This window comes from Microbacterium sp. CCH5-D1 (genome assembly GCF_001557335.1).
In the GTDB taxonomy this organism is placed as follows: Bacteria; Actinomycetota; Actinomycetes; order Actinomycetales; family Microbacteriaceae; genus Microbacterium; species Microbacterium oxydans.
Window position 1 is genome coordinate 1 of record NZ_LSJW01000192.1, and the last position, 53,104, is coordinate 53,104.

55 protein-coding genes are annotated in these 53,104 nt (G+C 69.4%); 32 read left to right on the plus strand and 23 right to left on the minus strand.

All coding sequences use genetic code 11. The features are described from left to right. From AX744_RS11530 to AX744_RS11540, 3 genes are all read right to left on the minus strand, one after another. Positions 1 to 981 (minus strand): FGGY family carbohydrate kinase (locus AX744_RS11530; protein ID WP_061016993.1); only part of this gene is annotated, 981 nt, incomplete at its 3' end. Between the two features lie 8 nt (positions 982 to 989). Continuing rightward, entirely contained in the window at positions 990 to 1,565 is a 576-nt protein-coding gene (locus AX744_RS11535) for a glucose-6-phosphate isomerase family protein (protein WP_046747538.1), read from the minus strand. 177 nt (positions 1,566 to 1,742) lie between these two features. Then, complete coding sequence (locus AX744_RS11540) at positions 1,743 to 2,441, minus strand: alpha/beta hydrolase (RefSeq protein WP_061016995.1); 699 nt, start codon at positions 2,439 to 2,441, stop codon at positions 1,743 to 1,745. 107 nt (positions 2,442 to 2,548) lie between these two features. On the opposite strand from AX744_RS11540, the gene AX744_RS11545 reads away from it, so the two are divergent. Next, positions 2,549 to 3,643 carry an AraC family transcriptional regulator gene (locus tag AX744_RS11545; protein WP_082738502.1) on the plus strand — a complete coding sequence of 365 codons (1,095 nt, stop codon included), beginning with the start codon at positions 2,549 to 2,551 and terminating at the stop codon, positions 3,641 to 3,643. Here the strand turns inward: AX744_RS11545 and AX744_RS11550 are convergent. Continuing rightward, a complete protein-coding gene (locus tag AX744_RS11550; protein ID WP_061017000.1) occupies positions 3,616 to 4,152 on the minus strand; it encodes a CGNR zinc finger domain-containing protein in 537 nt (178 codons plus the stop codon). The two genes, AX744_RS11545 and AX744_RS11550, sit on opposite strands and share 28 nt — an antisense overlap. Positions 4,153 to 4,191: 39 nt before the next feature. On the opposite strand from AX744_RS11550, the gene AX744_RS11555 reads away from it, so the two are divergent. The 6 genes from AX744_RS11555 to AX744_RS11580 all read left to right on the plus strand — a co-directional run bounded on the left by AX744_RS11555 (position 4,192) and on the right by AX744_RS11580 (position 11,105). Continuing rightward, complete coding sequence (locus tag AX744_RS11555) at positions 4,192 to 5,178, plus strand: EamA family transporter (RefSeq protein WP_061017001.1); 987 nt, start codon at positions 4,192 to 4,194, stop codon at positions 5,176 to 5,178. A gap of 40 nt (positions 5,179 to 5,218) precedes the next feature. Continuing rightward, the gene (locus AX744_RS11560) at positions 5,219 to 5,884 is read left to right on the plus strand and encodes a GntR family transcriptional regulator (RefSeq protein ID WP_061017003.1); all 666 of its coding nucleotides are present in this window, start codon (positions 5,219 to 5,221) and stop codon (positions 5,882 to 5,884) included. A 3-nt stretch (positions 5,885 to 5,887) separates the two neighbouring features. Beyond that, the gene (locus AX744_RS11565; RefSeq protein WP_061017005.1) at positions 5,888 to 7,414 is read left to right on the plus strand and encodes an MmgE/PrpD family protein; all 1,527 of its coding nucleotides are present in this window, start codon (positions 5,888 to 5,890) and stop codon (positions 7,412 to 7,414) included. Next, positions 7,414 to 8,316: a methylisocitrate lyase gene (prpB, locus tag AX744_RS11570; RefSeq protein WP_061017007.1), complete on the plus strand. Its 903-nt coding sequence runs from the start codon at positions 7,414 to 7,416 to the stop codon at positions 8,314 to 8,316. The genes AX744_RS11565 and prpB overlap by 1 nt, the downstream gene beginning before the upstream one ends. A gap of 2 nt (positions 8,317 to 8,318) precedes the next feature. Next, positions 8,319 to 9,449, plus strand: a complete 1,131-nt coding sequence (locus AX744_RS11575) for a bifunctional 2-methylcitrate synthase/citrate synthase (RefSeq protein ID WP_046747546.1) — start codon at positions 8,319 to 8,321, stop codon at positions 9,447 to 9,449. A 174-nt stretch (positions 9,450 to 9,623) separates the two neighbouring features. Next, positions 9,624 to 11,105: an MFS transporter gene (locus tag AX744_RS11580; RefSeq protein ID WP_061017009.1), complete on the plus strand. Its 1,482-nt coding sequence runs from the start codon at positions 9,624 to 9,626 to the stop codon at positions 11,103 to 11,105. An 8-nt stretch (positions 11,106 to 11,113) separates the two neighbouring features. Here the strand turns inward: AX744_RS11580 and AX744_RS11585 are convergent, their stop codons facing one another. The 3 genes from AX744_RS11585 to AX744_RS11595 form a co-directional block, all read right to left on the minus strand. After that, entirely contained in the window at positions 11,114 to 11,617 is a 504-nt protein-coding gene (locus tag AX744_RS11585; protein ID WP_061017012.1) for a ClbS/DfsB family four-helix bundle protein, read from the minus strand. After that, the gene (locus AX744_RS11590) at positions 11,617 to 12,045 is read right to left on the minus strand and encodes a hypothetical protein (protein WP_197429222.1); all 429 of its coding nucleotides are present in this window, start codon (positions 12,043 to 12,045) and stop codon (positions 11,617 to 11,619) included. Before AX744_RS11590 ends, AX744_RS11585 begins: the two co-directional genes overlap by 1 nt. A gap of 98 nt (positions 12,046 to 12,143) precedes the next feature. Further along, a complete protein-coding gene (locus AX744_RS11595; RefSeq protein ID WP_046747548.1) occupies positions 12,144 to 12,728 on the minus strand; it encodes an antibiotic biosynthesis monooxygenase in 585 nt (194 codons plus the stop codon). A 416-nt stretch (positions 12,729 to 13,144) separates the two neighbouring features. Here AX744_RS11595 and AX744_RS11600 point away from each other — a divergent pair, with 416 nt between their 5' ends. The 4 genes from AX744_RS11600 to AX744_RS11615 all read left to right on the plus strand — a co-directional run bounded on the left by AX744_RS11600 (position 13,145) and on the right by AX744_RS11615 (position 17,681). After that, a complete protein-coding gene (locus AX744_RS11600) occupies positions 13,145 to 14,647 on the plus strand; it encodes a CoA-acylating methylmalonate-semialdehyde dehydrogenase (RefSeq protein ID WP_061017014.1) in 1,503 nt (500 codons plus the stop codon). A 41-nt stretch (positions 14,648 to 14,688) separates the two neighbouring features. After that, positions 14,689 to 15,891, plus strand: a complete 1,203-nt coding sequence (locus tag AX744_RS11605) for an acyl-CoA dehydrogenase family protein (protein WP_061017016.1) — start codon at positions 14,689 to 14,691, stop codon at positions 15,889 to 15,891. Next, the gene (mmsB, locus tag AX744_RS11610) at positions 15,888 to 16,793 is read left to right on the plus strand and encodes a 3-hydroxyisobutyrate dehydrogenase (protein ID WP_058632942.1); all 906 of its coding nucleotides are present in this window, start codon (positions 15,888 to 15,890) and stop codon (positions 16,791 to 16,793) included. Before AX744_RS11605 ends, mmsB begins: the two co-directional genes overlap by 4 nt. 111 nt (positions 16,794 to 16,904) lie before the next feature. Further along, positions 16,905 to 17,681: an enoyl-CoA hydratase-related protein gene (locus AX744_RS11615; RefSeq protein WP_061017060.1), complete on the plus strand. Its 777-nt coding sequence runs from the start codon at positions 16,905 to 16,907 to the stop codon at positions 17,679 to 17,681. 96 nt (positions 17,682 to 17,777) lie between these two features. Here the strand turns inward: AX744_RS11615 and AX744_RS11620 are convergent, their stop codons facing one another. From AX744_RS11620 to AX744_RS11630, 3 genes are read right to left on the minus strand one after another with little or no spacing between them, the layout of a single operon-like run. Beyond that, a complete protein-coding gene (locus AX744_RS11620) occupies positions 17,778 to 18,221 on the minus strand; it encodes a YdeI/OmpD-associated family protein (RefSeq protein WP_061017017.1) in 444 nt (147 codons plus the stop codon). Beyond that, entirely contained in the window at positions 18,218 to 18,730 is a 513-nt protein-coding gene (locus tag AX744_RS11625) for an SRPBCC family protein (RefSeq protein WP_231728796.1), read from the minus strand. The genes AX744_RS11620 and AX744_RS11625 overlap by 4 nt, the downstream gene beginning before the upstream one ends. Next, positions 18,690 to 19,226, minus strand: coding sequence for a MarR family winged helix-turn-helix transcriptional regulator (locus AX744_RS11630; RefSeq protein ID WP_045264412.1), 537 nt, complete (start codon positions 19,224 to 19,226; stop codon positions 18,690 to 18,692). Before AX744_RS11630 ends, AX744_RS11625 begins: the two co-directional genes overlap by 41 nt. Before the next feature lie 157 nt (positions 19,227 to 19,383). Here AX744_RS11630 and AX744_RS11635 point away from each other — a divergent pair, with 157 nt between their 5' ends. The 5 genes from AX744_RS11635 to AX744_RS11655 are packed head-to-tail and all read left to right on the plus strand — an operon-like array spanning position 19,384 to position 24,493. Further along, the gene (locus tag AX744_RS11635; RefSeq protein WP_058632939.1) at positions 19,384 to 20,160 is read left to right on the plus strand and encodes an electron transfer flavoprotein subunit beta/FixA family protein; all 777 of its coding nucleotides are present in this window, start codon (positions 19,384 to 19,386) and stop codon (positions 20,158 to 20,160) included. Position 20,161: 1 nt separating this feature from the next. Next, entirely contained in the window at positions 20,162 to 21,133 is a 972-nt protein-coding gene (locus AX744_RS11640; protein ID WP_061017021.1) for an electron transfer flavoprotein subunit alpha/FixB family protein, read from the plus strand. 2 nt (positions 21,134 to 21,135) lie between these two features. After that, on the plus strand, positions 21,136 to 22,845 hold the full coding sequence (locus AX744_RS11645; RefSeq protein WP_061017023.1) for a cytochrome b/b6 domain-containing protein: 1,710 nt from the start codon (positions 21,136 to 21,138) through the stop codon (positions 22,843 to 22,845). A gap of 4 nt (positions 22,846 to 22,849) precedes the next feature. Beyond that, complete coding sequence (locus AX744_RS11650) at positions 22,850 to 23,308, plus strand: ASCH domain-containing protein (RefSeq protein WP_061017026.1); 459 nt, start codon at positions 22,850 to 22,852, stop codon at positions 23,306 to 23,308. Between the two features lie 33 nt (positions 23,309 to 23,341). Continuing rightward, positions 23,342 to 24,493, plus strand: coding sequence for an acetyl-CoA C-acetyltransferase (locus AX744_RS11655; protein ID WP_061017028.1), 1,152 nt, complete (start codon positions 23,342 to 23,344; stop codon positions 24,491 to 24,493). Between the two features lie 76 nt (positions 24,494 to 24,569). Here AX744_RS11655 and AX744_RS11660 read toward each other — a convergent pair whose 3' ends face one another. Beyond that, positions 24,570 to 25,079 (minus strand): GNAT family N-acetyltransferase, encoded by a 510-nt coding sequence (locus tag AX744_RS11660; RefSeq protein ID WP_045264712.1) that lies wholly within the window; start codon positions 25,077 to 25,079, stop codon positions 24,570 to 24,572. Between the two features lie 131 nt (positions 25,080 to 25,210). Here AX744_RS11660 and AX744_RS11665 point away from each other — a divergent pair, with 131 nt between their 5' ends. Then, positions 25,211 to 25,771, plus strand: a complete 561-nt coding sequence (locus tag AX744_RS11665; RefSeq protein ID WP_061017062.1) for an acyl-CoA thioesterase — start codon at positions 25,211 to 25,213, stop codon at positions 25,769 to 25,771. Between the two features lie 115 nt (positions 25,772 to 25,886). Further along, positions 25,887 to 27,287 (plus strand): hypothetical protein, encoded by a 1,401-nt coding sequence (locus AX744_RS11670; protein ID WP_061017030.1) that lies wholly within the window; start codon positions 25,887 to 25,889, stop codon positions 27,285 to 27,287. On the opposite strand, the gene AX744_RS11675 is transcribed toward AX744_RS11670, so the two are convergent. Genes AX744_RS11675 through AX744_RS11685 form a run of 3 tightly spaced genes read right to left on the minus strand, consistent with a single transcriptional unit; the run spans position 27,242 to position 29,090 of the window. Next, positions 27,242 to 27,841: a hypothetical protein gene (locus tag AX744_RS11675; protein ID WP_157543594.1), complete on the minus strand. Its 600-nt coding sequence runs from the start codon at positions 27,839 to 27,841 to the stop codon at positions 27,242 to 27,244. The genes AX744_RS11670 and AX744_RS11675 overlap by 46 nt on opposite strands. Then, entirely contained in the window at positions 27,838 to 28,398 is a 561-nt protein-coding gene (locus AX744_RS11680) for a hypothetical protein (protein ID WP_061017035.1), read from the minus strand. Before AX744_RS11680 ends, AX744_RS11675 begins: the two co-directional genes overlap by 4 nt. Then, on the minus strand, positions 28,395 to 29,090 hold the full coding sequence (locus tag AX744_RS11685) for a hypothetical protein (protein WP_061017037.1): 696 nt from the start codon (positions 29,088 to 29,090) through the stop codon (positions 28,395 to 28,397). The genes AX744_RS11680 and AX744_RS11685 overlap by 4 nt, the downstream gene beginning before the upstream one ends. Before the next feature lie 180 nt (positions 29,091 to 29,270). Here AX744_RS11685 and AX744_RS11690 point away from each other — a divergent pair, with 180 nt between their 5' ends. The 6 genes from AX744_RS11690 to rocD all read left to right on the plus strand — a co-directional run bounded on the left by AX744_RS11690 (position 29,271) and on the right by rocD (position 36,974). Further along, positions 29,271 to 32,921, plus strand: a complete 3,651-nt coding sequence (locus AX744_RS11690; RefSeq protein ID WP_061017039.1) for a proline dehydrogenase family protein — start codon at positions 29,271 to 29,273, stop codon at positions 32,919 to 32,921. 51 nt (positions 32,922 to 32,972) lie between these two features. Continuing rightward, positions 32,973 to 33,437, plus strand: coding sequence for a hypothetical protein (locus tag AX744_RS11695; RefSeq protein WP_230977797.1), 465 nt, complete (start codon positions 32,973 to 32,975; stop codon positions 33,435 to 33,437). Continuing rightward, positions 33,437 to 33,667: a helix-turn-helix transcriptional regulator gene (locus tag AX744_RS11700; RefSeq protein ID WP_058632932.1), complete on the plus strand. Its 231-nt coding sequence runs from the start codon at positions 33,437 to 33,439 to the stop codon at positions 33,665 to 33,667. Before AX744_RS11695 ends, AX744_RS11700 begins: the two co-directional genes overlap by 1 nt. Then, positions 33,664 to 34,680 (plus strand): NAD(P)-dependent alcohol dehydrogenase, encoded by a 1,017-nt coding sequence (locus AX744_RS11705; RefSeq protein WP_061017042.1) that lies wholly within the window; start codon positions 33,664 to 33,666, stop codon positions 34,678 to 34,680. Before AX744_RS11700 ends, AX744_RS11705 begins: the two co-directional genes overlap by 4 nt. A gap of 213 nt (positions 34,681 to 34,893) precedes the next feature. Beyond that, the gene (gene ddaH / locus AX744_RS11710) at positions 34,894 to 35,772 is read left to right on the plus strand and encodes a dimethylargininase (RefSeq protein ID WP_046747564.1); all 879 of its coding nucleotides are present in this window, start codon (positions 34,894 to 34,896) and stop codon (positions 35,770 to 35,772) included. Beyond that, positions 35,769 to 36,974, plus strand: a complete 1,206-nt coding sequence (rocD, locus tag AX744_RS11715) for an ornithine--oxo-acid transaminase (RefSeq protein WP_061017044.1) — start codon at positions 35,769 to 35,771, stop codon at positions 36,972 to 36,974. Before ddaH ends, rocD begins: the two co-directional genes overlap by 4 nt. Positions 36,975 to 37,061: 87 nt before the next feature. Here the strand turns inward: rocD and AX744_RS11720 are convergent, their stop codons facing one another. From AX744_RS11720 to AX744_RS11730, 3 genes are all read right to left on the minus strand, one after another. Then, positions 37,062 to 37,349: a hypothetical protein gene (locus AX744_RS11720; RefSeq protein ID WP_045264425.1), complete on the minus strand. Its 288-nt coding sequence runs from the start codon at positions 37,347 to 37,349 to the stop codon at positions 37,062 to 37,064. Between the two features lie 62 nt (positions 37,350 to 37,411). Next, positions 37,412 to 38,746, minus strand: a complete 1,335-nt coding sequence (locus tag AX744_RS11725; RefSeq protein ID WP_082738503.1) for an MFS transporter — start codon at positions 38,744 to 38,746, stop codon at positions 37,412 to 37,414. A 5-nt stretch (positions 38,747 to 38,751) separates the two neighbouring features. Continuing rightward, on the minus strand, positions 38,752 to 39,192 hold the full coding sequence (locus tag AX744_RS11730; protein WP_061017048.1) for a MarR family winged helix-turn-helix transcriptional regulator: 441 nt from the start codon (positions 39,190 to 39,192) through the stop codon (positions 38,752 to 38,754). Positions 39,193 to 39,251: 59 nt separating this feature from the next. On the opposite strand from AX744_RS11730, the gene AX744_RS11735 reads away from it, so the two are divergent. From AX744_RS11735 to AX744_RS11755, 5 genes are all read left to right on the plus strand, one after another. After that, complete coding sequence (locus AX744_RS11735) at positions 39,252 to 39,989, plus strand: copper homeostasis protein CutC (RefSeq protein WP_061017049.1); 738 nt, start codon at positions 39,252 to 39,254, stop codon at positions 39,987 to 39,989. A gap of 35 nt (positions 39,990 to 40,024) precedes the next feature. Next, entirely contained in the window at positions 40,025 to 40,876 is an 852-nt protein-coding gene (locus AX744_RS11740) for an alpha/beta fold hydrolase (RefSeq protein ID WP_061017050.1), read from the plus strand. Positions 40,877 to 41,139: 263 nt separating this feature from the next. Continuing rightward, positions 41,140 to 41,877, plus strand: a complete 738-nt coding sequence (locus tag AX744_RS11745) for a DUF1684 domain-containing protein (RefSeq protein ID WP_046747570.1) — start codon at positions 41,140 to 41,142, stop codon at positions 41,875 to 41,877. A 38-nt stretch (positions 41,878 to 41,915) separates the two neighbouring features. After that, positions 41,916 to 42,965: a lipoate--protein ligase family protein gene (locus AX744_RS11750; RefSeq protein WP_046747571.1), complete on the plus strand. Its 1,050-nt coding sequence runs from the start codon at positions 41,916 to 41,918 to the stop codon at positions 42,963 to 42,965. A gap of 137 nt (positions 42,966 to 43,102) precedes the next feature. Then, positions 43,103 to 44,053, plus strand: coding sequence for a DNA-methyltransferase (locus AX744_RS11755; RefSeq protein ID WP_061017064.1), 951 nt, complete (start codon positions 43,103 to 43,105; stop codon positions 44,051 to 44,053). A 34-nt stretch (positions 44,054 to 44,087) separates the two neighbouring features. Here AX744_RS11755 and AX744_RS11760 read toward each other — a convergent pair whose 3' ends face one another. After that, on the minus strand, positions 44,088 to 44,657 hold the full coding sequence (locus tag AX744_RS11760) for a TetR/AcrR family transcriptional regulator (protein WP_061017052.1): 570 nt from the start codon (positions 44,655 to 44,657) through the stop codon (positions 44,088 to 44,090). 166 nt (positions 44,658 to 44,823) lie between these two features. Between AX744_RS11760 and AX744_RS11765 the strand changes: the two genes are divergently transcribed. Next, positions 44,824 to 46,131 (plus strand): MFS transporter, encoded by a 1,308-nt coding sequence (locus AX744_RS11765; protein WP_061017054.1) that lies wholly within the window; start codon positions 44,824 to 44,826, stop codon positions 46,129 to 46,131. A gap of 29 nt (positions 46,132 to 46,160) precedes the next feature. Continuing rightward, entirely contained in the window at positions 46,161 to 47,669 is a 1,509-nt protein-coding gene (locus tag AX744_RS11770; RefSeq protein ID WP_061017066.1) for a carboxylesterase/lipase family protein, read from the plus strand. A gap of 24 nt (positions 47,670 to 47,693) precedes the next feature. Here the strand turns inward: AX744_RS11770 and AX744_RS11775 are convergent, their stop codons facing one another. From AX744_RS11775 to AX744_RS11785, 3 genes are read right to left on the minus strand one after another with little or no spacing between them, the layout of a single operon-like run. Further along, positions 47,694 to 48,041, minus strand: a complete 348-nt coding sequence (locus tag AX744_RS11775; protein WP_058632923.1) for a cupin domain-containing protein — start codon at positions 48,039 to 48,041, stop codon at positions 47,694 to 47,696. Next, positions 48,038 to 49,441, minus strand: coding sequence for an NAD(P)/FAD-dependent oxidoreductase (locus AX744_RS11780; RefSeq protein ID WP_061017056.1), 1,404 nt, complete (start codon positions 49,439 to 49,441; stop codon positions 48,038 to 48,040). Before AX744_RS11780 ends, AX744_RS11775 begins: the two co-directional genes overlap by 4 nt. A gap of 28 nt (positions 49,442 to 49,469) precedes the next feature. After that, complete coding sequence (locus tag AX744_RS11785; RefSeq protein ID WP_046747577.1) at positions 49,470 to 49,937, minus strand: Lrp/AsnC family transcriptional regulator; 468 nt, start codon at positions 49,935 to 49,937, stop codon at positions 49,470 to 49,472. A gap of 99 nt (positions 49,938 to 50,036) precedes the next feature. On the opposite strand from AX744_RS11785, the gene AX744_RS11790 reads away from it, so the two are divergent. Further along, entirely contained in the window at positions 50,037 to 51,488 is a 1,452-nt protein-coding gene (locus AX744_RS11790; RefSeq protein ID WP_058632921.1) for a gamma-aminobutyraldehyde dehydrogenase, read from the plus strand. Between the two features lie 26 nt (positions 51,489 to 51,514). On the opposite strand, the gene AX744_RS11795 is transcribed toward AX744_RS11790, so the two are convergent. Together AX744_RS11795 and AX744_RS11800 are read right to left on the minus strand one after the other, a co-directional pair. After that, on the minus strand, positions 51,515 to 52,039 hold the full coding sequence (locus AX744_RS11795; protein ID WP_058632920.1) for a GNAT family N-acetyltransferase: 525 nt from the start codon (positions 52,037 to 52,039) through the stop codon (positions 51,515 to 51,517). A 51-nt stretch (positions 52,040 to 52,090) separates the two neighbouring features. Continuing rightward, positions 52,091 to 52,858, minus strand: a complete 768-nt coding sequence (locus AX744_RS11800; protein WP_046747580.1) for a M23 family metallopeptidase — start codon at positions 52,856 to 52,858, stop codon at positions 52,091 to 52,093. Between the last annotated feature and the right edge of the window lie 246 nt (positions 52,859 to 53,104).

Here is a 53,104-nt window from a genome sequence, read left to right on the forward strand (position 1 = left end):
GGCCTCGGCCGTCAGCCGTCCGGTCTCCGGGTGGGCGGGGTCGGGGGAGAGGGCCTCGGCGATCCACTGCACGGAGGCACCGCCGGCCTGCATGGTCGCCGTGGGCACGAACGAGCCGGGGACGACGTTGTCGAACGTGAAGGTGCGCATTCCCGGATCGTGCAGCGGAGCGTCCGCTGCGAACGAGATCCACGACGAGGTGCCGAGGCACACGTAGGCGCCGTCCTCCGGAGCGACCACGCCCGATCCGACCGCGGCCAGGGGACCGTCGCCGCCGCCCATCACCACCCGCACGCCCGTGTGCAGCCCGAGCGCGGTCGCAGCGGCATCCGTCAGCGCTCCCGCGATCTGCGTCGACTCGAGGATCTCGGGGAACAGCGCGCGGTCGAGGCGTGCGGCCCGCAGCACCTCGCCCGACCAGGTGCCGGCCGCCTGGTCGTAGGCGTTGGTGCCTGACGCGTCGGAACGGTCCGTCGCCAGACGCCCGGTGAGGCGCAGCACGATGAAGTCCTTCGCGACACAGACCCGGCGCACGCGCGCCCAGACGTCGGGCTCGTTGTCGCGCACCCACATGATCTTCTCGACCGAGTAGGTGGGGTTCAGACGGTGCCCCAGGATCCCGTACGCGCGTTCGGCGCCGATCGCGTCCTCGAGCTCGCGCTGCTGGGCTCCGGCTCTCGTGTCGGCCCAGATGATCGCCGGTCGCGCGGGCTCGCCCTCGGCATCGAGGAGGACGGCGCCCATCATCTGCCCGCTCACCACGAGTCCGACGATGTCGCTCGTGGGCGTGCTGGTGCGGGCGATCAGGTCACGTGTGGCGGCGACGACCGCGTTCCACCAGTCGTCCGGGTTCTGCTCGGCGACGCCGCCCGCAGCGAAGTGCGCGGGGTAGGCGACGGTGACCGAGGCGACGATCCGGCCGTCGTCGTGGTGCAGGGAGGCCTTGTTCCCCGTCGTGCCCAGGTCGTGCGCGATGATCATGGTGGCGCCTATCCCGCGTACGGACGCAGCTCGACGCCCTCGGGTGACCGGTAAGCCCGCGAACCCATCCCGTGCTCCAGCACCCAGCCGTAGTCGTGGCCCGCTCCACCCGGGTACACCGCGAGGAAGGAGTACGGCTCGTCGCCGGTGTTCACCGAGCGGTGCGCCCACCCAGGCGGGATGTAGCCGATCGTGCCAGGGAGCATGTCGAGCCATTCGGTGCGCTCGCCGTCGAACATGAGCAGTCCGCCGCGACCTTTCAGCGCCAGGTAGATCTCGCCCTGATGGTTCGGGTGCTGGTGGCCCTTGGTCATCCAGAGCTCTCCGCTCGTGTCCCCGGGCATGATCGTGGTGATCGACTGGGGCAGCTCGCGGTCGACCTCGGGCACGGGGGAGCTGACCACGGTGTAGACCACGGGGTTCTCGCCGGCTGATGCCGTGGCCCAGGCCTCTGCGTCGAGGAAGAGCCCCTCGAGGTCGGACATCCGCCGGGTGAGAGTCGGCCCTTCGGGCGAGAGCGTGAGCTTCTCGGCGTCGAAGGCGATCGCCAGGGGGGAGATCGGCGGGGCGTGGAACTCGGGCATCGGTGCTCCTCGTAACGGGTGCTGCGACGCTGCGCAACCTGTAATGACAGGTTCACCCTACCTGTTATGACAGGTGGCGTCCAGATCTCCCGGCCCTTCGAATCGCGCGAATGATTGGATCCGAGCGTCAGATGCAACTATTCGCGCGATTCGAAAGTGAGGCGCCCCGCCGTCGCGTCAGCTCAGGCTGGACCCCGCGACCGCGGCATCGATGAGGTCGGCGATCGCGGCCGGCTGCGACGCAAGGGAGGCGTGGCTCGCGTCGAGCTCGATGATCTGACGCGGGTTCATGCGCGTCGCCATGCGTCGTTCGTTGTCGGGATTGATCATCCGGTCGGCGGTCGAGACCTGGTACCAGGTGGGCTTCGCCTTCCATGCGGGCGCCGTCACGGTGTCACCGAACGTCGACCCCAGGGGGGCCTTCTGGGTGACGGCCATGACCAGCGCGTCGTCGGCGGAGAGGTCCTGGGCGAAGCTCTCGTGGAAACGGTCCTGTGCGATCCACAGATAGCCGTCCGAGTCGGGGGCGATGGCGTCGACCGCGGCCGGTGGGTTCTCCTGAGTGATCTGCCCTGCGCTCTCGCCGGCGTCGGGAGCGAACGCCGCCACGTAGACGAGGCCCACCACGTTGGGCAGGTCGCCGGCCTCCGTGATGACGGCGCCGCCGTAGGAGTGCCCGACGAGGAGGACGGGGCCGTCGATCTGACGGACCATCTTCTGCGTGCGCTCTGCGTCGTCGGCGAGGGAGGTGAGCGGGTTCTCGACCGCGTGCAGATCGTCGTAGCCGCGGCGACGGAGTTCGAGGATCAGGGGACCCCAGTGAGCTGCCCCTCCCCAGAAGCCGTGGACCAGGACGATGGCGGGCTTGTCGGACATGTTCGTCTCCTGTCGTTCGCGGTCGCTCGTGCAGGGCGCGCGTGACCTTCGGTTGGTTCCTGGTCTGGAACCAAGAAGAGAGTAGGTTGGACTCTGGGGCAAAAACCATGACTGATGACCTGCGAAAACATGCCGATCCTGCATCGACTGCCGATCATGCCGTGGACGCGCTCTCGGAAGCACTCCTGCACGCTCGCCTGGACGGGCGGGACGCGATGCTCTACGCGCCGCCCGTTCCTTTCCACGTGGACATCCCCTCGGGCGTCACTCGAGTGCACTTCGCCGTCGACTCGCGGCTGATCGTCCGGGTCGACGGTCAGGCGATGCCGATCGTGCTCGAGCCCCGTGATTTCGTGCTGGTCCGTCAGGGGCTCGCGCACAGCATCGCCACCGCCGATTCGACGGTCCCCGCCCGCGAGCTGGTCGAGTCCGACCGCGGCATCGGCGCGGAGGCGGCGCCGGGCTGGGTCACCGGCGAGTTCCGCGCGCAGAGCGAGCTCGGCGGCCCGTCGATGGCTGCTCTTCCCCCGGTGGTGCACATATCGTCGGCCCGGCCGGGAAACGAGTGGCTGGGGCTGAGCCTGCGACTGCTGCTCGATGAGCTCGGACAGCGCCGACCCGGCGCGTGCATCATGATCTCGCGCATCCTGGACCTGGTCTTCATCCATGCCCTGCGGGAGTGGTCGGCCTCCGACAAGGTCGAGCCGGGGTGGCTGGCCACCGCCCTCGACCAGACCCTCGCGCCGGCCTTGGCGGCGATCCACCGTAATCCCGAGCATCCGTGGACGGTCGACGACCTCGCAGCCCTGACGCACCAGTCACGGTCCGCCTTCGCCCACCGGTTCACCGCCGTCGTCGGTCAGTCGCCTGCCGCCTACGTGGCGGAGCGTCGGATGCTTGCCGCCTCGAAGCTTCTCGAGACCACGGCGATGGCGGTCGGTGCCGTCGCGCATGCGGTCGGGTTCGAATCGGAGGCGGCGTTCTCGCGAGCCTTCCGCCGGCGCTTCGGTCGTTCACCGCTGGCCTGGCGGAAGCACTCCCGCCCGCGCATGGCGGGTGTCGGCACGGGTGCGTCGGAGGAGGCTCCTGCGCCGGCTCAGGCCCAGGACTCTGCGTCGGCTCAGGATTCTGCGTCGGCTCAGGATTCTGCGTCGGCTCAGGAGTCGGCGTCGGCTCAGGACTCGGCGCGGCGCGCGCGGTAGGCGGCGACGGCGTTGCGGTTCGCGCACGTGGTGGAGCAATAGCGCTTCGAGCGGTTGCGGGAGAGGTCGAGCGCGATGGCCCGGCAGGTGTCGTCCTCGCAGACGGTGAGGCGCGAGCCCTCGTCGGCACGGATGACGTCGATCAGGGCCATCGCGGTCTCGATCAGGATGCGTTCGGCAAGGGGCTGCTCGTCCGCCACCGCGTGCAGATGCCAGTCCACGCCGTCATGACGGCGCAGCGCGGGGGTGAGGCGGGACTCCGCGAGGGCGTCGTTGACGTGCGCGGCCATCTCGTCGCGCGGCGCCAGCAGCATCGCACGGAGCCGGGGACGCAGTCCGCGAAGCGAGGCGACCTCGGCCTCATCGCGGTCCAGGCGGCCGGTGTAGGGGAACTCGTGGAGGAAGGTGCCCTCGTCGTCGATGTCGGTGAGTGTGTCCGGCTGCTCCGCCGAGTTCGCGAGCCAGACCGCGGAGCGCAACGCCTCTTCCGTGTCATCGGTGAAGATCATATTGACATGTTACAACGCGCGGGAGTAGCGTCATCGATCATGAGCATGGTGAGCGATGACGCGGTTGTGCACTCCGCCAGGGGTGTGCGTCTCGGGCTGCCGCTCGCCCTCGCCGCGGCCTTCGCCTTCGGCATGTCGGGCGGATGGGCGCGGGGGCTCATCGACGCAGGGTGGAGTCCCGGTGCCGCCGTCACCGCGCGCATCTGGGTCGCCGCCCTCGTGCTGCTCGTCCCCACGATCCTGTCGCTGCGAGGACGGTGGACGCTGCTGCGGCGCAATGCGGGCATGATCCTCGCCTACGGGCTGCTCGCGGTCGCCGCGACCCAGCTCTTCTACTTCCAGGCGGTCGCGGTGATGGACGTCGGGCTGGCGCTGCTCATCGAGTACACCGCCCCGGTCGCGGTACTGCTGTGGCTCTGGCTGCGGAGAGGGGAGCGGCCGAGCCGCAAGAGCCTGCTCGGTGCGGCGATCGCTTTCGTCGGGCTCGTGCTCATGCTCGACGTCCTCACGGGTGCCGACGTCAACGTGTCCGGAATCCTGTGGGCCCTCGGCGCCATGGTGGGCGCTGCCGCCTACTTCGTGCTGTCCGCCAAGGCCGACACGGGATTGCCGCCCCTCGCCCTGGCCGGCAGCGGACTCCTGCTCGGGGCACTGGGGCTGACTGCGGCCGGCGCGATCGGCGTGCTGCCGATCGCATGGACGACCGACGACATCTCCTACCGGTTCGGCAGTGTTCCCTGGTTCGTCCCGGTGCTCGCGATGGGGGTGGTGGCGACCGCTCTCGCCTATCTGCTGGGCATCGCCTCGACGCGCATGCTGGGGTCGCGGCTCGCTTCCTTCGTCGCACTCGCGGAGGTCGTGGCCGCGCTGCTGTTCGGCTGGCTGCTGCTCGGCCAGCTCCCCGACCTGCTGCAGGCCTTCGGCGGTGTGCTGGTGTTGATCGGCGTGGTCGTGGTGAAGCTCGGCGAACCCGCCCCTCCCGACCGGAGCGGGGTTTTGTATACGTACAGTCGGCGCAGGGGGTGAGAGGAGGAGTGCAGGGCGGGTTTATGTATACACTGAGGGGATGAGCCTCGTCGCTGAACGCACCTCCGCGGGTGACCGCGCGTATGCGGCGCTGCTCGACGGCATCCAGTCCGGTGCCCTGCCAGCCGGCTTCGTGCTCGGCGAGGTCGAGCAGGCCGAGCGCCTGGGAGTGAGCCGTACACCGATGCGCGAGGCGCTCCGTCGCCTGATCGCCGACGGGCTCGTGGTGCAGCAGTCTCCGCGCGTCACCGTCGTGGCAGACCTCGACGCCGACGACATCCGCTCCCTCTTCGAGATCCGTCGGGCGCTCGAGGAATCCTCGGCACGCCTCGCCGCCGCCCGGGGCGACGCGCAGCTCTTCGCAGCCCTCGCCGACGAGTTCGCGCATGTCGACCTCGACGCCGTCGAGGGTCGAGACGCCTATTACGCGCTCATCGCCCGCTTCGACGCGGCCCTCGACGCGGCCGTCGCCAACGACTACATCGCCTCCGCGCTGCGCACCGTGCGCACCCACCTCGTGAGAGTGCGGCGGATGGCCAGGGACAAGCCCGCCCGACTCGCCGCCTCCGCCGCCGAGCACCGCACCATCGCGGAAGCACTCGCCGCCCGCGACGGCGACCTCGCCGCCCATGCCACGCACGTGCACCTGCACAACGCGCTCGCCGGCATCCTCGACTCCCTTGATTCCCGTAACAGTGAAGGATAAGAAATGACCGTCAGCCACCACGTCCGTGTGCACCGCAGCGACGAGAACCTCGCCAGGGAAGACCAGCTCGCCTGGAAGATCGCCGAGGTCGCCGCCGACCGGGTCGAGGTCGAGCGGCCCGTCGTCGACATGATCATCAACCGCATCATCGACAACGCGTCGGTGGCCGCCGCTTCCCTCACCCGTGCGCCGATCAACGCGGCTCGTGCGCAGGCGTTCAGCCACCCCGTCTCCACCGGCGGCGTCGGCGCGAACCTCTTCGGCGCCGAGCTCGATCACCGCACCAGCCCCGAGTGGGCGGCCTGGGCGAACGGCGTCGCCGTGCGTGAACTCGACTACCACGACACGTTCCTCGCAGCCGAGTACTCGCACCCCGGCGACAACATCCCGCCGATCCTCGCGGTCGCTCAGCACACCGGCAAGGACGGCCAGGCTCTCGTGCGCGGCATCGCCACCGGCTACGAGATCCAGATGGACCTGGTGCGCGCGATCTGCCTGCACAAGCACAAGATCGACCACGTCGCCCACCTCGGCCCGTCCGCGGCCGCCGGTATCGGCACTCTCCTCGGTCTCGACGTCGAGACGATCTACCAGGCGGTCGGCCAGGCGCTGCACACCACGACCGCCACCCGCCAGAGCCGCAAGGGTGAGATCTCCACCTGGAAGGCGCACGCCCCGGCCTTCGCCGGGAAGATGGCCGTCGAGGCGGTCGACCGGGCGATGCGCGGTCAGACCAGCCCCGCGCCGATCTACGAAGGTGAAGACGGCGTGATCGCGTGGATGCTCGACGGCAAGGACGCCTCGTACGACGTGCCGCTGCCCGCCGCCGGCGAGCCCAAGCGCGCGATCCTGGACTCGTACACGAAGGAGCACTCCGCCGAGTACCAGGCGCAGGCGCTGATCGACCTCGCCCGCAAGCTCGGCCTGCAGAACCCCGCGCTGCGCGACCCTGCGAACATCGAGTCCATCGTCATCCACACCAGCCACCACACGCACAACGTGATCGGCTCGGGCGCGAACGACCCGCAGAAGTACGACCCCACCGCGTCGCGCGAGACCCTCGACCACTCGGTGCCGTACATCTTCGCGGTGGCCCTGCAGGACGGCGGCTGGCACCACGTCGACTCCTATGCCCCCGAGCGCGCTGGTCGCGCCGACACGGTCGCGCTGTGGCACAAGATCACCACGGCCGAGGATGCCGAGTGGACGCGCCGCTACCATTCCGAGGACCCGGCCGAGAAGGCGTTCGGCGGTCGCGTCGAGATCCGCCTCACCGACGGTGAGGTCGTGGTGGACGAGATCGCCGTGGCCGATGCGCACCCCCTCGGAGCGCGTCCTTTCGCCCGCGAGAACTACATCGCGAAGTTCCGTCTGCTGGCGCAGCCCGTGCTCGAGCCCGCCGAGATCGAGCGTTTCCTCGCCCTCGTGCAGCGCCTGCCCGAACTGACCGCTGCCGAGGTCGGCGAATTGTCGATCGTCGCGAAGCCCGGACTGCTCGAAGCCGCCGACGCCCCGAAGGGTCTGTTCTGATGCTGTACTCCACCGTCACACCTGCCGAGAAGAGGCGCCTCTTCCGGGAGCGACTGGCCTCCGGGGAGCTGCTGCGCTTCCCCGGCGGGTTCAATCCGCTGAGCGCCCGACTGATCGAGCAGAAGGGCTTCGACGGCGTCTACATCTCCGGCGCCGTGCTCTCCGCCGACCTGGGGCTCCCCGACATCGGCCTCACCACGCTCACCGAGGTCGCCGGCCGCGCCAAGCAGATCGCCCGCATGACCGACCTCCCCGCGATCGTCGACGCCGACACCGGCTTCGGGGAACCGATGAACGTCGCCCGCACGATCCAGGAGCTCGAAGACGCGGGTCTCGCCGGCACCCACATCGAGGACCAGATCAACCCGAAGCGCTGCGGTCACCTCGACGGCAAGGCCGTGGTCGACGAGAACACCGCGATCAAGCGGATCCGTGCGGCGGCCGACGCCCGCCGCGACGAGAACTTCCTCATCATGGCGCGCACCGACATTCGGGCCGTCGAGGGGTTGGACGCCGCGATCGACCGCGCGAAGGCGCTGGTGGATGCCGGCGCCGACGCCGTGTTCCCCGAGGCGATGCGCACCCTGGGCGAGTTCGAGGCGATGGCCGAGGCGCTCGACGTGCCGATCCTGGCGAACATGACCGAGTTCGGCAAGAGCGAGCTGTTCTCCGTCGACAGCCTCCGCGACGCCGGAGTGAACCTGGTCATCTGGCCGGTGTCGCTGTTGCGCATCTCGATGGGGGCTGCCGGCCGCGCACTGGATACTCTGAACGACGAGGGGCACCTGACCTCGAAGCTCGGCGAGATGCAGCACCGCGCCGATCTCTACGATCTGATCGACTACGAGTCGTACAACCACTTCGACTCGGGCGTCTTCAACTTCACCATCACGAAGGAGTGACCATGACCGAGCCGGACATCAAGAAGGGCCTCGCGGGCGTCGTCGTCGACACGACCGCGATCTCGAAGGTCAACCCCGAGACGAACAGCCTGCTGTACCGCGGCTACCCGGTGCAGGAGCTGGCGGACACCCAGCCCTTCGAGGCGGTGGCGTATCTGCTGTGGAACGGCGAGCTGCCGACCCCCGAAGAACTCGCCGCGTTCCGGCTGGAGGAGCGGAAGCACCGCGCGCTCGCCGACAACGTGAAGGCGGCGATCGACCTGGTGCCGCTCGAGGCGCATCCGATGGACGAGGTGCGCACCGCGGTCAGCCTGATCGGCGCGTCCGATCCCGGCGCCGGGGGTTCGGTGCTCGATGCGGGCGGCAGCCCGGAGCAGAACCTCGAGCGCAGCATCCGGCTGTTCGCCGCGCTGCCGGCCATCGTCGCGTACGGTCAGCGTCGTCGTCGCGGTCAGGAGCTCATCGCCCCGCGCGACGACCTCGACTACTCGGCGAACTTCCTCTGGATGACCTTCGGGGAGGAGGCGGACGACGTCGTGGTCGACGCCTTCAACCGGTCGATGATCCTCTACGCCGAGCACTCCTTCAACGCTTCGACCTTCACCGCGCGGGTGATCACCTCGACGCTGAGTGACATCTACTCGGCCGTCGTCGGTGCCATCGGTGCACTCAAGGGTCCGCTGCACGGAGGGGCCAACGAGGCCGTGCTGCACATCTTCGACGAGATCGGGTCGGCGGACGCGGTGGAGTCCTGGCTCGACAAGGCCCTCGCGGAGAAGCGCAAGATCATGGGCTTCGGGCACCGCGTCTACAAGAGGGGCGACTCCCGCGTGCCGACCATGAAGGCCGCCCTCGACACCCTGGTGGAGCACTACGACCGCCCGGAGGTCGCGGCTCTGTACGACGCGCTCGAGTCGGAGTTCGTCGCCCGCAAGGGCATCTACCCGAACCTCGACTACCCCTCTGGTCCCGCGTACAACCTGATCGGCTTCGACACCCTCACCTTCACGCCGCTGTTCGTCGCGGCACGCGTGACCGGGTGGACGGCCCACGTGATCGAGCAGGCCGGATCGAACGCGCTCATCCGCCCCCTCTCCTTCTACGACGGCCCTGACGAGCGCCACGTCGGCTGACCCCGCCCTTCGAATCGCGCGAATGGCTCCATCTCCACCCGGGATGGAACCTTCGCGCGATTCCAACGCTGTAGCGCCCCGGAGGCTCCCGGGTCAAGGTGGCTGCGGCGAAGTCGGCGACGGGAGTAGGACAGACCCCGGGGACGGAAGCGCGTCCCGTACGAAGGAGGGCCCATGTCCGCATCCGACGCCGCCGTCAAGGAGGTCAGGTCACTCGTCCCCGCACGTATGGACCGGCTGCCGTGGTCGCGATTCCACTGGTTGATCGTCGTCGGGCTCGGGTTCTCGTGGATCCTCGACGGCCTCGAGGTGCAGATCGTCGCCGCGAACGGATACGCCGCGACCCTCGGCATGGGGCCGGCCGAGGTGGGGCTCGCCGGCACGTGCTACCTGCTCGGTCAGGTCTTCGGTGCCCTCTTCTTCGGACGCCTCACCGATCGCCTGGGACGCAAGAAGCTCTTCCTCGTCTCCCTTGCCGTGTACCTCGTGGGCTCCGCGGTCGCAGGGCTCGCCTTCGCGCCGTGGTTCTTCTACATCTGGCGCTTCGTGGCCGGCGCCGGTATCGGCGGCGAGTACGCGGCCATCAACTCGGCGATCGACGAGATCATCCCGGCGAGGTACCGCGGACGCGTCGACATCGCGATCAACGGCACCTACTGGGGTGGTGCGGCGCTCGGTGCCGTGGCCAACGTGTTCTTCCTGAACACCGACATCCTTCCCGAGGACATCGGGTGGCGGCTCAGCTTCTTCCTCGGACCCCTCCTCGGACTGCTGCTCATCTACATGCGCCGGCACATCCCGGAGAGCCCGCGCTGGCAGATGACGCACGGACGCGAAGAGGCGGCGGAGCGCAATGTCGACGAGATCGAGGAGCGCATCCGCAAGGAGGGCAAGACGATCCCACCCGTCGACGAGAGCAAGGCCATCACGGTCAAGGAGTACGGCCGCGTGCCGTTCCTCGTGATCGCGAAGGTGCTGTTCAAGAAGTACCCGCGGCGCACGCTGGTGGGCATCACGATGATGGTGACGCAGTCCTTCCTCTACAACGCCATCTTCTTCACGTACGCGCTGGTGCTGGAGAACTTCTACGACACCCCGCCCGCTTCGGCGTCGCAGTACTTCATCGTGTTCGCCGTCGGGAACCTCGCCGGGGCGCTCATCCTCGGGCACTTCTTCGACACCTGGGGTCGCCGTCGCATGCTGTTCGGCACCTACATGCTCGCCGGCCTGATCCTGCTGGTCAGCGCCTTCCTGTTCAACGCCGGGGTGCTGAACGCCGCGACGCACACGGCGTTCTGGTGCGCTTCGTTCTTCTTCGCGTCGGCCGGAGCATCCGCCGCCTATCTGACGGTCAGCGAGATCTTCCCGCTGGAGCTGCGCAGCCAGGTCATCTCGTACATCTTCTCGATCGGTCAGCTGGTCGGCGCGATCGCTCCGGTGCTCTACGGTGCCTTGATCGGGCAGAGCGCCGAGAGCGGCGACCGCGGTCCGCTCTTCTGGGGCTATGTGCTCGGGGCGGCGATCATGATGTTCGGCGGCGTCATCTGCGGAATCTTCGGGGTCAGCGCCGCGGGCAAGTCGCTGGAGGACATTGCGGATCCGCTCTCGCTCGTGGATTCGCCCGACGAGGGGGTCTCGCCGGGGAAGGGGACCTGAGCCGGCGCTCAGCGGGCCCGGAGCCAGCGGCGGATGCGACCACGCGCGTTCCGGTAGGGGGATGAGGTGTTGAGCGAGATCATGCGCCCCATCGTCCAGGCGCGGTACCACGGGGCGCCGTAGAGCTCCTGGTCCGAGCGACTCAGGACGAGGGCTTCGATCCGCTGCTCTGCGTCGTCGAGGCGTGCACGCAGCTCCACCCAGGACGCGTTCTCGTGGTCGCGGGAGAAGTGCTGAGCCAAAGCCCCGAGGTCGTTCCAGCCGAAACCTGCCGCCGGCAGCTCGTCGGGGAGCCCGGCGGCGCGACGCTCGTGCCAGGTGAGCACCTGCTCGTTCCAGCCGATCAGATAAGCGAGAAGGTCCGCCGGACTCATCATGGTGTCCTTGACATGACCGGGCAGCACGAGTTCGCGGGCGGAGTCCGTCGGCACCCGATCGAGGTCGGCGCACAAGCGCGCGTACTCCGTCCGGATCGCCGTGAGCAGGTCGTCCTTCGTCGCGGGGACAGCCATCAGTGCGTCCGGCTGTCCCGCGCGAAGAAGGGTCGGGGCCAGGCGCCCAGCGCGAGCACCGCCAGCACGGTCTGGATCAGGCCGGTCGCGAAGAAGATGCCGTGCAGCGGCGACCAGACGAGCATCATGGCGATCTCGACGAAGATCCAGATCATCATCGTCAGCCCGGCCGCCGCGTGCATCGCCCCCGCGACGCCGAATCGGCCGAACTGCGCGACGAGAGCCAGCGCCTGCACGCCGCCGACGACGACGCCCAGGATGATCCCTGGCCAGACGTAGGAGTCGAAGATGCTGCCGTCGAGCCATTCGGGCGGCAGTCCCATCCCGCCGCCGACCGTCAACCCGACCATTCCGATCAGAGCCGACAGGAGGTTGAGCGCCGCGACGGTGGCGAGAGCGATGCGGAGGGCGCGGGGTGTCGATCGCATGGGCTCACCGTACCGGCCGGTGCCCGCGTGGCGCGGGAGCGGCGGGCGTGGAAAACCGATGCTCGCGGTCGCTCAGGAGCACGACGCCGAGCGCGCGGTCAGCGGGCGAGCCAGCTCCGCAGCGAGCGGGTGACGAACGGGAGCACCCAGTACGCCATGATCGGCGTGAGCACGAGAGTGGTGACGAGCACGCGCAGCCAGATCGGCAGCTCGTTCCAGCCGGGGACGGGGCTCATCGCGTAGGTGAAAGCGAGGTTCACCGGGAAGAAGCCGAGCCAGATCGAGGTCGCCTGCTTCCAGCGCGGCGGGGCGGGTGCGACAGTGACCGTCTCGGTGGTGCCGTCGGAGGACGGAAGCGTGATCGTCCCGGTGGTCGGCTCGTCGAACCAGCCCTCGATCCCGGTGCGGCGCTTGGAGCGCTCGCTGCGCACGAAACCTTCGCCCATCGACAGCCACCATGCCCGCTCGGCCGACTGCTCCCACGCGGTGAGCGAATCCTCGCTCGCGAAGCGGTAGAGCATGTGCCAGACCTGCGAGTCTTCGCCGGCGCGCACCCAGCCTGAGCCGAGGAAGCCCGGATACTTCGTCGCGAGGTTCACCCCCGTCTGCACCCAGGCGGTCGCCTCGACGATGCGCTCGGGGTCGACTTCGCGGCGGATGGACACGGTGAGGGGTTCGGACATGGTGCGGTCCTCGGGGGAACGGGCGTCCGGGGTGAAGACGCCGAAGCGGATGCGCCAGGGGTGGCAGCGCACCGTCGATTCTAATTCGGATGCGGCGTGCTCCAGGCCGTTCCCGCCTCCACGAGGAGGACCCCCGCCGACCCGATTCGGCGGGGGTCACGCGGCGTGGGAGCCGCGACGGGAGCGAGAACGCTCACCGTGCGCGCGGTGGACGTGACACCCGATCCGGTCTGAGTCTCTGTCCGCGCATCTGCAGTTCTACCCGGGCGAGATGGCCGGACGGTGAACGCGGTGCGAACACCCGACACTGCCGCGCGCGAGGTCGATCCGGAAGATACAAGGATGTCCTAGTAAATGTCCGGTGCTCCGAGTAAACTCCCCAATGTGCCAACGACGGCACGGAGGGATGTCACACAATGACTCGTACTATCCCGCACTTCGTGGGCGGATCGCTTCTCACTCCCGATTCGGGTCGCTTCGCCGACGTGTTCGATCCGAGCACGGGCGCTGTGCAGGCCAGGGTTCCGCTCGCATCGGCCGACGAGGTGCGCCGCGTGATCGGGAACGCCGAAGAGGCGCAGGTGGGGTGGGCAGCGACCAACCCGCAGAAGCGCGCCCGCGTGCTGCTGCGCTTCCTCGACCTGGTGCAGCGCGAGATGACGTCTCTGGCCGAACTCCTCGCGAGCGAGCACGGCAAGACGGTCGACGACGCGAAGGGCGACATCCAGCGGGGGCTCGAGGTCATCGAGTTCTCCGCCGGTGCTCCGCACCTCCTCAAGGGCGAGTACTCCACCGGCGCCGGAACCGGCATCGACGTGTACTCGATGCGGCAGCCGCTCGGGGTCGTCGCCGCGATCACACCCTTCAACTTCCCCGCCATGATCCCGCTGTGGAAGGCCGGCCCCGCGCTCGCCGCCGGTAATGCGGTCGTGCTCAAGCCCAGCGAGCGTGACCCTTCCGTGCCGGTGCGCATCGCCGAACTCCTCCTCGAGGCGGGCCTGCCCGCCGGCGTCCTCAACGTGGTGCACGGCGACAAGGAGGCGGTCGACACGCTGCTCACCGACGACCGCATCCGCGCGGTCGGCTTCGTCGGGTCCACGCCCATCGCGGAGTACATCTACGCGACGGCCGCAGCCCACGGCAAGCGCGCGCAGTGCTTCGGCGGTGCCAAGAACCACATGATCGTGATGCCGGATGCCGACCTCGACCAGGCCGTCGACGCGCTGATCGGCTCCGGCTACGGCTCGGCGGGCGAACGCTGCATGGCCATCTCGGTCGCCGTGCCGGTGGGGCAGGAGACCGCAGACGCCCTCGCCGCGAAGCTCACCGAACGTGTCGCCCAGCTGCGGGTGGGCCCTTCCCTCGCCGCGGACGTCGACTACGGACCTCTGGTCACGCGGGCGGCCGTCGAACGGGTGGAAGGCTACATCCAGCAAGGGATCGACGAGGGTGCGACGCTGCTCGCCGACGGTCGCGGCTTCACGGTCGAAGGGCACGAAGAGGGGTTCTATCTCGGACCGACCCTCTTCGACCACGTCACCACCGACATGGCGGTCTACCGCGAGGAGATCTTCGGCCCTGTGCTGGTGATCGCCCGCGCCGCCGACTACGAGGAGGCGCTGCGCATGGCCTCGGAGCACGAGTACGGCAACGGCGTCGCGATCTTCACGCGCGACGGCGACGCCGCACGTGACTTCGCGGCCCGCGTCGAGGTCGGGATGGTCGGGGTGAACGTACCGATCCCCGTGCCGATCGCCTATTACACGTTCGGCGGGTGGAAGCGCAGCGGCTTCGGCGACCTCAACCAGCACGGCACCGATGCCTTCCGCTTCTACACGAAGACCAAGACGGTGACGAGTCGCTGGCCCGCGGCAGGCATCCGCGACGGCGCCAGCTTCGTCATCCCCACGATGCACTGACCCTTCGACAAGCTCAGGGACCCAACTTCTAAGGAAAAGCGATGACCATGACCACCGTCACCACCACCGCCGAGGAGCGCGAGGCGATCATCGGCGCCGTCCGCGAGTTCGCCGAGACCGAGCTCGCCCCCCACGCCGCGGAACGCGACGAGAAGCACCTGTTCCCCCGGGAATCGCTGAACCGTGCAGGAGAGCTCGGGCTCGGCGGTATCTACGTCGACGAGGAGTTCGGGGGCAGTGGACTCAGTCGGCTCGACACCGTCGCGATCTTCGAGGAGCTCGCGAAGGGTGACCCGGCGGTCGCGGCGTATATCTCCATCCACAACATGGTCGTGTGGATGATCGACACCTACGGTGATGACAGCCAGCGCGCGACGTGGCTGCCGCAGCTCACCGCGATGTCGGAGTTCGGCGGCTACTGCCTCACAGAGCCGGGGGTGGGGTCTGATGCGGCCAACGTCGCGACGAGTGCGGTCCGCGACGGCGACGATTACGTGCTCACGGGAGTGAAGCAGTTCATCTCCGGTGCGGGCGAGGCCGCCGTCTACGTCGTGATGGCGCGCACGGGAGAACCGGGAGCACGCGGTATCAGCGCGTTCCTCGTGCCGGGAGACTCCGAATCCCTCAGCTTCGGCGCACCGGAGAAGAAGATGGGGTGGCATGCGCAGCCCACCCGACAGGTGATCCTCGACGGCGTCCGAGTCCCGGCATCCGCCATGCTCGGCGACGAGGGACGCGGGTTCGCGATCGCGATGTCGGCGCTCAACGGCGGTCGGCTCAACATCGCCGCGTGCTCGCTGGGCGGGGCGCAATGGGCGCTCGACAAGGCTGTGCAGTACGTCCACGAGCGGATGGCGTTCGGCGAACCGCTCGCCGAGAAGCAGTCGATCCTGTTCGCGATCGCCGACATGCGCACCGACCTGCACGCCGCCCGGCTGATGGTGCGCGATGGCGCGCAGGCGGTCGACGAGCACGCGCCGGACGCGACGATGCGTTGCGCCATGGCCAAGCGGTTCGCGACCGATGCCGGATTCGACGTCGCCAATCGCGCCCTGCAGCTGCACGGCGGCTACGGCTACCTGCAGGACTACGGGATCGAGAAGGTGGTCCGCGACCTGCGGGTGCACCAGATCCTGGAAGGAACGAACGAGATCATGCGTCTGATCGTCGGACGCGAGATGCTGCGACCGGCGGGCTCGGCGTCCGTGCAGCGTGGCGGAGATCAGATGCGGAGCGCATCATGACCGGGTCGTCGTCGAAAGCGGCCGTGGCCTTCCTCGGACTCGGGCACATGGGACTGCCGATGGCGAAGAACCTCGTCGCCGCCGGTCATGAGGTGCACGGCTTCGACCTGGTTCCGGCGGCGATCGAGGCAGCGCGGGCGGCCGGCATCGCGGTGGCGGCGAGCGGGGCGGAGGCCGTGGCGGAGGCGGATGTCGTCATCACGATGTTCCCTGCAGGCAAGCACGTGATCGAGGCGTATCGCACCGAGCTGCTCGCGGCGGCCCGCCCGGACACGCTCTTCATCGAGTCGTCCACCATCGCGGTCGACGAGGCCCGTGCCGCGCACGCGCTCGCTCTCGCCGCCGGACACCGCAACGTCGATGCCCCGGTGTCCGGGGGAGTGGTCGGCGCGGAGAACGGCACTCTCGCGTTCATGGTGGGCGGGTCGGACGAGGACTTCGCCGCGGCACTCCCACTCCTCGAGGTGATGGGAAAGCGCATCGTGCACTGCGGCGGATCTGGGCTCGGACAGGCGGCCAAGGTCTGCAACAACATGGTGCTCGCGGTCTCGCAGATCGCCGTCGCGGAGGCATTCGTGCTGGGGGAGCGCCTCGGGCTCGAGCACCAGGCGCTCTTCGACGTCGTGTCCCAGGCGTCAGGGCAGTGCTGGTCGATCACGACGAACTGCCCCGTGCCCGGACCGGTGCCCACGAGCCCGGCGAACCGCGACTACCAGCCCGGATTCGCCGGTGCATTGATGGCGAAGGACCTCGGTCTCGCGCTGCAGGCGATCGAGCAGACGTCGACGGATGCGCGGATGGGCCGACTCGCCCAGGAGATCTACGCCGCGTTCGCTGCCGGAGACGGGGCGAGCCGCGACTTCTCCGGCATCATCACCGACATCCGCGACGACCGCGTGTGATGACGGCCGTTCGAATCGCGCGAATGGTTCCATCGGGCACCTGGGAGCCACCATTTGCGCGATTCGAACGCAGGGGTGAAGGTGGAACGCAACCACGACGGAGAGGGCGACATGACCGAGTACGAGACGATCCTGGTCGAGCAGCGCGGACGGGTGGGGTGGATCACCCTGAACCGGCCGGAAGCGCTGAATGCGTTGAACAGCAGAATCGCCGAGGAGGTGACCGCCGCCGCGCTCGCTTTCGATGCGGACGAGGGCGTCGGCGCGATCGTGGTCACCGGGTCGGAGAAGGCGTTCGCCGCGGGTGCCGACATCAAGGAGATGGAGGGCATGTCGGCGGCGCAGATGCTCGAGACCGATCACTTCGGTGTGTGGCATGAGTTCGCCGCGGTGCGCACCCCCGTGATCGCGGCCGTCTCCGGGTTCGCGCTGGGCGGCGGGTGCGAGTTGGCCATGATGTGCGACATCATCCTCGCGGCCGACAACGCCAGGTTCGGGCAGCCCGAGATCAATCTCGGCGTGATCCCCGGCATGGGTGGCACGCAGCGTCTGATCCGTGCAGTCGGCTACTACAAAGCAGCCGAGCTCGTGCTCTCCGGCCGGTTCATGGGGGCGGAGGAGGCCGAGCGCTCCGGCCTCGTGTCCCGTGTCGTGCCGACCGCGGAGCTCCTGACCGAGGCGACGAAACTCGCCGACACCATCGCCTCGAAGTCGCTCCCGTCCGTGTTCGCCGCCAAGGCCGCGCTGGACGCGGCGATGGAGACGACCCTCGCCGAAGGGCTCGCGCACGAGAAGCAGGCGTTCGCCGCGCTGTTCGACACCGCGGATCAGAAGGAGGGCATGTCGGCCTTCCGGGAGAAGCGGTCACCGGACTTCCAGAACCGCTGACCGCTCGTGAACGACTCCGCAGAACTGAGGACGCCATGCCGGAAGCGGCGCTCTGCGTGGTGCCCGATGAGTACTTCTGCGGAGTTCGTCACGCCGTCAGCTGCGGAGTGCGTCGACGATCTTCGTGATCCGGCGTTCGCGCGTCGCCTCCTGCTTCGCCTCGGCCACACTTCGCGCGTGCTCCTTGCGCACCGAGTACGACAGGGCGTCGAAGGCGGAGCGCAGTGCGGGGTCGGCGTCCAACGCGGCGGCGAGCTCGGGCGGAACGTCGACCGTGCGCTCGGCCGCATCCACTCTGATCACGGCGTCGATCTCCTGGCCGATGTCGAGCCCCAGGTCGGCGCGGACGGCCTTGCTGAAGCCGATCATGTTCTCGCTGCCCATGCGTGCCAAGCGCAAACGCGCGGTGCGCCCACCGATCGTCACGGCCACGGGGAACGCCTTGCCCGCACCCAGGGACGCGACCTGATCGTCGGTGAGCAGGATGGCCGCCGCGGGGCCGCGGCCGGTGAGGACGGTGTGCAGGCGCAGTTCGCTCATGCCGAAAGAGTACGCCCGGGCTCCCCGAACTCGGCGGCGAGAATGGCGTTGCGCTCGGAGATCAGGCGGCGCATGTACCTGCCGAGGACCAACGCGTCGACCAGCCGACCGAGCGGACCGAACGGTGAGCGGAACGTCACGGTGTCGCGTATGAGCGTGCCCTCCGGATGCTCCTCGAAGCGGTGCTCGTGCAAAAACGCGGCGAACGGCCCGGCGATCTGCCGATCCGAGAACCCGTGCGGCGGATCGACGTCGAACACCAGCGAGCGCAGTCGGAACGGGATGCCGAAGTGGCGTGCTCGCCAGGTCGCCGTCGTCCCCTCGGTGAAGACGCCGCCCGCCGGCGCCTCGACCATCGTCTCGCCGAATCGGGCCATGCTCTTCACGTGCAGTTCGGGGTCGAGCGAGGCGGCGAACACCTCGGCGGGCGTCGCGCCGATGACCGTCTCGAGCGCGAACCGCGGCATGTCAGAGCGCTTCGGGCTGCGGACGCGGGTCGGCGAAGTCACCGGCGTCCTTGCGCAGCCGGGCCACGATCGCCACGAGCTCCGCCGCGTCGTCGCGGCTCAGGCCGGGCTCGGCGAAGACGTCGGCGTTGAGAGCCCGGGTGGCGCGCTCCACGAGTTCCCGACCGGATTCGGTCAGCACGAGGAGTGCGGCGCGTCCGTCGTGCGGGTGCGGCTCACGCGCGATCAGACCATCGCGGACCAGACGCTCGGCCGTGCTCGTGACCGTGGTCGGGTGCACCTGGAGGCGGGCGACCACGCTGGACAGCGGAAGGCTGCCCGCGCGGCTGAACGCGAGCAGTCGCAGCACCTCGTAGCGGGCGAAGCTCAGGGCGAACGGCTTGAGCGCCGCGTCGACGCGTGCGAGCAGCAGCTGCTGGGCCCGCATGACCGAGGTGACCAGGGCCATGCCGTCGGCGGCCTCCGTCCATCCGTGCGCGAGCCACTGCCGCTTCGCCTCGGCGAGCGGATCGATGGGGAGCGGACGGGGTCTGGCCATCTCTCTACGGTAGTGGCGGGAGTGCGGGGCACGGCGACGGCGCGCGACGCACTCGATCTCGGCACATCTCAGCCCCGGTCAGCGCTGAGTCTCAGTCGCAAGTGGGTTGGTACTCAGTATCGCGGTCTAGAATTGCAGGAGTCGTGAGGAGCAATCGATGAAGATCTTCGTCCTGGTCAAAGAGGTGCCGGACACCTATGGCGATCGCAAGCTGAATCTCGAGACCGGACTCGCCGATCGCGCGGCGGGCGACGTCGTGCTCGACGAGATCACTGAGCGGGCCCTCGAGGTCGCGCTCAGCTACGCCGACAAGAACGACGGCACCGAGGTGGTCGCGGTCTCGATGGCTCCGGAGAGCTCGACCGCGTCCGTGCGCAGGGCTCTCGCGATCGGTGCCGGATCCGCCGTGCACATCGCCGATGAGCAGCTCACCGGCGCCGATCTCGGACTCACCGCCGAGGTGCTGGCCGCGGCCATCCGCCGCGGCGCTCCCGACCTCGTCATCACCGGCAACCTGTCGACGGACGGCTCCGGTGGAGTGATCCCCGCGATGCTGGCCGAGCACCTCGGATTCGCCCAGGCCACCGCTCTCACCTCGGTCGAGATCGCCCCCGACGGCATCTCCGGAGTGCGAGGCGCCGACGCCGGGAGCCAGCCGGTCTCGGCGCCGCTGCCCGCCGTGATCTCCATCACCGAGGCGCTCCCCGACGCGCGCTTCCCGAACTTCAAGGGCATCATGGCGGCGAAGAAGAAGCCGCTCGAGGTGCTCTCCCTCGCCGACCTCGACGTCTCGGCCGATCCGTCCGTCGCCCCGCGCACCATCATGACCGCGGTGGCGGAGAAGCCCCCGCGCGCGGCCGGAGTGAAGATCATCGACGAGGGCGACGCCGCCGACAAGCTCGTCGACTACCTCGTGCAGAACAGGCTGGTGTGAGATGACCTCTTCCGAGAACCCGATCCTCGTCCTCGTCGACATCGACCCCTCCGGTTACGTCGCGACCAGCACGGCCGCCCTCATCGGCGCCGCCTCCACGATCGGTTCGCCGGTGGCCCTGATCGTCGGCGGCGGTCCCGCGGCCGTGGATCAGGCAGCGGCGGCGGGGGCATCCGTGGTGCTGACCGCCGACGGGGAACCGGCTGCGCTCACGGTGCCGATCGTCGACGCACTGCAGGCAGCCGCAGCCCAGGTGCGACCCGATGCCGTCCTCATCTCGAACTCGATCTCCGGCCGCGACGTCGCCGGGCGCTTCGCGGTGCGCACGAAGAGTGCGCTGTCGGTCGATGCCGTCGGGGTCTCGCGCGATGACGAAGGCGTCGTGGCCCACCACTCGGTCTACGGCGGGGCGTACCTGGTCGATTCGGCTCCCACGTTCGGGACTCCGGTGATCACGGTGCGTCAGGGAGCTGTCGACGCGCGCGCCGAAGCCGTCGCATCGCACTCGGTCGAGGTGCTCGATGTCACTCCGTCCGGGGCCGTCGCGGCCACGGCGGGCCCGGTCGAGGCGGTGGAGGTCGCCTCCTCCCGTCCCGAGCTGCGGGGAGCCACGAAGGTGGTCTCCGGTGGCCGAGGTCTTGCGTCGAAGGAGAAGTTCGTGCTCGTCGAAGAGCTCGCCGACGCGCTCGGCGCGGCCGTCGGTGCCTCGCGCGCGGCCGTCGACGCGGGCTACATCCCGCAGTCCCATCAGGTCGGACAGACCGGCGTCTCGGTGTCGCCGCAGCTGTATGTCGCACTCGGCATATCCGGAGCGATCCAGCACCGCGCGGGCATGCAGACATCGAAGAACATCATCGCCATCAACAAGGACGCGGATGCGCCGATCTTCGACGTCGCGGACTTCGGCATCGTCGGCGATGTGTTCACCGTGGTCCCACAGGTGATCGCGGCACTCGAGGCACGGAAGAAGTAGCCATGGCGACGCGGATGCTGCGACGCGGTCTGCCGCGCGTGCCTGGAGGAGATCCCTGGCCTCCCGCTGATGCGGTGGCGGAGGATGCCACGGTGGATGATCGGGCGGCGGACGCGGTGACGAGCGCGGCGCCCGACGAGCCCGCGACAATTCCGGAGGTCGCGGTGTCTTCGGACGTCGACGTGACTGTCCGGGCCACCGGCCCCGCCGGCCCGGCATCGCCGGCGACCGTGACGGCTGCTGTTGCAGCGGCCGCTCCGGCAACGGCCGGTGGGGCAGCGCGGGTCCGTCGCGGTCTGCCGCGTGTGCCGGGCGGGGAGCCTTGGCCGCCGTCGACGTCGCCGACCGCTCCCACTTCTCCCGCCGAGGTGCCCGAACCCGCTGCGGCAGTACCCGCTCCCTCTCCGGGGTCGGCGGTGTCGGACCCCGTGCCGGCTGCGTCAGCATCCGTGCCAGCGCCCGCGGCGTCGACCGCCACAGCGGACATCTCTGCGGCAGAGACCTCCGCCCCCGTCGCGGTGGCCACGGCCGACGGCACCGGTGTCCGGCGCGGCTTGCCTCGTGTCGCCGGCGGAGATCCGTGGCCGCCCGCCGACACTGTTCCCCTCTCTGCTGCCGCCCCAGCCGAGCCCGTCGCGCCCGAGTCCGTCGTGCCGGCCGCAGTCGTTCCCGTCGCGGCTGCCGCGACTCCTGCCGTTGCGACCGGACCGTCGTCCGTGCTCGCCGACGTCTCGACTCCGCTCCCGTGGACGCAGACCGTGTGGAACGGACGAGCGCCCCGACACCTCCCACAGACGTCGGCCCCGACGACCGGCCGCCCGCGCCCGACGTGGACCCAGGCGATCGGCGTGCTGTTCGGAGCCGCTGCGCTCGGGGTGCTCGCCGGAGCCGCCATCGCGTTCGTGCGCACGCTCCTGAGCTTCCCGTTCATGCAGGACTTCCTGGCGGCCTTCCCCGGCGAGTACGAGCCCGGGATCGCCGTCGAGCCGGGATTCGCCCCGTGGATCGGGTGGCAGCACTTCTTCAACATGTTCCTGATGGTGCTGATCATCCGCTCGGGGTTGCAGGTGCGCACCGAGAAGCGTCCGACGGTCTTCTGGACCCCTCGCAACAACGCGAAGGGCAAGATCAGCCTCAACCTGTGGTTCCACCAGTCGCTCGACATCCTGTGGCTCGTCAACGGCGTGATCTTCGTCGTGCTGCTGTTCGTCACGGGGCACTGGGTGCGCATCGTCCCGACCAGCTGGGAGGTGTTCCCGAACGCCCTCTCGGCGGCCCTGCAGTACATCTCGTTCGATTGGCCGCACGAGAACGGCTGGAACAACTACAACAGCCTGCAGCAGCTCGCCTACTTCGCCACCGTGTTCATCGCGGCGCCGCTCGCCGCGATCACCGGCTTCCGCATGTCGGGGCTGTGGCCGAAGAAGGCCGAGAAGCTGTCGAAGGCGTACCCGGTCGAGTGGGCGCGGGCGCTGCACTTCCCGATCATGCTGTACTTCGTGGCGTTCATCATCGCGCACGTGGCGCTCGTCATGTTGACCGGGTTCCTGCGTAACCTGAACCACATGTTCGCGTCGCAGGACGCGGTGACGTGGACCGGATTCTGGGTGTTCATCCTGTCGCTCGTGGTGATCGCAATCGGATGGGCGGCTGCGCGTCCGCTCGTGCTCGCCCCCATCGCCAAGGTGTTCGGCAAGGTCTCGGGTCGGTGAGCAGATGAGCGACGAGGTCATCGCCGAATACTGGCGCACCGTGCGGACCGCCCTGCCTCACCTCCCGGAGACGCGGCCGGAAGCCTGGGGGTTCGGGGCGACGCCCGAGCACGCCGACGAGCTGCTGGCACTCGTGCTCGACGGCATCAAGGTCGGCACCGCGTCGTCCCTCTGGGATTACGACGCGACCGGCGACCCTCTCCCCGCTGTGGGCGAGCTCAGCATCATCCTGGACGGCACCGGCGCCCCGCGGGCTGTGATCGAGACCACGACGATCGACATCGCGCCGTTCGACGAGGTCGACGAGGCCCATGCCTTCGCCGAGGGGGAGGGCGACCGCACGCTGACGCACTGGCGCGAGGTGCACGAACGCTACTGGCGCACCCACTCCGAGAACCCGCGCGGCTACGAACCGGACATGCCGGTGGTCTGCGAGCGGTTCCGGCTGGTGTTCCCGGCCTAGAGAGTCCCGAGGGACTGGAGGAGAGGCGCGATCATGGCTGAGGCATACATCGTCGACGCGGTCCGTTCGCCGGTCGGCAGGCGCGGCGGATCGCTCGCCGAGGTCCACCCTGTGGACCTCGGCGCCCACAGCCTTCGGGCGCTCGTCGACCGGACGGGGATCGACCCCGGTGCGGTGGACGACGTGATCCTGGGCGTCATCGACGCGATCGGCGGCCAATCCGGCAACGTGGCCAGGACGGCCCTGCTCGCCGCCGGATTCCCCGAGCACGTTCCCGGGGTGACCATCGACCGGCAGTGCGGGTCGAGCCAGCAGGCCGTGCACTTCGCGGCGCAGGCCGTGATGAGCGGCACGAGCGACCTCGTGATCGCGGGCGGACTGCAGAGCATGTCGCAGGTGCCGCTGACCGCCGCAGCCACCGTGGGGGAGTCCTACGGCTTCACCACGCCGTACGCGCAGTCGCCCGCCTGGACCGGCCGCTACGGCGATCAGGAGATCTCGCAGTTCGCCGGTGCCGAGCTGATCGCCGAGAAGTGGGACATCTCCCGCGAGGAGATGGAGCGGTTCGCCCTGGAGAGCCATCGTCGAGCCGCCCTGGCTCAGGACGAGGGTCGCTTCACCCGCGAGATCGCTCCGCTGAACGGTCTCGACCACGACGAGGGTGTGCGCCGCGACACGACGCTGGAGCGGATGGCGGGGCTCGCGCCGCTGCGGGAGGGTGGACGGATCACCGCCGCCGTGTCGTCGCAGATCAGCGATGCGTCCAGCGCCGTGCTCATCGCCAGCGGGCAGGCCGTACGTGACCACGGGCTCGCGCCCCGTGCCCGCATCCATCAGATGACGGTGCGCGGCGACAGTCCGATCCTCATGCTCACCGCTCCGATCCCCGCCACGAAGCTCGCGCTGGAGCGCGCGGGGATGCGGGTCTCCGACATCGACCTGTTCGAGGTGAACGAGGCCTTCGCTCCCGTGGTGCTCGCCTGGATGCGCGAGCTCGATGCTCCGCACGAGAGGGTGAACGTCAACGGTGGAGCCATCGCGCTCGGTCACCCCATCGGCGCGACCGGGACCAGGCTGATGACCACGATGCTCAACGAGCTCGAACGCACGGGCGGACGCTACGGTCTGCAGGCCATGTGCGAGGGCGGCGGGGTCGCGAACGTGACCATCGTCGAACGGCTCTGACGCCCCTGATCCCGCGGTGACGACAGAGCGGGCCGCCTCCCGGAGGAGACGGCCCGCTCTGTACGTGCTCGGAGGATCAGGGGCGGACGAAGCGCACTTCGGTCAGCGTCTCGCCCAGGAAGGGCTCGGTGTGCGATGCGCCGTCGAGGTGGAAACCGTTGCGGGTGTAGAACCGGTGCGCGCGAGGGTTGTCCTCGGCGACCCACAGGTACAGTGGCTCGTCCTTCTCCACGGCCGCGTCGAACAGCTTCTGGCCGATGCCGGTGGAGTGATAGGCGTCGAGCAGGTAGATGAAGTAGAGCTCGCGGAACGCCGGAGCGTCCTTGTCGCGGGCGGGGCCGGAGCCGACGAAGCCCACGATCTCGCCGTCGACCAGCGCGGCGTTCATCTTGAACTCGGGGCCCTGCGAGGCCCAGTGCGTCCACAGCTCGGCCATGCGGCGGGGCGAGACCTTCTCCAGCGCCGCCTTGCTGATCAGGTGGTCGTAGGTCTCGTGCCAGCACTGCGCATGCACGCGACCGAGGGCTTCCGCATCCACATCACGGACCGGACGGACGATGACTTCAGGCTGGGCTTCGGCGCTCATGGTCGTGACTCTACGCGCGGCGTCCGCGAAGGGGAAATCGAGGGGATGTTCGATGACACCCTTCCCGCGGTCATGGAGGTTTCGCACAACGATGTTCGCCGATCGTGCACTCCTGGCTACGATCGATGCTCGTGAACGTGATCTGGCGGACCCTCCTGGTGATCCTCGGCGCTCGCCGCCGCGTGCGACGGGGGAAGGCCCTCGACCCCACCGCCGTCGGCAGCATCACCCTGACCACGCTGCCCACCGACATCGACATCCTGCGCCATATGAACAACGGCCGCTACCTGTCGTTGTTCGACCTCGGGCGCTGGGACCTGCTCATCCGCACCGGACTGTTCGATGCGATGAAGGACCGGGGCTGGTATGCGGTCGTCTCCAGCGAGACGATCACGTTCCGCAAGTCGCTGCAGCTCTGGCAGCGGTTCGAGGTGCAGTCGCGTTTCATCGGGCACGACGACAGGGCGCTCTTCATGGAGCACCGCGCCGTCGTGGACGGCGAGGTCTACGCACGGGCGATCGTGCGGGCCCGGATGCTGCGACGCACCGGAGGGACCGTCAGCAATGAGGAGCTTTTCGCGGCCGTGGGCAAGCCGGAGGGTGTTCCGGAGATCGACGCCTGGGTGCACGACTGGGCAGCGGCCTCGGCGCTCCCTCCCGTGCGGGCGAAGGCCCCGAGCGTCTGGGGCTGAGCGTCTGGGGCTGAGCGTCTGGGGCTGAGCGTCTGGGGCTGAGTTCGAAAACCCCGAGGGGCTGAGCGGCAGAGGAACGTTCTCTCCGTCCGCACCGGCGCGGTAGCTTAGGCGTGTGCTGGCGATCCTGACGACGACCGGGCGAGTGCTGTGGCGGCACTGGCCTGCGCTGATGGCGTGGTACCTCGCGGGCGTCCTGGTGCACTACGGGGTCACAGAGATCGCCGGCTTCATCGGAGCCTCGTCGGCGACGTTGGGCTTCCTGGTGCTGCCGATCGCGATTCTCGCCCGGCTGGTGAGCCTGGTGGCGATGTTCCTCGTGCTGCGCGACGGTCTGCGCAACCTGCAGGAGGTGGCACCGCTGCCGGAGTCGCCCGTGGAGCGTCGGCGTACTTTCCTCTCGGCCCTTCTCGCCGGCATCCTGCCGTTCTTCGCGGTGTACTGGGCGCAGGGGCTGCTCGGCGAGGACGTGCGGGCTTACTCGCTCCGCGCTCTCGAGGTGCGCAACGGCATCGTGTGGACGGCGAGCGTGAACGGCAAGCCGCCCGTGAGCTCGGACGACACCGTGCTCAACCTGCCGATCAACGTGTGGACCATCGCGATCATCGTGCTCGCGTTCGCCGGTCGATGGGCGTGGTCGAAGTGGTCGCCGAAGCTCGCGGCCTGGTTGTCGCCGGTGGCGGTGTACTTCGAGGTCGTCTGGGTCTTCTTCTCGGTGATGGTGCTCGGCGACATCTTCGACGCGATCAAGGCCTGGGTCGACAGTCGCGCGGCGATGGCGTACCTCGAGACGGTGCGGGAGGGCATCCTCGACGCCGTGGCTCCCCTGCGCTGGCTGTGGGAGGGGATCGGCTGGGTCCTCTCCGAGGCGGGCCCCGTGCTGCTGGCGCCGCTGGCCTGGCTCACGATCGCCGGAGTCGTCTTCGGACAGGCGATCGTCGCCGAGAAGCTGCGCGTCGAGAGTGAACTCGTCTCGCGGTTCCGTCAGCACACGGAGGCGATCCCCAACCCCCTGGTACGACGGCTGCGCGACCTCGGCGACGAGCTGGGAGCACGCTTCCGGCCGATCGGTCGCGCCCTGCTGCTGATGTGGCGAGCGGGTCCCCTGCTGGTCGCCTCCTACGCGCTGCTCTACGTGGCGGTGAAGGCGCTCGAATCGGTCCTCGGCTTCGGTGTGACCCGGCTGATCGGACCGCAGGACTACGTGTTCTGGGCGGTCGCGGCCCCGCTCGTCTCCCTCGTGCCGCTCCTGCTCATCGAACCCCTCCGCATCGCCGTGATCAGCGGCGCCTACGACGCCACGCTCGGACGGCTGCGACGTCGGCAGCAGGCGCGGCCGGACGCCTCGGCCGCCACGGAGGCGGAAGCGGAGATGCGTGCCGTCGCGGATGCGGCCGGACTGCTGCCCTCGTCGGTCGATGCGGTGGCAGCCGCTGTGGTCTCGGCGCCGCCTCGTGACGCCGTCGGCGGTCAGGGTTCGAACTCGAACCTCACGAATGAGCCGCCGGCGCGATAGGGCCGGATGTCGACCCAGAACGGGCCCTCCACGTCGGCAGGAACCACGAACGGCACGATCAACTCGTAAGGGCTCGCCTGCTCGCTGAGGCACGTCTCGGGCTCGTCGGCGCTCCAGTCGAGTCCGATCTCGGCGCGCACCGGACTCCACTCCCGCCTCGTCGACTGCTCCACGAGCACGGGAGCCTCGCACCCGACGCCCTCGGCCTCCGGGTCCACGGGCACCGCGACCGCGATCAGCCGCGTCTTCTCCGGTACGTCGAGGCCGGAGACGTCGTCGATCTCCCCGCCGCGGATCGGGCCCCAGGCTGCGCCGGCGAGGTCCGTCGTCTCGTCTTCCGTCACGACCACCGGGGCGACCGCGCGGGCACCGAACCCGAAGTACTGGTACCACTCCTGCCAACCCACGGCGGCCGCCGTCGCGGGCACGAGGAGGGCGAGTGCGATCAGGGCGACGGTGTTGCGCCGCCACCAGGAATCGCGCTTCGTCGGAACAGCTGCGGCTGCGGGGTCTTCCTTAGGGGCGGGCGGAAAGAGCGGAGGAGGGATCGTCATCGCGCCCACCCGTTCTCGACCAGGAGCACCTCGGCCTCGACGGGGAGAGTCGCCAGGTCGATCGGCAGGTCGATCACGCCGTCGCGCAGCACCTCGAAGCCGCCCGATCCCGGCACGCCCAGGCGCAGGGTGGCCCTGTCACCCACGACGTCGTCGGGGAGCTCGAACGCCAGACTGCCGCTGCGGGGAACCGCGGTGACCAGACGCTGAGCGAGGAAGGTGGTTCCGCGATCCGTGGCGCTGAACGTGCGCTCGCCGATCGTGAGCTCGGCGAGCCTGAGGGTGCTCAACCGCTGCGTGACCCCGCTCGCGGCGTCGAGGTCGATCACGAGCCAGGTGCCCTCGGCGGACCAGCCCTCGGCATCGGTGACCCGGTTCGTGAGATGGACATCGGTCACGGTCGCGACGAGGTTGCGTGTGACGGCCTCCTCGCCGATCTGCGCGACCGCGGGGAAGGGGGCATCCGGAGCGTCGTCGGGGAGCGTGACCTTGACGAGGACCCACGCGCACGCGAGCAGCGCCGTGGTGAGCAGCCAGACGAGCACGTGCTTCTTCATCCGGCGCTCACCTCCTCGATCGTGGTCGTCAGCGTCGCGCCGACGCGGGGATCGTTCCAGTAGTCGCCCCGGATCAGGCTCTGCCCGACGTAGTGGTCGGAGTCGGGGAGGGTGAGCGAGACCTCGTCGCCGTCGCGGAAGTCGTCCGGTCCCACGGCCCAGGTGATCAGCACACGGGCCGGAACGTCGGGCTGGAGCGTGGGCGCGAGCTTTCCGTCGTCGGCGCGCGACACCACCCCCTTGGCATCGAGCCCTTCGATGCGGATGCCGTCCAGGAGAGGAGACACCTTCGCGGGTGATCCGGAAGCACGCGGCTGCGAGAAGGTGTTCACCACGTCCACGGTCACGACGAGCAGGCGCTCCCCCTTCTCCTCGTCGGGATAGATCGCCGCCATTCCGCGCTCGTCGCGCAGCTCGACGCCCACCACAGTCATCTCGAATTCGGAGCCGGAGAACGTCTCGCCGATCGTGAGGTCGGGGATCGGGTCGACCGCGGCGGCCTCGAGGCCGCCGAACAGGGCGGTGGTCGCCAACAGCGACGCCCCCGCGCCGGTGATCAACCACGAGGTCGGGATGAGGTCGATGCTGCGCCGCGCCCACCCCAGCACCTTCGCGCGGGCTCCCGCGTTCGAGGCGGTGACCTCCGCCTCACCGCGCGATGCAGAGGTGCTGTCGGGCGGGGTCGTGGTCACGGCAACAGCTTAGGACCGCGCCGTTCGGCGGTGCGGCATGATTCGCACCCCGCCCGGCCGCGCTCCTCCGCTCCGGGGCCGCACCGGGCGGCGAGAACGGCCGCATGCGAAGCGGACGCGGATGGCGGAAAGCGGCGGCGCGGCGCGGAATCCGGGGTGTCCAGACCTAGGCTGAAATCCATGGCAGACCTCCCGCCGGATGCCGTGGCATCCGCATCCCTCGCAGACCGCGCCGTCGAGCTGGCTCGGCGGTGGACGATCGAGGCCGCGGCCACAGAACCAGACCCTGCCGCTGCCCGGCTCGCCGGAGTGCTGCAGGACGTGAACGGACTCCCGTTCACCCTGGGGTTCGTCGACGGCGTCATGCGTCCGGAGAGCCTGACCGCCGCGGCCTCGCAGCTGCACCGCATCGCCCCGATCGTGCCGGAGTTCCTGCCCTGGTACCTGCGCTCGGTGGTGCGCCTGGGTGGCGGGGTCGCGCAGATCCTCCCGACGCCCGTGGTGCCGATCGCCCGTCGGGTGCTCCGGGACATGGTGGGGCACCTGGTCGTCGATGCGCGCCCTGCCAAGCTCGGCGCCGCGATCGAGGGGATCCGCGCCGACGGCTCCCGGCTCAACCTCAACCTGCTCGGCGAGGCCGTGCTCGGGGAGGCGGAGGCCCGACGACGGCTCGACGGCATCCACGCGCTCGTCCGCCGTCCGGACGTGGACTACGTCTCGGTGAAGGTCTCGGCGATCATCAGTCACCTGTCGATGTGGGCATTCGACGAGGTCGTCGACGAGGTGGTCGAGCGGCTCCTTCCGCTGTATCTCGCGGCGGCGGCCGACGGCACCTTCATCAACCTGGACATGGAGGAGTACCGCGACCTCGACCTCACGATCGCCGTCTTCACGCGCATCCTCGAGGACCCCCGACTGGCCGGGCTCGAAGCCGGGATCGTGCTGCAGGCGTACCTGCCGGACGCGCTGCCCGCCCTGCAGGAGCTCACCGCGTGGGCGCAGGACCGCGTGGCGCACGGCGGAGCCCGCATCAAGGTGCGTCTCGTGAAGGGGGCGAATCTCGCGATGGAGCACGTCGAGGCGCGGATGCACGGGTGGACGCCTGCGACCTACGACACCAAGCTCGACACCGACGCGAACTACCTGCGCTGCCTCGACTGGGCGCTGCAGCCGGAGCACACGGCTGCGGTGAAGATCGGCGTCGCGGGGCACAACCTCTTCGGCATCGCCTACGCCTGGCTGCTGGCGGGCGAGCGGGGCGTGCGGGAGGCCGTGGAGTTCGAGATGCTGCTCGGCATGGCCCAGGGGCAGGTGCGAGCCGTCTCGCGCGAGGTCGGACCGGTGCTCCTGTACGTGCCGGTGGTGGAGCCAGCGGAGTTCGACGTGGCCATCAGCTACCTGGTGCGCCGGCTCGAGGAGAACGCCTCGCCGGACAACTTCCTCTCCGCCGCCTTCCGGCTCGGCGAGGACGAGTCGCTGTTCGTCCGCGAGCAGGATCGCTTCCTCGATGCGCTCGACAGGGCGGGCGACCCGACGCTGCGCATCGGACCCCGTCGCACGCAGGACCGTCTCGCCCCCGTGCACGAGTCGCTGCGCCCTGTACCCGTCGCCCCGGTGCCGGAGACCGACCTGACCAAGGCGGTGCTCGGCATCTCCCGCGGCTCGGACGACGGCGGCCGGGAGGCGTTCCTGGAGACCGCGGTCTACTCCGCCCGCGAGCTGGAGCAGGACACCGGCGGAGCCCCGGGCTTCGCGAACACCGTCGACAGCGACCCCGCGCTTCCCGCCAACCGCGAATGGGCGCGCGAGGTGCGCGAGCGCATCGCGACCTCCGACCTGGGGTCTGCCACGATCGCGGCGGCGCAGGTGTCCGATGCGGACGAGCTCGAGCGGGTCGTGCACGGTGTGCGTCGCGCGGCCCCGGCCTGGGGCGGGCGACCTGCCGCCGAGCGTGCCGAGGTGCTGTTGCGTGCCGCGGCTGCACTCGAGGCCCGTCGCGGAGACCTCATCGAGGTCGCGGCCTCCGAGACCGGCAAGGTCTTCGCAGAAGCCGACATCGAGGTGAGCGAGGCCGTCGACTTCGCGCGCTACTACGCAGCCAAGGCCAGGGAGCTCGACGCGATCGCCGGTGCCGTGTTCGTCCCGGCATCCGTCACGGTCGTCACGCCGCCCTGGAACTTCCCCGTCGCCATTCCCACCGGAGGAGTGCTCGCCGCGCTCGCCGCAGGTTCCGGTGTGGTCTTCAAGCCCGCACCGCAGGCCCGTCGCTGTGCGGCGGTGATCGCCGAGACGCTGTGGGAGGCAGGGATCCCCCGCGACCTGTTGGCGCTCGTCGACGTCGAAGAGGGTGCGCTCGGCCGCGAGCTGATCACGCACGAGGCGGTCGACCGGGTGATCCTCACCGGCGCGTGGGACACGGCGGCGCTGTTCCGCTCCTGGCGCCCGGATCTGCCGCTGCTCGCGGAGACCAGCGGCAAGAACGCGATCATCATCACCCCCTCGGCCGATCTCGATCTCGCGGTCGCCGACCTCACCAAGAGCGCGTTCGGACACGCCGGCCAGAAGTGCTCGGCTGCGTCGCTCGCGATCCTCGTGGGGCCGGTCGGACGCTCGACCCGGTTCGCCCGCCAGTTGGCCGATGCCGTGCGCTCGCTGCACGTCGGTCCTCCTACCGATCCGCTGGCCGAGGTGGGGCCCGTGATCGAGCAGCCGCAGGGCAAGCTCGCCTGGGCGCTGAGTGAGCTCGAGGGCGACGAGCAGTGGCTGATCGAGCCGTCTCTCGCCGCGGCGGACGACGGCAGCCGACGGCTGTGGCGTCCCGGCGTGCGCGTCGGGGTGCAACCGGGATCGCGTTTCCACACCGAGGAGTTCTTCGGCCCCGTGCTCGGGGTGATGCACGCCCCGACCCTCGCGCGCGCCGTGGAGATGCAGAACGCCGTCGCCTACGGACTCACCGCAGGGCTGCACACCCAGGATCCGGAGGAGCTGTCGTACTGGCTCGACCGGGTGCAGGCGGGCAATCTCTACGTGAATCGCGGCATCACCGGCGCGATCGTGCAGCGTCAGCCCTTCGGCGGCTGGAAGCGCTCCTCGGTCGGCCCCGGCGCGAAGGCGGGTGGGCCCAACTATCTCATCGGTCTGGGATCGTGGCGCTCGCAGTCGGGAGGGCCGGCCTCCAGCACCCTGCACCTGCGCGGGCTCGATTCGCGCATCACCGCGGTGATCGAGGCGGCACAGTCCTCGCTCGCGTATGAGTCGTTCGAGTGGCTGCGGCGCTCGGCTCTCTCGGATGCGCTGGCCTGGGATCGGGAGTTCGGCCAGGTGCGCGACGTGTCGCGTCTGGGAGTCGAGCGCAACCTGTTCCGCTATCGCCCCGTGCCCGTCGAAGTGCGCGCGACCGACGACGCCGCGCTGCACGACCTGCTGCGCGTGGTGATCGCCGGGGTGCGCTCCGGCGCCAGGTTCGTCATCTCGACCCCTTCCGGATTGCCCGCCGAGGTGCGCCGAGCGCTCGGAGACCTCGACGCCCCGGTGTTCCTCGAGAGCGACGACGAGTGGTTGCAGCGGCTGCTCCGTCAGGACGCCGACCTCGAAGGCGTCACACTGCCGGCGAGCGATCGAGTGCGACTGGTCGGCGGTCGTGAGGGTGTCGCCGCTCTCCGCGCGGAGCTGGCCGCGGCTTCCGCTGGCGATCCCGACCTCGCGGTGTACGACGGCGAGGTGACGGCGGCCGCCCGCATCGAGCTGCTGCCGTTCGTGCACGAGCAGTCGATCTCGATCACCGCGCACCGTTACGGCAACCTCGACGCGTGGAGCAGTGACGTGATCTGAGTCACATGTAAAGAATTCTTGACACACCTGGTAAGCGGTCGTACGCTGAGCGTGTCAAGAATCTTTTACATCGGAGGCGTCGTGGTCTACGAAGAGCGCAATGCGTGGGCGGGACTCATCGTGAGCCCCATCGTGATGGTCGTGTACGTCGTGCTGGTGCTCCAGCAGGCCGGGGGCGGGCCGCTCACCGATGTGGACTGGTTCCCGCTCATGCTGTGGGTGATCGGCGGGGGCATCGTCGCGACGATCCTGCTCAGCGTGGTGTGGGGCATCATCGCCGGGATGAGCGATCCCGACGGGGTCGGCCGCTCCGACATCCGCGACCGCGACATCAGCCGCATGGGTGGGCGGGTGGAGCAGGCCTTCATCGTGATCGCCGGCCTCGGGGTGATCGCGCTGTGCGCTGTCGGGGCCGACGTCTTCTGGATCGCGAACACCATGTTCGCGGGCTTCGCGGTAGCCGCGCTCGTCGGCGGTGTCGCCAGGGTGATCGCCTACCGACGAGGCCTCGTCTGATGGTCAAGCCCACTCTCGTCTCCAACACCATCCGCGCTCATCGCGAGAGGGCGGGACTCACTCAGGCCGAGCTCGCGCGCACGGTCGGCGTGACGCGCCAGACGCTCATCGCCATCGAACAGCAGAGGTACTCGCCGACGCTCGAACTCGCCTTCCAGATCGCCCGCGCCTTCGGGGTGGGCCTCGACGACGTCTTCAAGTACCCCGACACATCAGGAGCAGGATCATGAGCCGATCGATGAAGGCGTGGACCAGGAAGACGTACGGGCCCGCCGACGGCGTCGCCCTCGAACACACCTCGATGCCGGTTCCTCGACGCGGCGAGGTGCTGCTGCGCGTGCGCGCCACGGCCCTGAACGCGGGCGACGTGCGTCTTCTGCTCGGTGATCCGCTGCTCGTGCGGCCGGTGTTCGGGCTGACACGTCCGAAGCACCCGGTGCGCGGCATGGAGGTCGCTGGCACCGTGGTGGCGCTCGGGGCCGATGTCGTCGGTGCTGAGGTCGGCGAAGAGGTGGTTGGTGAGCTCGTCGGCGGGGGAGGGCTCGGCGAGTATGTCCGGGTTCCCGCCGCTCGGCTGGTGCCGATCCCCACCGACATCGCGGCAGACACCGCTGCCTGCCTGCCGGTCGCCGGTGGTACCGCCTGGCAGGCCCTCGACCTCGCCGGGGTCGGACTCGCAGACGGTGGCCACGCGGCGGGTGGGGCGCCGCGCGTGCTGATCATCGGTGCATCCGGAGGCGTCGGCACGTTCGCCGTGCAGCTCGCGACTCTCCGCGGCGCCGAGGTATGGGCGACCTGTCGCGACCGCAACGCGCCGCTGATCGAGCAGCTCGGCGCGGTGCGCACGTTCGACCACAGGGAGTCGCCGTTGAGCACGCTCGCGGACGGCCGGTTCGACGCGATCATCGATATCGCGGGAGGGATGCCGCTGCGCGAGCTGAAGCGTCTCGTCGTTCCCGGCGGCACAGTCGTGCTGGTCACCGGCGACGGCGGCCATGTGCTCGGCCCCGTCCCACGGATGCTGCGCGCGGTGTTCCTGTCGATCGGCTCGCGGAGCATCCGACCGCTCGCCGCGACGCCACGCCCCGAGGTGCTGGCGAAGCTGCTCGACCTCGTGGCCGAAGGGCGGATCGTCCCCGTCATCGAGCGCGAGTATCCCTTCGCCGAGGCATCGGCGGCTCTCTCCCGACTGGAAGCCGGCCACACGGTGGGCAAGCTCGTGGTCGCCGGCACCGCGGTCTGAGCGTTCATCGGCGGTGTTCTGGTGCCGCACTGACAGTGGTGTGGCGGAGCCCCCCCACCGCGCTCTGGCGGTGCACAGGGGGCGGGTGACAGAATGGACCCCGGCGTGCCCGAGTCGCATCTTCCCCGACGCCCGCTCGATCGAGCGAAGGGTCGAAGGACCGCCGGGCCCCTGGACAGCGTCCGCCGCGCCCGTCCTCCGAGGAGAGCTCCCATGTCGACGCCTGAAGCCGCCGTCTCCACCGCCCCCGCCCGCACCGCGCACCACCGCCACTACCTGATGTGCAAGCCGGAGCACTTCACCGTCAACTACTCCATCAATCCGTGGATGGAGCCGTCGAAGCCCACCGACACCGCGAAGGCGGTCGCGCAGTGGCAGAAGCTCCACGACCTGTACGTCGAGCTGGGCCACGACGTCGAGCTCATCGAGCCGCTCGCCGGATACCCCGACATGGTCTACACGGCCAACGGCGGGTTCCTCATCGACGGCCGCGCCTATGTGCCCGAGTTCCGCTTCGTCGAGCGCCAGGGCGAGGCTCCCGCCTTCGCCGACTGGTTCCGCGGCGCGGGCTACGACACCGTGATGCCGAAGGAGGTCAACGAGGGCGAGGGCGACTTCCTGCTCGTCGGTGACGTGATCCTCGCCGGCACCGGCTTCCGCTCGACCGGCGACAGTCACCGCGAGGTCGGCGAGGTCTTCGGCCGCGAGGTCGTGTCGCTCAACCTGGTCGACCCGCGCTTCTACCACCTCGACACCGCGATCGCCGTGCTCGATCCGGTGCAGGGTCTCGAGAACGGCGGCCCGGAGCACGCGAACATCGCGTACCTCCCCGGTGCCTTCGACGACGCGAGCCGCGCCGAGCTCGAGAAGCGCTTCCCCGACGCGATCCTGGTGTCGGACGAGGACGGCTCGGTGTTCGGCCTGAACTCGGCGAGCGACGGCTACAACGTGATCATCTCCCCGCGCGCGAAGGGCTTCGAGAAGCAGCTGCGCGAGCGCGGTTACAACCCGATCATGATCGACCTTTCCGAGCTGCTGCTCGGCGGCGGCGGCATCAAGTGCTGCACGCTCGAGCTTCGGGGCGCGAAGTGACCGCGCTGGAGGCAGGCGCCGATGTGAACACCGAGCCGCACGTCGCACACAACTACCACCCGCTGCCCGTGAACATCGCCCGCGCAGAGGGCGCGTGGGTGACGGATGTCGAGGGCAAGCGCTACCTCGATCTGCTCGCCGCGTATTCCGCCGTGAACTTCGGACACCGGCACCCGGCACTCGTCGCCGCGCTCACCGAGCAGCTCGGGCGGGTCACGCTCGTCAGCCGTGCGTTCCAGAGCGACCGCCTCGAACCGTTCGCCGCGGCGCTGGCGCAGCTCGCCGGCAAAGACCTCGTGCTGCCGATGAACACCGGTGCCGAAGCCGTCGAGACCGGCATCAAGGTCGCCCGCGCGTGGGGCTACCGCGTCAAGGGCATCGCCGAGGGCAGGGCACGCATCATCGTCGCGGCCGGGAACTTCCACGGACGCACGACCACGATCGTCAGCTTCAGCGACGACGAGCAGGCGCGCGACGACTTCGGGCCCTACACGCCCGGCTTCGACGTCGTGCCGTACGGCGACGCGGACGCCATCGCCGCAGCCATCACCGACGACACTGCCGCCGTGCTCGTGGAGCCGATCCAGGGCGAGGCAGGGGTCGTGATCCCGCCGGAGGGATACCTGCGCCGCATCCGTGAGATCTGCGATGAGAAGAACGTGCTGTTCATCGCCGACGAGATCCAGGCCGGTCTCGGTCGCGTGGGAGAGACGTTCGCATGCGACCGCGAGGGCGTCGTGCCCGACCTGTACCTGCTCGGTAAGGCCTTGGGCGGCGGCATCCTCCCGGTCTCGGCCGTGGTCGGCGACTCCGATGTGCTCGGTGTGATCCGTCCCGGCGAGCACGGCTCGACGTTCGGCGGCAACCCGCTCGCCGCAGCCGTGGGCCTGCGCGTCGTCGAGATGCTGCAGACGGGGGAGTTCCAGGAGCGCGCCCGTGCGCTGGGAGCCCATCTGGAGCAGGCGCTGCAGCCGCTGATCGGCCACGGCGTCACGGCCGTGCGCATCGCGGGACTCTGGGCCGGGGTCGACATCGACCCCGCGAACGGCACAGGGCGGGACATCGCCGAGAAGCTGCTCGAACGCGGCGTGCTCGTGAAGGACACGCATGGACAGACGGTGCGCATCGCGCCGCCGCTGGTGATCCGTGCGACCGAGCTCGACTGGGCGGTGGAGCAGCTCAAGCTCGTGCTGGGCGCCTGACCGACCCGCCGACACGGACAGCGCCACCGCTGTCACGGCCGTCGACTGGGGATGAGACGGCTGGCGGTGGCGCTGTCCTCGTGCCGCTCAGGCCGGTGGGGAATCCGGGTCGAGCGTCTTGAGGGTGTCCTCTTCGGCGGCGTTGTCGGCGTCGAGCTGGTCCTCGGTGTTCTCGTCGCCGCCGAGGGCCGCACGATGGCCCTGGCCGGCGTCGCCCTGGATGGCTCCTCCGGTGGACTCGCCGCGCGAGGCATCACCCTGGATGGCTCCGCCGGTGCCGTCGCCCTGGCCGGAGTCCTCGTCCGGTGCTCCGACCCCGGGTGCGCCCTCTGCCGGGTCCTGCGGGTGGGGGGTGCGTTCCGTGTTCTCGTCCATGCGACGACGCTACGTCGGGCGCGGCCCTCCGCAGAGGGCATTGACAAACAGGCCGAGGATGCTCAGTCGTCGGGGTCGCGCCGCTTGGCGGTGCGGATCGGCGTGGTCACGGCGGCCTCGTCGCTGAACTCGATCGGGTCGACCTCGATCACGCTGAGCGGGCGGGTCTCGTCGAGTGTGCGCAGGAAGCGGCGGTTCTCGTCGCGTCGCAGGCGCCCGGACGTCGCCACCCAGATCACGCCGATCGCACAGGCGACGAATCCGGCCGTGCCGCCGAGCATGATCGCAGCGCGCGGCCCGAACGTGTCGGCGACCCACCCCGCGATCGGAGCGCCCACCGGGGTCGAGCCCATGATCACCGCCATGTAGAGCGCGAGCACACGGCCGCGCAGTGCGGGATCGGTGGTGATCTGCACGTAGCCGTTGGCGGTGGTGAGCAGCGTCACGATCATGAAGCCGGTGAACGTCAGGGTCACGGCGTACGACGCGTAGCTGGGCATCACGGACGACACGAAGGCGGCGATCCCGAACCCGCCGGCAGCCAGGATCACCACCCGTACCCGGGCCCGGTCGCGACGTGCGGCCAGCAGGGCGCCGATCAGCGATCCGATGGCCAGCACCGAGCTGAGCACACCGTATCCGTCGGCTCCCGCACCGAACTCGAGTGCCATGGTCGAGGCGAAGATCGGGAAGTTCATGCCGAAGGCGCCGATCAGGAAGACCGTGACGAAGACGACCTTCAGGTCGCTGCGTCCCCATACGTACCGGAAGCCGGCTGCCAGGCCACCGCGGCTGCGGTTCTTCAGCCGAGGGGCGAGCAGGCTACGCCGCATCAACAGGAGCGCGAGGAGCATCGCCAGGAAGGTCGCGGCGTTCACGATGAACACCCAGCCCGAGCCGATCGCCACGATCAGCAGGCCTCCGACGGCCGGTCCCACCATGCGGGCGAGGTTGAACGACGCCGAGTTGAGGGCCACCGCGTTCGAGGTGTCGCCGGTGGAGACCATGTCCGAGACGAACGCCTGCCTGGCCGGGGCGTCGAAGGCGTTCACGATGCCGAATCCGAGGGCGAACCCGAACATCATCGGCAGCGTCATGAGGTCGTTGAGCAGCAGCACACCGACCGCGATGGCCAGGGCCAGCAATGCCGACTGGGTCGCGAACAGGATGTGCCGGCGGTCGAAGCGGTCGGCCACCCACCCCGTCATGCTCACGAGCACGAGGGGAGGCCCGAACTGCAGGGCCATGGTGACGCCCATCGCCGTGGCGTCGTTGTCGGTGAGCTCGGTGAGCACCACCCAGTCCTGCGCGGTGGCCTGCATCCATCCGCCGACGTTGGAGATCAGGGCGCCCGCGAACCAGATCCGGTAGTTGATGTTCGCGAACGAGCGGAACATGGCGCTCATCTCTCCACCACCCGCCGCATCAGGGCGCTCGCTTCGCGCAGTGTGGTCAGCTCGGCCTCGGTGTAGTCGACCTCGCGCAGCATGTCGGCCAGCAGCTCGTCGCGCCGGCGGATGGTCTCGACCACGATCTCGGCACCGGCCGGGGTGATGTCGACCTGCACGCGTCGCCGGTCGTCCTCGTCGGGGGTGCGCACGACGAAGCCCTGCTCCTCGAGGCCGTTGATCGTGCTCGTCATCGACGGCGCGGTCACGCGTTCGCGTTCGGCGAGGGTCGAGACCGTGCGTCGGCCGTTCATGCGCAGGTCGGCGAGCACCGCCAGCTGCGCGTCGCTCATCGAGTCGGCGGGGCGGGCGCAGCGGAGGCGGCGGGCCAGCCGGAACGTGGCCATGCGAAGGTCTGTGGCGGTGAGGCGGAGGGATTCATCAGACGCAGACATTACTTAGATAGCCTATCTAATTTTCCGGATGCCGTCGCGGCAGCGGGCACAATGGAGGGGTGACCCGAACGCTCGCCTTGGAAATCGCCGTGCAGGACCCCGCCGGAGTGCGCATCGCCAAGGAGGTCGGCGCGGCACGCGTCGAGCTCGCGACGGCTCTCGCCCTCGGTGGACTCACCCCGTCGCCCGCGACGATCGAGCTCGCCGTCGAGACGGCAGGGGTCGATGGCCCCGAGGTGCACGTGCTGATCCGCCCGCGCGCGGGCGGCTTCCACTACGACGACGACGAACTCGCCGTGGCCGAGCTCGATGTGCGCCGCGCGATCGCCGCCGGTGCTGCGGGCGTGGTCATCGGCGCCCTCGACGCCGAGGGGCGACTCGACCTGTTCGCCATGGCGCGCCTCCGAGATGCCGCAGCCGGCGCACCCGCGACGCTGCACCGCGCGATCGACGTGACGGCCGATCCGGTCGCGACGCTGCGAAGCGCCCGCGAGCTGGGCCTGCGTCGGGTGCTCACCTCGGGGGGAGCGTCGGCCGCGATCGACGGCATCGACACGTTGCGTGCGCTCGTCGCGGCCGCAGAGGGCGAGATCGAGATCATGGCGGGCAGCGGCATCGATGTGGCGAGCGCTCCGCTGCTCGCAGCCGCGGGCGTGGACGCGATCCATTTCTCCGCGAAGCGTGCCGTGAACGAAGACGGCGGGGTGCGGATGGGGTCGGCCTCCGACGGGGTCGGCGGCTACGAGGTGACCGATCGCGACACCGCCTTCGCGATCCGCGACGCCCTTGCACGGTAGCCGCCTCTTCCAGTGATGGGTAGGCTCGCAGCGTGATGGATACCCGCGAGTTCACCGATGCCTATGGTGTCGACATCGTCTACGACGTCCATCCCGCCGAGGGGACCCCGCGCGGCGTGGTGCAGCTGCTGCACGGCGTCGGAGAGCATGCAGGGCGGTACGGTGCGCTGATCACCGCGCTCACGGCTGCCGGATTCCACGTCTACGCCGACGACCACCGCGGTCATGGCCGCACCGGCATCCGCCAGCACGGCGGCCCGGAGAAGCTCGGCCGTCTGGGCAAGGGCGGGCTGCGTGCGGCCGTGGAAGCCGTCTGGCAGCTGACGGGCATCATCCGCGAGGAGAATCCCGATCTGCCGCTCGTGCTGCTCGGGCACTCGTGGGGATCGTTCCTCGCACAGATGCTCGTCAACGAGCACCCGGACGCGTGGGACGCCGTGATCCTGTCCGGCTCTGCCCTGCGCATGCCGGGCTCACTGAACGCCGCTCCGCTGAATGCGCGCTGGGCAGGTGAGGGCGCGACCGGGCTGGAGTGGCTCAGCCGAGACCCCGCCGTGTGGACCGCGTTCGACGAGGATCCGCTGACCACCGATGTGCCGCTGCTCAAGCTGTTCGGCCCGATCGAGGCGGCGAAGCTGTACGGCCGCCCTGCCAAGGACCTGGGGCATGACATCCCGATGCTCCTGCTGGTCGGGCGGGACGACCCGGTGGGCGGACCGCGCAGCGTGCACAAGCTCGCCGACGAGTACCGCAACCGTTCAGGTCTCACAGGCGTCACCACGCTCGTCTACCCCGACGCGCGCCACGAGATCTTCGCGGAGCTGCAGCAGGACGAGGTGCGCGCCGACGTGCTCGCCTGGCTCGACACGCACATCCCCGCACGCTGAGCTCCCGGCTCCACCGCCGAGACCCATGCTCCTCGTCCACACCCACTGTGGCGACCGCTCGCCGCGGTGGGTCTCGGCGGGGAGCGTGGGTCTGGGGCGAGATGTTCCCGCGTGGTGCGGATGTAACGCGACGTTACGCGCGGTGAAGGCGTGTGACACGGGCGTCTCGCGCGCCGCGGGGTCACCGTAGATTCGGGGCAATATTCCGCGCATGAGCGAGGAGTGCCCGCTCGGCGGCACCCCGCACGGGAGGGAGCGCTCCGATGAGCTTCGTGAAGGACTGGCAGGACTGGCACGCGTCCAGGGAGCGGTACGCGGGATCGGAGTACGGCCCGTCGGCACTCGAGTCGACGAACTGGCTCATCACGGAGGCCGCGGCCGTGGACGGCATCCCCGGGCTCTGGGCGCTCACCGGCGACGGCGGCATCCGCGGCAGCGAGCTGGGCCAGGCGGGATCCACCGTCACGCTGCGGGGCACGCAGAGCATCCGGCTCGGGCGCCGCGAGCTGCGCGTGTTCGAGCGCCACGGCACGATAGCGCTGCGTGTGCTGAATCCGGCTCGTCCGCAGCGCGAGTGGTTCACTGCGATCGATGCCTATGCCCCCGACGAGCGCTGGCGTCTGCCGGCTGTCTTCGAGGAGACACCCGACGAGCAGATCGTGATCACGTCGGTCGACGGCGATGCGCGGGAGACGCCCGTCGCCGGTCGGCTGCGCTTCGAGCTGGCGGGCGCGCCGCAGACGCTCACCGTGACCCGAGGTGCTCAGGGCGGGCTGAGCGCGGTGTTCGCAGACGGGACGAACGGCCTCGAGACCTACCGCTTCCGGTTCCTTCCGGTCGACGAACCGGCCGTGGACGGCACTGCCGTGATCGACTTCAACCGCGCCTATCTGCCGCCGTGCGCATTCTCCGACCAGTTCGTGTGCCCGCTGCCGCCCGCCGGGAATCGATACTCGACCCCGATCCGCGCGGGTGAGCGCGTCGTCGTGCTCGGAGGCTGACCCGCCGTAACAGGGGCCGCGCGCCTTAAGCTGGAACCGTGCACGGTGAATACAAGGTCCCAGGTGGAAAGCTCGTCGTCGTCGACCTCGAGATCGAGGACGACCGGATCTCCCGCTTCCGGCTCGCCGGCGACTTCTTCCTCGAGCCCGACTCGGCGCTGGACGACATCAACGCCGCCGTCGACGGACTGCCCGTGGAATCGGACGCGACGGCGATCGCCGCAGCCGTCCGCGCCGCGCTGCCCGACGGGGCCCAGCTGCTCGGGTTCACACCGGAGGCCGTCGGAACCGCGGTGCGTCGCGCACTCGTGACCGCCCCTGGGTGGCGCGACTTCGACTGGGAGATCGTGCACGAGAAGGCTGCGTCGCCACGCATGAACCTCGCGCTCGACGAGGTGCTCACCTCCCGCGTCGGCGAGGGGCGTCGCCGTCCCACCCTGCGCATCTGGGAGTGGGACCAGTCGGCCGTGGTGATCGGATCGTTCCAGTCGTACCGCAACGAGGTCGACCCCGAGGGAGCTGCGAAGCACGGATTCGACGTCGTCCGTCGTATCTCGGGCGGTGGGGCGATGCTCATGGCCGCGGGGCAGATCATCACCTACTCGCTGTATGTGCCGGCTTCACTCGTGGCGGGGATGACCTTCGCCGACTCCTACGCCTTCCTCGACGACTGGGTGCTGCAGGCGCTGCGTTCGCTCGGCATCGATGCCGTCTACCAGCCGCTCAACGACATCGCGAGCCCGACCGGCAAGATCGGCGGCGCCGCCCAGAAGCGGTTGGCGAACGGCGGAGTGCTCCACCATGCGACCCTGTCGTACGACATCGACGGTCAGGTGATGACCGAGGTGCTGCGCATCGGACGCGAGAAGCTCAGCGACAAGGGAACCGCCTCTGCCGCCAAGCGCGTCGACCCGCTGCGCAGCCAGACCGGCCTCGAGCGCGCGGAGATCATCGAACGGTTCAAGGACACCTTCCGCTCGCTGACCGACGCCGAGACCGGGTCGATCTCGGCCGACGAGTACGCCGCCGCCGAGGCGCTCGTCGAATCGAAGTTCGCCACCGAGGCCTGGCTGCATCGGGTGCCGTGACGGCGCCGGACACTCACCTCCCCCCTGCGGCGGACACCCCTGACGTCGTGTCAGACACCGTGTCCGTGCCGCAGCCGGTCGTGCCCCACCCGGTCGTGCCCCAGCCGATCGTGCCAGAGCCGGTCGTACCGGGTGCGGTGACGATCGTCGAGGGCGACAACCTCGCCGTCGCCGCGACCCTGCCTTCCGGTTCGTTCACGCTCGTGTACCTGGACCCGCCGTTCAACACCGGCCGCACGCAGGAGCGTCAGGTGGTGACCGCACGGCGGACGTTGGCAACTCCTCAAGAATCGGTGCCGGCCACGGAACCGGTCCCGGGGATCCGCGACCTCGGGGGAGTGACCGGCACGGATCTGCGGAGTTCTTCACCGGAGCCGGGAGAGACCGCGCCGGCCGCTGACACCGAGGTGCGGCACGGCTTCCACGGCCACGCCTACGAGCGGGTTCGCGGGATGCTGCGCGCCTATGACGACCGCTTCGACGACTACGGCTCGTTCCTGATGCCACGGCTCGAAGAGGCCTGGCGGTTGCTCGCCGACGACGGCACGCTGTACCTGCACCTCGACTACAGGGAGGCGCACTACGCGAAGGTCATGCTCGACGCGGTGTTCGGGCGGGACTGCTTCCTCAACGAGCTGATCTGGGCGTACGACTACGGCGCCAAGTCGCGCAGCCGCTGGCCCACCAAGCACGACACGATCCTGGTGTACGTGAAGAACCCTCGAGGGTACGTGTTCAACTCCGACGAGGTCGACCGCGAGCCGTACATGGCGCCTGGGCTCGTCACCGCCGAGAAGGCGGCGCGCGGCAAACTGCCGACCGACGTGTGGTGGCACACGATCGTGCCCACCACCGGTCGGGAGAAGACCGGCTATCCCACGCAGAAGCCCGAGGGGATCCTGCGGCGCATCGTCACGGCGTCGAGTCGTCCTGGCGACCGTGTGCTCGACCTCTTCGCGGGCAGTGGGACGACGGGAGCGGTGGCCTCGGCCCTCGGACGCGACGCCGTGCTGGTCGACGACAACCCCGAGGCCGTCAGGATCATGAAGACGCGGATGCCGCACGCCGAGGTGACATCGCTTCGCTGAACCGCACTCCGCCGGAGTCGCCGGAACCGCTCCGTCAGGAGGGGCGGAGCAGCACGAGGAACTGCTCGATCTCGGCGGCCATGTCGAGCGAGGGATCGAGCATCCACGCAGCCTGCAGTCCATCGGCCAAGGCATGCAGGGTGCGGACGACCCATGCCGGGTCGAGGTCGGCGCGGATCCGCCCCTGTTCCTGGTCGATGATGAGCTGAGCGCGGGTGAAGGTCTCGATGCGCTCGGTGCGCTCGCGGAAGTAGGCGTGGGCGGGGTGGGCAGGATCCCCGGCTTCGGCGGCCAACTGCGCGTAGAGCTGCACGAGACCGGGGACGGATGCGTTGTGACGGATGACCGCGAGGAACGCGGCCGAGGCGTCTTCGCCGGCGTACTGCTGCTCGTCGCGGTCGTCTCTGGCGCGGAGGATCGCGACGAACAGCTCCTCCTTGCTGCCGAAGTAGTGCAGCAGGCCCGCCGGGCTGAGTCCGGCGGCGTCCGCGATCTCCCGGACCGACGCCTTGCGGTAGCCGTGCTCGGCCACGACGGCGAGTGCGGCCTCGAGGATCTCCTCGCGCTTGGCGACGCCCTTCGCGTATGCCCCCCGTGTAGCCATCGCTCCAGGGTAACCGTCACGCTCGGATCACAAAAACCAAACAACGTTCGTGAAACGCTTGCGCGGACAGTCGACGATCTGTCAGCATGTCCGACGAATACCAAACACCGTTTGGTATTGACCTGATCACGCTCAACGACCCGATCACGCTCAACGAGGAGCCGACATGTCCGTGTCCCCGCTCGACCCCGCCGCTGAAATCGCCCCGACCGGCACCATCCGCGCCGTTCCGCCCGCCGCGGGGGAACCGGCGGCGAGTCCGCCCGCGAATCGGCGGCTGCTGCCCAGCCTGCTGATCGCCTCGCTGACCCTGTTCGCCACCTACGGCGGACTCATCGCGATCCTGCTGCCCAGCCAGGTGCTGATGATCGACGAGGCGAACAAGGTCGGCAACCTCGCCGTCGTGACCACGATCTCCTTCGTCTTCACGCTATTCGCGCAGCCGATCGTCGGGGCGTTGAGCGATCGCACGCGCTCGCGGTTCGGACGCCGGGTGCCGTGGATGGTGCTCGGCGCGATCATCGGCGGCATCTTCCTGTTCGGCATGGGCTCGTTGACCGACATCCTCTGGATCACGGTGTTCTGGGTCATCATCCAGGTGGCGCTGAACTTCTTCCAGGCTCCGCTGACGGCCATCACCGCCGACAGGTTCCCGCGGGCTAAGCGCGGCGGCGCGAGCGCGATGATCGGTATCGGCACGCAGGTCGGCATGACGGTGGGCATCATGCTCGCCGGGGCGTTCGCCGCGCAGATCGGCATCGGCTACGCGGCGTTCGGCGGTGCCGTGATCGTGGCGGCGCTGCTGTTCGCCGTGGTGAACCGCGACTGGTCGTCGAAGCACGCCGCGGTGGACCCGTTCCGATGGGGCGCCTTCTTCCGGGGCTTCTGGATCGATCCGCGCCGCCACCCCGACTTCGCCTGGGCGTTCGGGGCGCGGTTCCTGCTGATCCTCGGCTACTTCGTCGTCAGCTCGTACCAGCTCTACATGCTCACCGACTACATCGGGCTGCCCCTGGCGGAGGCCCAGGGTGCCGTCGTCACGCTCACCCTCGTGGCCTTCATCCCGACCCTGGTCGCCATCGGTCTCTCCGGGTGGTGGAGCGACAGGGTCGGTCGCCGCAAGGTCTTCATCTACGCCGCATCCGTCGTGATGGTGGCAGGGCTGGCGATGCCGCTCCTGCAGCCGAACATGACCGGCATGATCCTGATGAGCATCATCAACGGGGTCGGCTTCGGGCTCTATATGTCGGTGGATGCAGCGCTCATGACCGAGGTGCTACCGAACGAGGGCGTCTCCGCGGGGAAGGACCTCGGCATCCTGAACGTGGCGACCAACGTGCCGCAGGCCCTGAGCCCCGCGATCGGCGGTGTCATCATCACGGCGCTCGGAGGCTACGCGATGCTGTTCGTCTTCGCGATCGTGTTCGTGATCCTCGCCGCCGTGGCGACCGCGCCGATCAAGGGAGTGCGCTGATGACCGGGAACGACCGGGAGAATACTGTCATGACCGATACCGATTCCGAGACGACCGCCGACTTCGTCGAGGTGGCCACGGCCGCGGGACGAGTGCGTGGCCGCTGGCGTCCGACCACGGGAGGGCGGGGCAATCCCCGATCGGCGGCTTTCCTCGGAATCCCGTTCGCCGAAGCACCCATCGGTGCGCTGCGCTTCCAGGCGCCCGTGCCGAAGGCACCGTGGGAGGGCGTGCGCGATGCGCTCGAGTTCGCGGCGACCGCGCAGCGCGGAGACCCCGGCGTCACGCTCATCCCCGAGCCGAGCATCGAGGGTGACGCCACGCTCAACGTGAACGTGTTCACCCCGAACCCGAGCCGCGCGGGGCAGGGGGACGGGCTCCCGGTACTCGTGTGGATCCACGGCGGCGGCTACTTCGCGGGCTCGCCAGCCAGCCCCTGGTACGACGGCCGCAACTTCAACCGCGACGGTGTCGTCACGGTCTCGCTCTCCTACCGGCTGGGCTTCGACGGCTTCGGCTGGATCGAGGATGCGCCCTCGAACCGTGGTGTGCGCGACTGGCTGCTCGCCCTCGAATGGGTGCAGCAGAACATCGCGGAGTTCGGCGGGGATCCGTCGCGTGTCACGATCGCCGGACAGTCCGCGGGCGGCGGTGCGGTGCTCACCCTGCTCGGCATGGAGCAGGCGCAACACCTGTTCCACGGCGTCTACGCGATCTCGGGCGCGCTCGCCGATGTGAGTGCCACCCGGTCGGAGGCCTTCGGGCGTGCGCTCGCCGCGGCGGCGGGGGTCGAGCCGACCGTGGCTGGGTTCTCGTCGCTGCGCGAAGAACGCATCCTCGAACTGCAGAAGAAGGCCACGGAGCTCGGTCCCTCGTCCCTGGGCAGCGTGATCGACGAGGGGCTCCCACTCGGGCCGACGGTCGACGGTGATCTGCTGCCGCGCTCCACGCGCGAGGCTCTGCGGGCCGGCGTCGGCGCGGACAAGCCGCTCGTCCTCGGGGCGACGGACGACGAGTTCACGATGGTCCTCTCCGGGGCCGAGAAGAAGCTGCGCTGGGTGCCGAGGTCGCTCCTGCTGAACAAGCTGGGACTGCCGAAAGCCGTACGGAGGGAATACCTCGCCGCGAACGCCGACATCGCAGGCCTCGGCAAAGCGCGCCTGGGCGGGCGTCTGCTGACCGACCGGATGTTCCGGACGGCGCTGCTGAACGTGCTCGCCGACCGCGGCTCGGCACCCACCTGGCTGTACCGGTTCTCCTGGCCATCAGGGCACTTCGGCTTCGCCGAGCACTGCCTCGACGTGCCGTTCTTCTTCGACTGCCTCGACGGCCCCGCCATGGAGCCACTCGCCGGACCGAACCCTCCGCAGGAGCTGGCCGACGAGGTGCACGGAGCGGCCGTCGCGTTCATCGCCGGAGGTGACCCCGGGTGGCCGCGCCATCGGGGTGCCGTGGGCATCGCCCGGGTCTACGACGTGCCGACGCGCGACGTCGCCGATGCCTACGCGTCCGTGCGTCCGCTGCTGCGCGCGACCTGATTCGAGAGCGCCCGCGGTGCGGACTCAGGCGACGTAGATCTTGCGGAGGGTCTCGGTGACGGTCCAGGTCGTGCGCATTCCCTCGGCGAGACGCACGACGGAGCCGGGTCCGACCTCCAGATCGGGCAGCCCGGACGAGGCGAACGCGATCGTGGCGTGACCCGACAGCACCACGAACACCTCATCGGCCTCGGTGTCGGTCGCGGTGCCTGGTGTCATCTCCCAGACGCCGATCTCGATGCCGCCCAGCGTCGCCAGCTCGCGGATCGCGGTCGTCGGCGTGCCGGAGAGCACGTCGTCGGAGGGCAGCGGCTCATGCGCGAGGGGCAGGGCCCCGACATCCACCGCACTCCCCGCGGCGAGACCGTTCACGAGTCGAAGCCCATGCCGACGGCGTCGAGCGCCTTGAGGAACAGGTTGCGCCTGCCCTGGTTGTGGTCGGCCTGGTTCATGGCGGCGCGCACGAGATTGACGCCGATCGACGCCGCGGGCTCCGGCGGGAACGGGATGGGCTTCTCACGTACCATCCGAAGCTCCGTGCGCTCCGTCTGCTCCCCGGACAGCTTGTCGAGCATGACGTCGGCGGCGAAACGCGCCGCGCCGACCCCCAGGCCCGTGAAGCCGGTAGCGTACGCCACGCGTCCCTTGCGGGCAGTGCCGAAGAACGCGCAGAAGCGGCTCGACGAGTCGATGGCTCCCGCCCAGCGGTGCGTGAATCGGAGACCCTCCAACTGCGGGAAGGTCGTGAAGAAGTGGGAGGCGAGCTTGCGGTGGCTCTCGATGCGGTCCTCGTACTCCGCACGCACCTTGCCGCCGAAGTGGTAGATGGCGTCGTAGCCGCCGAACAGGATGCGGTTGTCCCCGGTGAGCCGGTAGTAGTGGAATTGGTTGGCGCTGTCGGCCAGACCCTGACGATTCGACCATCCGATGGATGCCAGCTGCGCGGTCGAGAGCGGCTCGGTCATCAGCACGTAGTCGTACACCGGAACGGTCATCAGCCGGTTGCGCTTGAGGAGCGAGGGGAAGACGTTGGTGCCGAGGGCGACGGCGTCCGCGACCACACGGCCGTCCGGAGTGACCAGGGTGATCGGACCGGACCCGTCGCCCTCGATCGCGCGGACGATGCTGTGCTCGTGGATCTCGACGCCGAGGTCGGCGGCCACGCGTGCCAGCTCGACGCCGAGCTTGGCGGGGTGCACCATGGCGCAGCCGTCGCGATCCCAGTCTCCGGCGAGGAAGGTCTCCGAGTGCACCTCGGCCTGCACGGCTTCGCGGTCGAGGAAGCCGGGTTCTTCGCGATACCAGTCCACCTGGTGCGGCTCGACGGCGACCGCCAGCTGACCCGTGCGCTCGAACTCCGCATCCATGCCGTACCGCTCGACCGTCTCACCGATCCCATCGAGGTTCGCGTGGCCCAGCTCCTCGAGCCGATCGATCTCCTCCGGCCATCGGTTGACGCCGTTCTCATGGCCGTGGGTGAGGCTCGACTCGCAGAATCCGCCGTTGCGCCCGGAGGCGGCCCAGACGATGCGCGAGGCTTCGAGCAGGACGACACGACGTTCGGGGTCGCGTTCCTTGGCGCGCACCGCGGTCCACAGTCCGGCGTACCCTCCGCCGACGATGGCGAGGTCGGCACGGACAGTGCCGTTCAACGGCGGGTGCGTCGGCCGCTCGACGTCGTCGAGCCAGAACACCCGCAGGGCGGTGTCCCGGAGCGAGGCGTCGATGACGCTCGCTGAAGGTCGTTGGCGTTCGAAGACGGTGGTGCCCATCGTTCTCTCCGTTCCTCGGAGGCTCGCGTCAGCGCGTGCCCCAGTTGTAGAGGTCCTTGTACAGGCCGGCGTAGAGCAGGCTCTCGGTGTGCGTGATGCCGGGGATCGTGCGGATGCGGGTGGCGATGAGTTCGATGAGGTGCTCGTCGTTCTCGCACACCGCCTCGACGAGGATGTCGAAGGTGCCGAGCGTCACGACCACGTAGGCCAGCTCAGGGATCGTTGTGAGCTCCTGCGCGATCTCGCGCGGGTTGCCGGAGACCCGGATGCCGATCATCGACATGCGGTGGAAGCCGAGCTGCATCGGATCGGTGACCGCCACGATCTGGATGATGCCCGCCTCGGTCATCCGCTGCACGCGCTGACGAGCGGCGGCTTCGCTCAGCCCGACCTCCCGCGCGATCTCGGCGTAGGGGCGGCGGCCGTCCTCCTGCAGCAGTTCGACGATGCGCTTCGAGATGTCATCAAGGGCAGGCTGGGACGGCTTCGTGCTCATGTGTCGATATTGTCAGTCGATGTGTGATCCCGCAACTGATTCAGTCGAATCTACGGGAGGTATCTTCAGATTCCGCAGGGAAGTCGATACCATGACCCCATGTCGACTCATCTTCTGAAGGATTCAGCGCCGTTGCAGAACTTCATCGGCGGACAGTACGTGCCCGCACACGGCGCCGGTCGGATGCCGCTTCTGGATCCTGTCACGGAAGACGCGTACGGCGAGCTCCCGGTGTCGGACGTCACCGACGTCGATGCCGCCTACGCAGCTGCGGCTGCGGCCTTCCCGATCTGGCGCGACACCACGCCAGGGGAGCGGCAGCTGGCGCTCTTCCGCATCGCCGACGAGATGGAGTCGCGCGCAGACGAGTTCGCCGACCTCGAGTCGCAGGACACCGGCAAGCCGCGCGCGAGCCTGGTCTCGGACGAGATCATGCAGTCGATCGACCAGCTGCGCTTCTTCGCGGGTGCCGCCCGCAGCCTCGAGGGCAGGGCCGCGGGGGAGTACCTCGCCGGACACACCTCGTTCGTGCGTCGCGAGCCGGTCGGTGTGATCGGCCAGGTGACCCCGTGGAACTACCCGCTGAACATGGCGGTGTGGAAGATCGCGCCCGCGCTCGCCGCCGGCAACACGGTCGTGCTGAAGCCCGCCGAGTCGACACCGCTCACGACGCTGCTTCTCGCCGAGATCGTCGCGCTGCACACGCCGGTGGGCACCCTCAACGTGGTGCTCGGCGACCGCGACACCGGTGTCGCCCTGGTGGAGCACCCCACGCCGCAGATGGTCGCGATCACGGGTTCGGTGCGGGCGGGCATGGCCGTCGCACGCTCGGCGGCGAACGACGTCAAGCGGGTGCATCTCGAACTCGGCGGCAAGGCTCCGGCGATCGTGTTCGCCGACGCCTCGATCGAGAAGGCCGTCGAGGGCATCACCACCGGCGCCTTCTTCAACGGCGGACAGGACTGCACCGCCGCCACCAGGGTGCTGGTGCACGCCTCACTCCACGATGAACTGGTCGCCGCGCTGGTCGCGAGGGCGCAGACGCACGCCCGCACCGGGGGGCCGCGCGAGGAGGGTGTGCTCTACGGGCCGCTGAGCAGCGCGGCCCAGCTCGCACAGGTGCAGGGCTTCATCGACCGCCTCCCCGCGCACGCGACGATCGAGACCGGTGGACGCCGCCGGGGAGATCGCGGCTACTTCTGGGAGCCCACCATCATCTCCGGTGTGCATCAGGACGACGAGGTCGTGCAGGGTGAGATCTTCGGACCCGTTCTCACGGTGCAGTCGTTCACCGAAGACGCCGAGGCCCTGGGGATGGCCAACGACGTGCCCTATGCGCTCGCCGCCTCGGTGTGGACCACCGATCATGCTCGAGCGATGCGCTTCTCGCGCGACCTCGACTTCGGGTGCGTATGGATCAACACGCACATCCCGTTCGTGTCGGACATGCCCCACGGCGGATTCAAGCACTCCGGCTACGGCAAGGACCTCTCGCAGTACGGCTTCGACGACTACACGCGCATCAAGCACGTGATGAGTGCGCTCGACTGAAGGGGCCGGCGAGGGGCCCCGGGCGCTCAGGGGGCGAGCTGCTTCACACGACGGTGCTCACGCAGGGTGAGCTGGGGGCGCTCCTCGATCTTGACCGCGCCGTCCTCGTCCCAGCCGTGGCGTGCGTAGAACGCATCCGCGCGATCGTTCCCATCGAGCACCCACAGGTACGCGCGTGCGTACCCGGCCTCGGCGATCCGCTGCTCCGCCGCCTCGAGCAGGGCGTGGCCCGCACCCGTCGACCAGGCGGCGGGGTCTGCGTAGATGCCGTAGACCTCGCCGTCGGCGAGCCCGTCGGGGTCGCGGCCGGAGCCCAGCGATGCCCAGCCGACCAGGCGGTCGCCCCGCACGGCGACGAGGGTGCCGAGGCCCGTGGGCAGCGGCTCCGCGATGATGCGCCGCCAACCCTCGGCTCGCTCCTCGACGGACAGTCCGTCGAGGACGGACTGATCGATGAGTCCACGGTAGGCCGCCTGCCAGGAGCGGACGTGCACGCCGGCGATGCTGTCGGCATCTTCGGCGCGGGCGTCGCGGATCACCAGCGGAGTCATCCATCCAGCCTAGGGGGATCGCCGTGGCCGGAGGGGGGTGGACGCTGCGGGTCAGCTCACGTTCTTCTTGAGCCAGGGCAGGGGATCCACGGCGACGGTGTTGATGTGGACCTCGAAGTGCAGGCACGACCCGAAGACGTAGCCGGTCGATCCGACGTCTCCGATGTACTGGCCTTCGTCGACGCAGTCGCCGACCTCGACAGCCCGGCTTCCGTAGGTCATATGCGAGTAGACGGTGCTCACGGCCTGTCCGTCGACGATGCTCTCGATCTGGATCGTCACGCCGTAGCCCTGGTAGCTCTCCGTCGATCGGGAGACGCAGCCCTTCATGGCGGCGTTGATCGGAGTGCCGACCGGCGCGGCGAAGTCCTGTCCGAGGTGCGATCGACCCGGTCGTGAGGCGCCGAACCCGTCGGTGAAGGAGTATGTTCCGTCGGCCATCGGCATCACGATGCGTCCGGCGAGGGGGATGTCCAGCGCGCTTCCCAGCGGCATGCCTGCGGCGATCGCGGCGGCCGCGGCACGGGAGCGCGTCTCCTTGATCTCCTCGGGCGTCGTCGCCGAGAAGTTGCCGCGCGGGGCGATCTCCGCCCGGATCTCGTTCTTCGATGTGTAGGACTGGGACATTCCGTCGGCAAGAGTCGAGACGGGGGCGCTGGCAGCAGCCGCGGGGCCGCTGGTGGGGTTCAATGCAGGAAGCGCGGCTCCGGTGATCAGGACCCCGATCGCCAGGGTGGCGCCGAGTGCCTTGGACTTCGCCCACGTGCGCTTCTCGCGGCGGACCCGGGTCTGAGGAGTCGACGCCGCGCGAGGAGCCATGTGTCGGGGGCGCAGGCGAGGATCCCAGGAACGGGGGCCCTGTGCTGCCTGGAGCTGGGGGTCCGTGGTCTGGGGCTGTGTTGGCTGGGACTGCGTTGGCTGGGGCGCCGCGGTCTGGGGCACCGCGGTCTGGGGTGCCGTCGTCTGGGGCTGCGTTGCGCGCGGTGCCGTCGCTGGAGTCGGCTTCGTCTGAGACCGTGCCTGAGTCTGCGTCGCCTGCGAGTGGAGGGCTGTGGCGTCCTGGGC

What these genes read in the sequence shown, in the direction of transcription:
- AX744_RS11535 (WP_046747538.1), bottom strand. Translation starts at nt 1,565, where the DNA reads ATGCCCGAGTTCCACGCCCCGCCGATCTCCCCCCTGGCGATCGCCTTC.
- AX744_RS11540 (WP_061016995.1), bottom strand. Translation starts at nt 2,441, where the DNA reads ATGTCCGACAAGCCCGCCATCGTCCTGGTCCACGGCTTCTGGGGAGGG.
- AX744_RS11545 (WP_082738502.1), top strand. Translation starts at nt 2,549, where the DNA reads ATGACTGATGACCTGCGAAAACATGCCGATCCTGCATCGACTGCCGAT.
- AX744_RS11550 (WP_061017000.1), bottom strand. Translation starts at nt 4,152, where the DNA reads ATGATCTTCACCGATGACACGGAAGAGGCGTTGCGCTCCGCGGTCTGG.
- AX744_RS11555 (WP_061017001.1), top strand. Translation starts at nt 4,192, where the DNA reads ATGAGCATGGTGAGCGATGACGCGGTTGTGCACTCCGCCAGGGGTGTG.
- AX744_RS11560 (WP_061017003.1), top strand. Translation starts at nt 5,219, where the DNA reads ATGAGCCTCGTCGCTGAACGCACCTCCGCGGGTGACCGCGCGTATGCG.
- AX744_RS11565 (WP_061017005.1), top strand. Translation starts at nt 5,888, where the DNA reads ATGACCGTCAGCCACCACGTCCGTGTGCACCGCAGCGACGAGAACCTC.
- prpB (WP_061017007.1), top strand. Translation starts at nt 7,414, where the DNA reads ATGCTGTACTCCACCGTCACACCTGCCGAGAAGAGGCGCCTCTTCCGG.
- AX744_RS11575 (WP_046747546.1), top strand. Translation starts at nt 8,319, where the DNA reads ATGACCGAGCCGGACATCAAGAAGGGCCTCGCGGGCGTCGTCGTCGAC.
- AX744_RS11580 (WP_061017009.1), top strand. Translation starts at nt 9,624, where the DNA reads ATGTCCGCATCCGACGCCGCCGTCAAGGAGGTCAGGTCACTCGTCCCC.
- AX744_RS11585 (WP_061017012.1), bottom strand. Translation starts at nt 11,617, where the DNA reads ATGGCTGTCCCCGCGACGAAGGACGACCTGCTCACGGCGATCCGGACG.
- AX744_RS11590 (WP_197429222.1), bottom strand. Translation starts at nt 12,045, where the DNA reads ATGCGATCGACACCCCGCGCCCTCCGCATCGCTCTCGCCACCGTCGCG.
- AX744_RS11595 (WP_046747548.1), bottom strand. Translation starts at nt 12,728, where the DNA reads ATGTCCGAACCCCTCACCGTGTCCATCCGCCGCGAAGTCGACCCCGAG.
- AX744_RS11600 (WP_061017014.1), top strand. Translation starts at nt 13,145, where the DNA reads ATGACTCGTACTATCCCGCACTTCGTGGGCGGATCGCTTCTCACTCCC.
- AX744_RS11605 (WP_061017016.1), top strand. Translation starts at nt 14,689, where the DNA reads ATGACCATGACCACCGTCACCACCACCGCCGAGGAGCGCGAGGCGATC.
- mmsB (WP_058632942.1), top strand. Translation starts at nt 15,888, where the DNA reads ATGACCGGGTCGTCGTCGAAAGCGGCCGTGGCCTTCCTCGGACTCGGG.
- AX744_RS11615 (WP_061017060.1), top strand. Translation starts at nt 16,905, where the DNA reads ATGACCGAGTACGAGACGATCCTGGTCGAGCAGCGCGGACGGGTGGGG.
- AX744_RS11620 (WP_061017017.1), bottom strand. Translation starts at nt 18,221, where the DNA reads ATGAGCGAACTGCGCCTGCACACCGTCCTCACCGGCCGCGGCCCCGCG.
- AX744_RS11630 (WP_045264412.1), bottom strand. Translation starts at nt 19,226, where the DNA reads ATGGCCAGACCCCGTCCGCTCCCCATCGATCCGCTCGCCGAGGCGAAG.
- AX744_RS11635 (WP_058632939.1), top strand. Translation starts at nt 19,384, where the DNA reads ATGAAGATCTTCGTCCTGGTCAAAGAGGTGCCGGACACCTATGGCGAT.
- AX744_RS11640 (WP_061017021.1), top strand. Translation starts at nt 20,162, where the DNA reads ATGACCTCTTCCGAGAACCCGATCCTCGTCCTCGTCGACATCGACCCC.
- AX744_RS11645 (WP_061017023.1), top strand. Translation starts at nt 21,136, where the DNA reads ATGGCGACGCGGATGCTGCGACGCGGTCTGCCGCGCGTGCCTGGAGGA.
- AX744_RS11650 (WP_061017026.1), top strand. Translation starts at nt 22,850, where the DNA reads ATGAGCGACGAGGTCATCGCCGAATACTGGCGCACCGTGCGGACCGCC.
- AX744_RS11655 (WP_061017028.1), top strand. Translation starts at nt 23,342, where the DNA reads ATGGCTGAGGCATACATCGTCGACGCGGTCCGTTCGCCGGTCGGCAGG.
- AX744_RS11660 (WP_045264712.1), bottom strand. Translation starts at nt 25,079, where the DNA reads ATGAGCGCCGAAGCCCAGCCTGAAGTCATCGTCCGTCCGGTCCGTGAT.
- AX744_RS11675 (WP_157543594.1), bottom strand. Translation starts at nt 27,841, where the DNA reads ATGACGATCCCTCCTCCGCTCTTTCCGCCCGCCCCTAAGGAAGACCCC.
- AX744_RS11680 (WP_061017035.1), bottom strand. Translation starts at nt 28,398, where the DNA reads ATGAAGAAGCACGTGCTCGTCTGGCTGCTCACCACGGCGCTGCTCGCG.
- AX744_RS11690 (WP_061017039.1), top strand. Translation starts at nt 29,271, where the DNA reads ATGGCAGACCTCCCGCCGGATGCCGTGGCATCCGCATCCCTCGCAGAC.
- AX744_RS11700 (WP_058632932.1), top strand. Translation starts at nt 33,437, where the DNA reads ATGGTCAAGCCCACTCTCGTCTCCAACACCATCCGCGCTCATCGCGAG.
- AX744_RS11705 (WP_061017042.1), top strand. Translation starts at nt 33,664, where the DNA reads ATGAGCCGATCGATGAAGGCGTGGACCAGGAAGACGTACGGGCCCGCC.
- ddaH (WP_046747564.1), top strand. Translation starts at nt 34,894, where the DNA reads ATGTCGACGCCTGAAGCCGCCGTCTCCACCGCCCCCGCCCGCACCGCG.
- AX744_RS11720 (WP_045264425.1), bottom strand. Translation starts at nt 37,349, where the DNA reads ATGGACGAGAACACGGAACGCACCCCCCACCCGCAGGACCCGGCAGAG.
- AX744_RS11725 (WP_082738503.1), bottom strand. Translation starts at nt 38,746, where the DNA reads ATGTTCCGCTCGTTCGCGAACATCAACTACCGGATCTGGTTCGCGGGC.
- AX744_RS11730 (WP_061017048.1), bottom strand. Translation starts at nt 39,192, where the DNA reads ATGTCTGCGTCTGATGAATCCCTCCGCCTCACCGCCACAGACCTTCGC.
- AX744_RS11740 (WP_061017050.1), top strand. Translation starts at nt 40,025, where the DNA reads ATGGATACCCGCGAGTTCACCGATGCCTATGGTGTCGACATCGTCTAC.
- AX744_RS11745 (WP_046747570.1), top strand. Translation starts at nt 41,140, where the DNA reads ATGAGCTTCGTGAAGGACTGGCAGGACTGGCACGCGTCCAGGGAGCGG.
- AX744_RS11760 (WP_061017052.1), bottom strand. Translation starts at nt 44,657, where the DNA reads ATGGCTACACGGGGGGCATACGCGAAGGGCGTCGCCAAGCGCGAGGAG.
- AX744_RS11765 (WP_061017054.1), top strand. Translation starts at nt 44,824, where the DNA reads ATGTCCGTGTCCCCGCTCGACCCCGCCGCTGAAATCGCCCCGACCGGC.
- AX744_RS11770 (WP_061017066.1), top strand. Translation starts at nt 46,161, where the DNA reads ATGACCGATACCGATTCCGAGACGACCGCCGACTTCGTCGAGGTGGCC.
- AX744_RS11780 (WP_061017056.1), bottom strand. Translation starts at nt 49,441, where the DNA reads ATGGGCACCACCGTCTTCGAACGCCAACGACCTTCAGCGAGCGTCATC.
- AX744_RS11785 (WP_046747577.1), bottom strand. Translation starts at nt 49,937, where the DNA reads ATGAGCACGAAGCCGTCCCAGCCTGCCCTTGATGACATCTCGAAGCGC.
- AX744_RS11790 (WP_058632921.1), top strand. Translation starts at nt 50,037, where the DNA reads ATGTCGACTCATCTTCTGAAGGATTCAGCGCCGTTGCAGAACTTCATC.
- AX744_RS11795 (WP_058632920.1), bottom strand. Translation starts at nt 52,039, where the DNA reads ATGACTCCGCTGGTGATCCGCGACGCCCGCGCCGAAGATGCCGACAGC.
- AX744_RS11800 (WP_046747580.1), bottom strand. Translation starts at nt 52,858, where the DNA reads ATGGCTCCTCGCGCGGCGTCGACTCCTCAGACCCGGGTCCGCCGCGAG.